54 protein-coding genes, 4 tRNA genes and 2 pseudogenes (1 of these 60 cut by a window edge) are annotated in these 55,270 nt (G+C 62.8%); 27 read left to right on the plus strand and 33 right to left on the minus strand.

All coding sequences use genetic code 11. The features are described 5' to 3' along the window. Window positions 1–297: 297 nt before the first annotated feature. Window positions 298–573 carry a pyocin activator PrtN family protein gene (locus tag DXK50_RS04975; RefSeq protein WP_074915953.1) on the plus strand — a complete coding sequence of 92 codons (276 nt, stop codon included), beginning with the start codon at window positions 298–300 and terminating at the stop codon, window positions 571–573. On the opposite strand, the gene DXK50_RS04980 is transcribed toward DXK50_RS04975, so the two are convergent. Then, on the minus strand, window positions 543–1,736 hold the full coding sequence (locus DXK50_RS04980) for a tyrosine-type recombinase/integrase (RefSeq protein ID WP_212629567.1): 1,194 nt from the start codon (window positions 1,734–1,736) through the stop codon (window positions 543–545). The genes DXK50_RS04975 and DXK50_RS04980 overlap by 31 nt on opposite strands. A 98-nt stretch (window positions 1,737–1,834) precedes the next feature. Between DXK50_RS04980 and dusA the strand changes: the two genes are divergently transcribed. Next, entirely contained in the window at window positions 1,835–2,845 is a 1,011-nt protein-coding gene (dusA, locus tag DXK50_RS04985; protein WP_212629568.1) for a tRNA dihydrouridine(20/20a) synthase DusA, read from the plus strand. 7 nt (window positions 2,846–2,852) lie between these two features. Here the strand turns inward: dusA and DXK50_RS04990 are convergent, their stop codons facing one another. After that, window positions 2,853–3,152 (minus strand): transcriptional repressor, encoded by a 300-nt coding sequence (locus DXK50_RS04990; RefSeq protein WP_212629569.1) that lies wholly within the window; start codon window positions 3,150–3,152, stop codon window positions 2,853–2,855. A 196-nt stretch (window positions 3,153–3,348) separates the two neighbouring features. Between DXK50_RS04990 and tal the strand changes: the two genes are divergently transcribed. After that, entirely contained in the window at window positions 3,349–4,275 is a 927-nt protein-coding gene (gene tal, locus DXK50_RS04995) for a transaldolase (protein ID WP_212629570.1), read from the plus strand. Between the two features lie 62 nt (window positions 4,276–4,337). Here the strand turns inward: tal and rssC are convergent, their stop codons facing one another. Both rssC and rssB read right to left on the minus strand, forming a co-directional pair. Beyond that, a complete protein-coding gene (gene rssC, locus DXK50_RS05000) occupies window positions 4,338–4,820 on the minus strand; it encodes an anti-sigma factor antagonist RssC (RefSeq protein WP_024308595.1) in 483 nt (160 codons plus the stop codon). Between the two features lie 8 nt (window positions 4,821–4,828). Then, on the minus strand, window positions 4,829–6,013 hold the full coding sequence (gene rssB / locus DXK50_RS05005; protein WP_161867797.1) for a two-component system response regulator RssB: 1,185 nt from the start codon (window positions 6,011–6,013) through the stop codon (window positions 4,829–4,831). Between the two features lie 212 nt (window positions 6,014–6,225). Here rssB and DXK50_RS05010 point away from each other — a divergent pair, with 212 nt between their 5' ends. Then, entirely contained in the window at window positions 6,226–6,525 is a 300-nt protein-coding gene (locus DXK50_RS05010; RefSeq protein ID WP_161867798.1) for a PilZ domain-containing protein, read from the plus strand. Window positions 6,526–6,615: 90 nt separating this feature from the next. Here DXK50_RS05010 and DXK50_RS05015 read toward each other — a convergent pair whose 3' ends face one another. After that, window positions 6,616–7,320, minus strand: coding sequence for an MlaA family lipoprotein (locus DXK50_RS05015; RefSeq protein WP_212629571.1), 705 nt, complete (start codon window positions 7,318–7,320; stop codon window positions 6,616–6,618). A gap of 104 nt (window positions 7,321–7,424) precedes the next feature. Here DXK50_RS05015 and DXK50_RS05020 point away from each other — a divergent pair, with 104 nt between their 5' ends. The 3 genes from DXK50_RS05020 to DXK50_RS05030 all read left to right on the plus strand — a co-directional run bounded on the left by DXK50_RS05020 (window position 7,425) and on the right by DXK50_RS05030 (window position 8,997). Beyond that, on the plus strand, window positions 7,425–7,835 hold the full coding sequence (locus tag DXK50_RS05020) for an acyl-CoA thioesterase (RefSeq protein ID WP_212629572.1): 411 nt from the start codon (window positions 7,425–7,427) through the stop codon (window positions 7,833–7,835). A 62-nt stretch (window positions 7,836–7,897) separates the two neighbouring features. Next, a complete protein-coding gene (locus DXK50_RS05025) occupies window positions 7,898–8,614 on the plus strand; it encodes an HAD family phosphatase (protein WP_212629573.1) in 717 nt (238 codons plus the stop codon). 116 nt (window positions 8,615–8,730) lie between these two features. Further along, window positions 8,731–8,997, plus strand: a complete 267-nt coding sequence (locus tag DXK50_RS05030; protein ID WP_161867802.1) for a DUF4404 family protein — start codon at window positions 8,731–8,733, stop codon at window positions 8,995–8,997. Between the two features lie 63 nt (window positions 8,998–9,060). On the opposite strand, the gene queF is transcribed toward DXK50_RS05030, so the two are convergent. The 6 genes from queF to DXK50_RS05060 all read right to left on the minus strand — a co-directional run bounded on the left by queF (window position 9,061) and on the right by DXK50_RS05060 (window position 17,098). Further along, on the minus strand, window positions 9,061–9,891 hold the full coding sequence (gene queF, locus DXK50_RS05035; RefSeq protein ID WP_212629574.1) for an NADPH-dependent 7-cyano-7-deazaguanine reductase QueF: 831 nt from the start codon (window positions 9,889–9,891) through the stop codon (window positions 9,061–9,063). Window positions 9,892–10,178: 287 nt separating this feature from the next. Further along, window positions 10,179–13,247 (minus strand): efflux RND transporter permease subunit, encoded by a 3,069-nt coding sequence (locus tag DXK50_RS05040; RefSeq protein ID WP_212629575.1) that lies wholly within the window; start codon window positions 13,245–13,247, stop codon window positions 10,179–10,181. Beyond that, window positions 13,244–14,266 (minus strand): efflux RND transporter periplasmic adaptor subunit, encoded by a 1,023-nt coding sequence (locus tag DXK50_RS05045; protein WP_212629576.1) that lies wholly within the window; start codon window positions 14,264–14,266, stop codon window positions 13,244–13,246. Before DXK50_RS05045 ends, DXK50_RS05040 begins: the two co-directional genes overlap by 4 nt. Window positions 14,267–14,557: 291 nt before the next feature. Then, window positions 14,558–15,352, minus strand: a complete 795-nt coding sequence (locus tag DXK50_RS05050; RefSeq protein WP_212629577.1) for an ABC transporter permease — start codon at window positions 15,350–15,352, stop codon at window positions 14,558–14,560. After that, window positions 15,349–16,281, minus strand: a complete 933-nt coding sequence (locus tag DXK50_RS05055; protein ID WP_161868030.1) for an ABC transporter ATP-binding protein — start codon at window positions 16,279–16,281, stop codon at window positions 15,349–15,351. Before DXK50_RS05055 ends, DXK50_RS05050 begins: the two co-directional genes overlap by 4 nt. Before the next feature lie 154 nt (window positions 16,282–16,435). Then, entirely contained in the window at window positions 16,436–17,098 is a 663-nt protein-coding gene (locus tag DXK50_RS05060) for a transglutaminase-like domain-containing protein (RefSeq protein ID WP_212629578.1), read from the minus strand. A gap of 138 nt (window positions 17,099–17,236) precedes the next feature. On the opposite strand from DXK50_RS05060, the gene DXK50_RS05065 reads away from it, so the two are divergent. Then, window positions 17,237–19,684 carry an acyl-CoA dehydrogenase gene (locus tag DXK50_RS05065; protein WP_212629579.1) on the plus strand — a complete coding sequence of 816 codons (2,448 nt, stop codon included), beginning with the start codon at window positions 17,237–17,239 and terminating at the stop codon, window positions 19,682–19,684. Between the two features lie 191 nt (window positions 19,685–19,875). Further along, window positions 19,876–20,284, plus strand: a pseudogene (locus tag DXK50_RS05070) (PA2817 family protein). 109 nt (window positions 20,285–20,393) lie between these two features. On the opposite strand, the gene DXK50_RS05075 reads toward DXK50_RS05070, so the two are convergent. The 4 genes from DXK50_RS05075 to DXK50_RS05090 form a co-directional block, all read right to left on the minus strand. Continuing rightward, a tRNA-Gly gene (locus DXK50_RS05075) sits at window positions 20,394–20,469 on the minus strand. A gap of 57 nt (window positions 20,470–20,526) precedes the next feature. Beyond that, window positions 20,527–20,602, minus strand: a tRNA-Glu gene (locus DXK50_RS05080). 45 nt (window positions 20,603–20,647) lie between these two features. Next, window positions 20,648–20,723, minus strand: a tRNA-Gly gene (locus tag DXK50_RS05085). A gap of 15 nt (window positions 20,724–20,738) precedes the next feature. After that, window positions 20,739–20,814, minus strand: a tRNA-Glu gene (locus tag DXK50_RS05090). 222 nt (window positions 20,815–21,036) lie between these two features. On the opposite strand from DXK50_RS05090, the gene DXK50_RS05095 reads away from it, so the two are divergent. Together DXK50_RS05095 and DXK50_RS05100 are read left to right on the plus strand one after the other, a co-directional pair. After that, window positions 21,037–21,804: a hypothetical protein gene (locus tag DXK50_RS05095; RefSeq protein ID WP_349292088.1), complete on the plus strand. Its 768-nt coding sequence runs from the start codon at window positions 21,037–21,039 to the stop codon at window positions 21,802–21,804. Between the two features lie 61 nt (window positions 21,805–21,865). Continuing rightward, window positions 21,866–22,528, plus strand: a complete 663-nt coding sequence (locus DXK50_RS05100; protein ID WP_212629580.1) for a glutathione S-transferase family protein — start codon at window positions 21,866–21,868, stop codon at window positions 22,526–22,528. A 61-nt stretch (window positions 22,529–22,589) separates the two neighbouring features. On the opposite strand, the gene DXK50_RS05105 is transcribed toward DXK50_RS05100, so the two are convergent. Next, entirely contained in the window at window positions 22,590–23,072 is a 483-nt protein-coding gene (locus DXK50_RS05105) for a GAF domain-containing protein (protein WP_212629581.1), read from the minus strand. Continuing rightward, the gene (locus DXK50_RS05110; protein WP_161865636.1) at window positions 23,069–23,959 is read right to left on the minus strand and encodes an ATP-binding protein; all 891 of its coding nucleotides are present in this window, start codon (window positions 23,957–23,959) and stop codon (window positions 23,069–23,071) included. Before DXK50_RS05110 ends, DXK50_RS05105 begins: the two co-directional genes overlap by 4 nt. A gap of 110 nt (window positions 23,960–24,069) precedes the next feature. Here DXK50_RS05110 and DXK50_RS05115 point away from each other — a divergent pair, with 110 nt between their 5' ends. Continuing rightward, a complete protein-coding gene (locus DXK50_RS05115; protein ID WP_212629582.1) occupies window positions 24,070–26,391 on the plus strand; it encodes a response regulator in 2,322 nt (773 codons plus the stop codon). Here DXK50_RS05115 and DXK50_RS05120 read toward each other — a convergent pair. The 3 genes from DXK50_RS05120 to pdxB all read right to left on the minus strand — a co-directional run bounded on the left by DXK50_RS05120 (window position 26,381) and on the right by pdxB (window position 28,714). Beyond that, on the minus strand, window positions 26,381–26,839 hold the full coding sequence (locus DXK50_RS05120; RefSeq protein WP_161865634.1) for a MarR family winged helix-turn-helix transcriptional regulator: 459 nt from the start codon (window positions 26,837–26,839) through the stop codon (window positions 26,381–26,383). The genes DXK50_RS05115 and DXK50_RS05120 overlap by 11 nt on opposite strands. After that, on the minus strand, window positions 26,836–27,321 hold the full coding sequence (locus tag DXK50_RS05125; protein WP_024307809.1) for a glutathione peroxidase: 486 nt from the start codon (window positions 27,319–27,321) through the stop codon (window positions 26,836–26,838). Before DXK50_RS05125 ends, DXK50_RS05120 begins: the two co-directional genes overlap by 4 nt. Before the next feature lie 262 nt (window positions 27,322–27,583). Next, window positions 27,584–28,714, minus strand: a complete 1,131-nt coding sequence (gene pdxB / locus DXK50_RS05130) for a 4-phosphoerythronate dehydrogenase PdxB (protein ID WP_212629583.1) — start codon at window positions 28,712–28,714, stop codon at window positions 27,584–27,586. 150 nt (window positions 28,715–28,864) lie between these two features. On the opposite strand from pdxB, the gene DXK50_RS05135 reads away from it, so the two are divergent. Beyond that, window positions 28,865–30,238: an MATE family efflux transporter gene (locus tag DXK50_RS05135; protein ID WP_212629584.1), complete on the plus strand. Its 1,374-nt coding sequence runs from the start codon at window positions 28,865–28,867 to the stop codon at window positions 30,236–30,238. A gap of 37 nt (window positions 30,239–30,275) precedes the next feature. After that, the gene (locus DXK50_RS05140) at window positions 30,276–31,334 is read left to right on the plus strand and encodes a DUF3080 domain-containing protein (protein ID WP_212629585.1); all 1,059 of its coding nucleotides are present in this window, start codon (window positions 30,276–30,278) and stop codon (window positions 31,332–31,334) included. 85 nt (window positions 31,335–31,419) lie between these two features. On the opposite strand, the gene tusA is transcribed toward DXK50_RS05140, so the two are convergent. Together tusA and rlmM are read right to left on the minus strand one after the other, a co-directional pair. After that, on the minus strand, window positions 31,420–31,671 hold the full coding sequence (tusA, locus tag DXK50_RS05145; RefSeq protein ID WP_003460892.1) for a sulfurtransferase TusA: 252 nt from the start codon (window positions 31,669–31,671) through the stop codon (window positions 31,420–31,422). Window positions 31,672–31,884: 213 nt separating this feature from the next. Beyond that, window positions 31,885–32,940, minus strand: a complete 1,056-nt coding sequence (gene rlmM / locus DXK50_RS05150; protein WP_161865630.1) for a 23S rRNA (cytidine(2498)-2'-O)-methyltransferase RlmM — start codon at window positions 32,938–32,940, stop codon at window positions 31,885–31,887. A gap of 255 nt (window positions 32,941–33,195) precedes the next feature. Here rlmM and acnA point away from each other — a divergent pair, with 255 nt between their 5' ends. The 8 genes and pseudogenes from acnA to DXK50_RS05190 all read left to right on the plus strand — a co-directional run bounded on the left by acnA (window position 33,196) and on the right by DXK50_RS05190 (window position 41,666). Continuing rightward, entirely contained in the window at window positions 33,196–35,937 is a 2,742-nt protein-coding gene (acnA, locus tag DXK50_RS05155; protein ID WP_212629586.1) for an aconitate hydratase AcnA, read from the plus strand. Between the two features lie 182 nt (window positions 35,938–36,119). Then, a complete protein-coding gene (locus DXK50_RS05160) occupies window positions 36,120–37,685 on the plus strand; it encodes a methyl-accepting chemotaxis protein (protein WP_212629587.1) in 1,566 nt (521 codons plus the stop codon). 295 nt (window positions 37,686–37,980) lie between these two features. Next, on the plus strand, window positions 37,981–38,412 hold the full coding sequence (locus DXK50_RS05165) for a hypothetical protein (protein WP_212629588.1): 432 nt from the start codon (window positions 37,981–37,983) through the stop codon (window positions 38,410–38,412). A 547-nt stretch (window positions 38,413–38,959) separates the two neighbouring features. Then, a pseudogene (locus tag DXK50_RS05170) lies at window positions 38,960–39,169 on the plus strand (helix-hairpin-helix domain-containing protein); the annotation flags it as partial. 31 nt (window positions 39,170–39,200) lie between these two features. Then, window positions 39,201–39,563, plus strand: coding sequence for a VOC family protein (locus DXK50_RS05175; RefSeq protein ID WP_212629589.1), 363 nt, complete (start codon window positions 39,201–39,203; stop codon window positions 39,561–39,563). A gap of 253 nt (window positions 39,564–39,816) precedes the next feature. Continuing rightward, on the plus strand, window positions 39,817–40,518 hold the full coding sequence (locus tag DXK50_RS05180; RefSeq protein WP_212629590.1) for an SDR family oxidoreductase: 702 nt from the start codon (window positions 39,817–39,819) through the stop codon (window positions 40,516–40,518). A gap of 25 nt (window positions 40,519–40,543) precedes the next feature. Then, window positions 40,544–41,104 (plus strand): GNAT family N-acetyltransferase, encoded by a 561-nt coding sequence (locus DXK50_RS05185; protein ID WP_212629591.1) that lies wholly within the window; start codon window positions 40,544–40,546, stop codon window positions 41,102–41,104. 25 nt (window positions 41,105–41,129) lie between these two features. Then, on the plus strand, window positions 41,130–41,666 hold the full coding sequence (locus DXK50_RS05190; RefSeq protein ID WP_212629592.1) for a DinB family protein: 537 nt from the start codon (window positions 41,130–41,132) through the stop codon (window positions 41,664–41,666). A gap of 41 nt (window positions 41,667–41,707) precedes the next feature. Here the strand turns inward: DXK50_RS05190 and DXK50_RS05195 are convergent, their stop codons facing one another. The 5 genes from DXK50_RS05195 to DXK50_RS05215 all read right to left on the minus strand — a co-directional run bounded on the left by DXK50_RS05195 (window position 41,708) and on the right by DXK50_RS05215 (window position 46,333). Continuing rightward, window positions 41,708–42,415 (minus strand): type 1 glutamine amidotransferase, encoded by a 708-nt coding sequence (locus DXK50_RS05195; protein WP_212629593.1) that lies wholly within the window; start codon window positions 42,413–42,415, stop codon window positions 41,708–41,710. Between the two features lie 122 nt (window positions 42,416–42,537). Next, entirely contained in the window at window positions 42,538–42,882 is a 345-nt protein-coding gene (locus DXK50_RS05200) for a ribonuclease E inhibitor RraB (RefSeq protein ID WP_024307795.1), read from the minus strand. A 304-nt stretch (window positions 42,883–43,186) separates the two neighbouring features. After that, window positions 43,187–43,945, minus strand: coding sequence for an SDR family oxidoreductase (locus DXK50_RS05205; RefSeq protein WP_212629594.1), 759 nt, complete (start codon window positions 43,943–43,945; stop codon window positions 43,187–43,189). Continuing rightward, on the minus strand, window positions 43,945–44,874 hold the full coding sequence (locus DXK50_RS05210; protein ID WP_212629595.1) for an alpha/beta hydrolase: 930 nt from the start codon (window positions 44,872–44,874) through the stop codon (window positions 43,945–43,947). The genes DXK50_RS05205 and DXK50_RS05210 overlap by 1 nt, the downstream gene beginning before the upstream one ends. Continuing rightward, entirely contained in the window at window positions 44,858–46,333 is a 1,476-nt protein-coding gene (locus tag DXK50_RS05215; protein ID WP_212629596.1) for a flavin-containing monooxygenase, read from the minus strand. Before DXK50_RS05215 ends, DXK50_RS05210 begins: the two co-directional genes overlap by 17 nt. Before the next feature lie 98 nt (window positions 46,334–46,431). On the opposite strand from DXK50_RS05215, the gene DXK50_RS05220 reads away from it, so the two are divergent. From DXK50_RS05220 to DXK50_RS05230, 3 genes are all read left to right on the plus strand, one after another. Next, a complete protein-coding gene (locus DXK50_RS05220) occupies window positions 46,432–47,457 on the plus strand; it encodes an AraC family transcriptional regulator (protein ID WP_249186698.1) in 1,026 nt (341 codons plus the stop codon). A gap of 66 nt (window positions 47,458–47,523) precedes the next feature. Continuing rightward, window positions 47,524–48,402, plus strand: a complete 879-nt coding sequence (locus tag DXK50_RS05225) for a DNA-3-methyladenine glycosylase family protein (RefSeq protein ID WP_212629598.1) — start codon at window positions 47,524–47,526, stop codon at window positions 48,400–48,402. A 2-nt stretch (window positions 48,403–48,404) separates the two neighbouring features. Continuing rightward, window positions 48,405–48,902 carry a methylated-DNA--[protein]-cysteine S-methyltransferase gene (locus DXK50_RS05230; RefSeq protein ID WP_212629599.1) on the plus strand — a complete coding sequence of 166 codons (498 nt, stop codon included), beginning with the start codon at window positions 48,405–48,407 and terminating at the stop codon, window positions 48,900–48,902. A 6-nt stretch (window positions 48,903–48,908) separates the two neighbouring features. Here the strand turns inward: DXK50_RS05230 and DXK50_RS05235 are convergent, their stop codons facing one another. From DXK50_RS05235 to aroC, 5 genes are all read right to left on the minus strand, one after another. Beyond that, window positions 48,909–49,466: a histidine phosphatase family protein gene (locus DXK50_RS05235; protein WP_349292089.1), complete on the minus strand. Its 558-nt coding sequence runs from the start codon at window positions 49,464–49,466 to the stop codon at window positions 48,909–48,911. Continuing rightward, window positions 49,463–49,654 (minus strand): PLD nuclease N-terminal domain-containing protein, encoded by a 192-nt coding sequence (locus tag DXK50_RS05240; protein WP_212629600.1) that lies wholly within the window; start codon window positions 49,652–49,654, stop codon window positions 49,463–49,465. The genes DXK50_RS05235 and DXK50_RS05240 overlap by 4 nt, the downstream gene beginning before the upstream one ends. A gap of 61 nt (window positions 49,655–49,715) precedes the next feature. Beyond that, window positions 49,716–50,255, minus strand: a complete 540-nt coding sequence (locus DXK50_RS05245) for an acireductone dioxygenase (RefSeq protein WP_212629601.1) — start codon at window positions 50,253–50,255, stop codon at window positions 49,716–49,718. 16 nt (window positions 50,256–50,271) lie between these two features. Continuing rightward, window positions 50,272–51,423 carry an MFS transporter gene (locus tag DXK50_RS05250; protein ID WP_212629602.1) on the minus strand — a complete coding sequence of 384 codons (1,152 nt, stop codon included), beginning with the start codon at window positions 51,421–51,423 and terminating at the stop codon, window positions 50,272–50,274. Window positions 51,424–51,436: 13 nt separating this feature from the next. After that, entirely contained in the window at window positions 51,437–52,528 is a 1,092-nt protein-coding gene (gene aroC / locus DXK50_RS05255; protein WP_212629603.1) for a chorismate synthase, read from the minus strand. 124 nt (window positions 52,529–52,652) lie between these two features. On the opposite strand from aroC, the gene DXK50_RS05260 reads away from it, so the two are divergent. Next, window positions 52,653–53,645 carry an alpha/beta hydrolase gene (locus DXK50_RS05260; RefSeq protein ID WP_212629604.1) on the plus strand — a complete coding sequence of 331 codons (993 nt, stop codon included), beginning with the start codon at window positions 52,653–52,655 and terminating at the stop codon, window positions 53,643–53,645. A gap of 36 nt (window positions 53,646–53,681) precedes the next feature. Further along, on the plus strand, window positions 53,682–54,482 hold the full coding sequence (locus DXK50_RS05265; protein ID WP_212629605.1) for a hypothetical protein: 801 nt from the start codon (window positions 53,682–53,684) through the stop codon (window positions 54,480–54,482). A gap of 145 nt (window positions 54,483–54,627) precedes the next feature. Here the strand turns inward: DXK50_RS05265 and prmB are convergent, their stop codons facing one another. Next, window positions 54,628–55,270 carry the 3' portion of a 50S ribosomal protein L3 N(5)-glutamine methyltransferase gene (gene prmB / locus DXK50_RS05270; protein ID WP_161865343.1) on the minus strand. The gene runs 278 nt beyond the window's last position, so the window shows 643 of its 921 coding nt (coding positions 279–921); its start codon lies off the right edge, out of view — the gene reads right to left on this strand; the stop codon is at window positions 54,628–54,630.

Here is a 55,270-nt window from a genome sequence, read left to right on the forward strand (position 1 = left end):
CGTCCGCATCGTGATTGCCGAAATGTGCAAACAGCTTTCCTGATATCCCGACGGCAACTGCCTAGTAGCATTTCCTCGCATAGTGATTGCAGCTATCTTCGACAATGCAACTTACCACTCAGACACCAGATCGCTGGCAAGCAAGGAGTTTAGCTGGTGCCGTTTCACCAACAGCGCCGCCCAACCCAGGGCACCACACGCCCCCCCCCCCGCGCCCATCTACGACTTAGCTTGTTTGCCATCAGACCTAGCACCAATAGGCTGGCTCCAATTGAAATAGCGCTATGGCATGGAGCAATGAAGACACTGTTTTTGCTGATGGCTCAGTACGACGGCCAAGCTGTAATACCTATCGAATGGGTGTGCCGAGATTTCCTCGGCCTTTCGGTGGACAAGTTCAAACGCAAGCGCCTGATGGGAGAAATCGACCTTCCGGTGATGCGACTGGGCGCTAACTCGCAGAAGGCCAACCTCGGCGTGCATTTGGAAGATCTCGCTGCCTACATAGATAGACAGCGCGAGGCCGCGATCAGAGAGCAGGATCAGTTGATGGATCGACGACGCCTGGCCTGAAGCACACCCCTTCTATCTTCTGCAGGCTCCGGCTCTACACGTGCTCCAAGCACCACAGAGGCCCCGATTATCCTCTCCAGCCAAGACCAGTCCTTATAGGGATCTCCTCGCCCATTCAGATGCGTATAACGGCGCATGGAGTTCCAATCGCGATGGCCCGATACACTGGCAACCCTCGGTATGTCCCACTCCATCTCGAATAGCCGGCTCACGCCGTCATGGCGCAGATCGTGGAAATGCAAATCCTTGATAGCCAAAAACTTGCAAGCACGAGTGAACGCCGCAGAAATTGAGTCCGAGTAGTATGGGAATATCTCTCGGCAAGACTTAGGCATGCTCTGAACAATCCGCCAGGCCTCATCTGGTAGATGGCACCAGACATCATTACCAATCTTCTGTCCGGGATTTTTCATATCTCGAACAAGTACCGCCTGCCGCCGATCATCCAGATCCTCCCAGCGAATCCGAGTGATCTCTTCCTGCCTGCGTGTAGAGAAAATCGCGAAAGCTATGACCTTAGGCATGTGTATAGCGCTTGGCCTACGCGCCTGGAGATCAAAAAAGTAGGTGAGCAATTTGTCCAACTCATCCTTGCTAGGTCGCCGATCACGCTCTCGACTTCGAGACACCATACCCAGTTTACGCAGGACCTTGCGCGCATCAGCCATGGCGCTCGCGTCGACCTCATATCCCCAGGCAGGCTTAGCGACTGACAGGACCGCGCCGAGATGTGCGAGATCGTTTCCAACCGTCTGCGCCTGAACACCACCCCCCTCCTGGCTCATCCGCCATTGCGCGTACTCGACCAATTTCTGGCTCGTCAGATCGACATCAGCAATTTCACCTAGCCAGGTTTCGCTGATCGCTTTCAAGGTAGCCCGCTTGGTTTTTCCGAGCGGACGTATCAGTTCGTATTCATCAAGATAGCGCTCAATGATTTTCTTGAGCGGCACATCCTCCCGCGAAGCCTTCTCAAGAGCACCGGGCAACGCCAGCTGAGCCTCCCTCCTCATCATCCAGGCGCGAGCAACCGGCTTACGGTCGAACGACTGGCTTTCTTGGTAGACTATGACCCCCTTACGGCGCAGCCGAATCTGAACCGTGTACTTGGTCTGCCCGCTTTTGTTCACGCGCCGAGTGATCGTTCCCACATCGCTCACCATCCAGTGCTAAAAATGCATTTACCAGTGCTAAATTTTAGCACCACATGCGCAAAAACGGGCAAAAACAAGCCTTTTTGGCCTCTAACCGACCTAAACAAATGCCTCAAGAATCAGCCTCAAACCCAGAAACCACGCGCCATCCCCTGTCCCGCCGTTTTTCCGTCGCCCCGATGATGGATTGGACTGACCGCCACTGCCGTTACTTTCTTCGCCAGCTGTCGAAGCACGCCTTGCTCTACACTGAGATGGTCACCACCGGTGCGCTGATTCACGGTGATCGCGAACGTTTCCTGCGTTACAGCGAATGCGAGCATCCCATCGCGCTACAGCTGGGCGGCAGCAACCCGCAGGATCTGGCCACCTGCGCGAAGATGGCCGAAACCCACGGCTATGACGAAGTGAACCTCAATGTTGGCTGCCCCAGCGACCGGGTGCAGAACAACATGATCGGCGCCTGCCTGATGGGCCATCCGGCGCTGGTGGCCGATTGTGTGAAAGCCATGCAGGACGCCGTAAGCATCCCGGTCACGGTCAAGCATCGTATCGGCATCAATGGCCGTGACAGCTATGCCGAGCTATGCGATTTCGTCGGCCAGGTGCGTGACGCCGGCTGCCGCAGCTTCACCGTACATGCCCGAATCGCCATCCTCGAAGGCCTATCGCCGAAGGAGAACCGCGAGATCCCCCCGCTGCGCTACGACGTCGCCGCCCAGCTCAAGCAGGATTTCCCGGACCTGGAAATCATCCTCAACGGCGGTATCAAGACTCTCGAGGAATGCGAGCAGCACCTGCAGACCTTCGATGGGGTGATGCTCGGCCGCGAGGCTTATCACAACCCCTATCTACTGGCGCAGGTGGACAGCCGTCTGTTTGGCGCCACAGACGCTGGCATCAGCCGTATGGATGCCCTGCTTGCACTGAAACCCTACGTTGAACGGCATCTGCAAGAGGGCGGCACCCTGCATCACGTCAGCCGCCACGTACTCGGCCTGGCTCAGGGCTTCCCAGGTGCGCGGCGCTTCCGCCAGCTGCTGTCGGTAGACATTCACAAGGTACAGGACCCGCTGGGCCTGCTCGACCAGGCAGCCGAACTGCTACGCGGGCATTAACAGGCCGCTAATCGGGTGTGCTCAGTCGATAGCGACTGCGCCCGGTGGTTTGCACCAGGCCGTTTTCCTCCATACGGCGCAGCACCTGGCGCACGCTGACCAGAGACAGCGGCTCGCCGGCCTCGCTCAGCTGTCGGTGCAACTCGCGCGCCGAAACGCCCTGCTCATCATTGGCGCTGCACAGCGCCTCCACCACCTTGAGCCGGGGCATGCTGAAGCGCAGCCCGACAGCCTGCAACCAGTCACGGCACTGGCGCGTATCCGGTCCCGCGGAAACTGAACGAGAAGGCAGGGTTCGGGTCGACATATTCGGGCTCCTTGGCGGCTCGTCTAAAGTCGGACTCCACCGACTGCAGTGCATTCTCACGCACTGTCATAGGTAATGACGAACGAGTCAGCGAAAACCACAGCCCTGAAAAGGTAAATTTTGTAAGTGACCCGACCGTTGAGCGCCTTCGGCACCTCGGGTAAGGTCATGCCATCTGCAACGACAAGGCCTCGTCATGACCTCCAAGCTGGAACAACTCAAGCAGTTCACCACCGTAGTCGCCGACACTGGTGACCTCGACGCCATCGCCCGCCTGCAACCGGTGGACGCTACTACCAACCCCTCGCTGCTGCTCAAGGCCGCTGCCCTGCCCCGCTACGCCGACCTGCTACGTCAGGCGATCGATGCCGGCAAGGGAGATCAGGGCCTGGCCTGCGACCATTTCGGGGTAGCCGTCGGCCAGGAGATTCTCAAGGTCATTCCGGGACGCATCTCAACCGAGGTCGATGCTCGCCTATCATTCGACACCGACGCCACGTTGCTCCGCGCCGAACGCCTGATCGGCCTTTATGAGCAAGCCGGCATCGGCCGCGACCGCGTACTGATCAAGATCGCTGCCACCTGGGAAGGCATCCGCGCCGCCGAACAACTGGAGAAAACCGGCGTGCAGACCAACCTCACCCTGCTGTTCGCCTTCGCCCAGGCGCAGGCCTGCGCCGATGCCGGCGTCTTCCTCATCTCCCCTTTCGTCGGTCGCATTTACGACTGGTACAAGAAAGCCGAGGGCCGCGACTTCGTGGGCAGCGAAGATCCGGGCGTGCAATCGGTGACGCGTATCTATGACTACTACAAGGCCAACGGCTACGACACCGTGGTGATGGGCGCGAGCTTCCGCAACCTCGGTCAGATCGAGGCGCTGGCCGGCTGCGACCGCCTGACCGTCAGCCCCGAGCTACTGCAGAAACTGGCCGAGGACGAAGGCCAGCTGACTCGGAAACTGCAGCCCGGTGCGACCGGCGAACCTCGCCAGAGCCTCAACGAAGGCGCCTTCCGCTGGGCCTTGAATGAGGACGCCATGGCCACCGAGAAACTGGCTGAGGGCATTCGCCTGTTCACCCGCGATCAGGAAAAGCTCGAAGCACTGCTGGCCGCCAAGGCCTGAAATGACGAAGGGGCGTCAGCCAAGCTGACGCCCCTTTCAATCTGAAAAGCCCAACCGAGAATTCAGTGCCGTTCCAGGGCGCTGACCAGGTCGTGGAACGCCTCGCGGTTGGAGTCGTTGAGCCCCATCAGGATGCGGTGCGCCTCCAATACCTTGGCCTTGACCACCTCTTCGGATTGATCCTGTGACGGAAGATCATCCAGGCATTCCGGGCACGGAATTGGCCGATCAACGATATTGAATACCTGATCGAAGCCCATGGATTCCAGAAGACGGGTAATGTCGTCGTGAGTGGTGACAACGGTCGGCAACAGACCAACTTTCTGCCGCGACAAAATGGACAATTTCGCCAGCAAGCCAAGAGTAGTACTGTCGATACTGCGAGTTTCGGTCAGGTCGATGACAATGGCCGAAAAATTCAACGCGGTAAAAATCTTTTCAATCGTGGCATCCAGTGCTGAACACAAGGTCAGACGGACTTCGCCGACGAACTTCAGGACGAATGTTCCGTCCTGCTCGGCAAATTGGATGCGACCGGGGCTTATCCCAGGGTTCATGCAAGGTTCCTGCTTAACACCAGCAAGGCGATATCATCCGGCATCTCGCCCAGATTGGCCAGACCGAGAACTTGACGCAAACCGCTTAGCGTACCGCCAGCCTGGCTAACCAGTTGTGGCAACGCCAGTTCCTTCTCTTTCAGCGTTTCGCCCGGCAACAGATCGAGAATGCCGTCCGACAGCAGGGTCAGGCTGAAAGACTCCGGCAACTCCATCACCAGATCACCGTATTCAGCCTCCTGAAACAGGCCGACCGGCAGGCCCCGGCCCTCCAGGTAACGCGCCTGGCCGTTCTCGAACAGCACCGGCAGGGGCAGATGCCCACCGACGCTGTAGGTAAGCATGCCGTTCTCCTCGTCGATCACCCCGCCAAGCATGGTTACATGTTTGCCCAGCTTGCAGTTGATCAGGCCACGATTGATGTGGCCGAGGACATCGGATGGTTTGAATTCAGGCAAGGTGCCGTTGCGCCGCCACTCGTAGAGCAGCCGGGTGGTCATGAACTTGAGCAGCACGGTGACGAATGCCGAGGATGCGCCATGCCCGGAAACGTCGGCCAGATAGAAGGCGATGCGCCGCTCGTCGATACGGAAGTAATCGACGAAGTCGCCGGACAGGTACAGCGAGGGAATAATCTGGTGCGCGAAGGTCAGTCCGTCAGTCTGCCAGGGCGTTCCCGGCAGCATGTTCATCTGCACCTGGCGGCCGGCATTCTGATCCTCCTGCAGCAGGTGCAGGCTGGCCTGCAGCTCGCGGTTGGTCGCCTCCAGCTTCTCGCGATAGCGCTGGTTCTCGACGCGCAGCCGCGAACGATCCAGCGCGCGGCGCACCGAGTGCTCCAGCACGGCGAGGTCTTCGAGGGGTTTGATCAGGTAGTCGGCAGCGCCAAGCCGCAGGGCTTCGACGGCATCGTTCATCACGCCTGCCCCCGAGACCACGATCACCGGGACCTCGACGCCGAGCGCATTGATACGTCGGATCAGTTCAAGACCGTCGACCTGCGGCATGCGCAGGTCACAGATCATCAGGTCGGGGCCTTCCTGCTGGAACACTTCCAGCCCCTGCAAACCGTTGTTGGCCTGCAACACCTTGAAGCCGCTGTCCTCGAGGTAGGCCGCGAGGCTTGCACGCACGACATCGTCGTCGTCGATGATCAGCAGAGTGGCACTGGTTTTGTGCATGGGGTATCCAGGCAAACTGCGCCAGGGCAATTTTGGTCACTGCCCGTGGCGCGGCGCCGCTCATTGGCGCCAGGGCGATTTCAAGGGGCAGACGGTACTCCCATCTGCCAGCCGATTCAAGCCGGGACCGGTCGTCGTTCGGCGGCTTTACAGGTCAAATCGACGAGAGTTATAAGAGCCGCGGAAGAGCTCATAAGAAGAGGACAGGGTCCATGAGTCAGAATGATCGAGCGTACAGCGAGAAACGCGACTACATCCGCATGCGACTGGAAGCAGCAGTCGTCCTCCATCACGCTGGCCGGGAAATCCCTGCCCTGTGCCTGGATCTCTCCAGCACTGGCATGCAAATCGAGGCGGAAGTCGCCTTGAGCATGGGTGACAAGGTCAAGGTTCACATCCCTTCCGAACACAGCGAGCTGGCGGGTCTGGATGCCCAGGCTGAGGTGGTTCGGGTAAACGATCTGGGCGATGGTCGACAGTCGCTGGGCCTGGCTATCATCTCCATGAGCTGAAATCTGCACTTACGAAAAAGGCGGCCTTGGGGCCGCCTTTTTTTTGTATCCACGGAGCGTTGCTTACGCAGCCGTGAGCTCATCGGATGCTCAGAAATCGTCTTCGACTTGTCCATCCTTGATCTTGTACTCACGGCTCTGCAGGTAGGCATTGCGGATGAAGATGTACTTGTCGCCGCTAATCAGGCGCTCGGCCTGCAGCAGATTGGCTCGAGTGTCGACTACCTGAACGCCCCGGGTAACGTTACGGGTCGGCACGTGATCCATGTACGGGTACGGCGTCAGCAAACTGTCCGGTACTCGCCCCGCGGCATCGCGCACCGTGCTTGGGCCGAGGAACGGGATGACCAGGTATGGGCCACTTTCCAGACCCCAGACGCCGAGAGTCTGACCGAAATCCTCGTTGTTCTTCTGCAGGCCCATGTGCTTGGCTACATCGAAAAAGCCAAGAATACCGAACGTGGTGTTGAAGATCAGGCGACCGGTATCGACACCGGCGTTATGCAGCTTGCCCTGCAGCAGGTTGTTGGCCAGGTTGCCGACGTCGCCGATATTGCCGAAGACATTATGCACGCCATCTTCGAGAAACTGCGGCGTAACCGCCCGGTAACCCTGCGCCACAGGTTTCAGCGCATAGGTATCGAGGGTATCGTTGAAACGAAAGATAGGGCGATTGAAACCTTCCCAGGGGTCTTCTTCCGAAGCAGCCTGGCCCATGGCAGGCAACAGGCTCAGGCTCACCAGGGCCATCAGGCCACCCAGGCGCGCGATCCAGCGAGCACCGATCACATGCATTGAAATCTCTCCTTGAGGGAAATAAGGTGGCCACCGCCAGCGGCCCGAAGGGCGCGTAGTATAAAGCCTGGAGCCCGCATTGGGCAGCATAGCGAAGAAAAGCGATGAGCGATAAAACCCTGCTGCACACCGCGCATATCCCCGTACGCTGGGGCGACATGGACAGCTATGGGCATGTCAATAACATCATCTACATGCAGTATCTGGAAGAAGCCCGCGTCGCCTGGTTCAAACTGGCCGGGGTAGCCATAAGCAACGTGCCGTTCGGCCCAGTGGTGCTGCAGACCCAGCACACCTATCTCAAACCCGTGGTGCATCCCGCCACCGTGGTGGTGGAACTTAAGCCCGGTGCGGTAGGCCGCAGCAGCCTGGTGATCGAGCATCGGCTGAGCACCCTCGAGGATCCGCTGACGGTCTATGGCGAGGGTTACTGCAAGCTGGTATGGGTCGATCACGCCAGTGGCAAGTCAGTGACTCTGCCCGAGCACGTGCGCGCCCTGTTCACCGTCACCTGACGGTCATATTCCGGTCATCCGATGTCGCTAGATTGGCCTGGGCCATTGCCACGGATGATCCCATGCCCTTCTCCTGCACTGCCCTGATCTTTCAACTGTCCGGCTGCCTGGTCGATTTCGGTGCCCGCACGCTGCCTGTCGCACTGCAACGCTTGCATCCCGAGCACACTGTCAGGCCTGTCGCTGGCACACCTCAGCAGGCACTGGAAGCCTGCCTGGGCAAACCGGCGACAGCAGCGCAACTGCAGGCACTGGAGCAGGTCCTTGGCGAAGTCGCAGGCGCGCATGCGGAGCTGACCCCTGGCGCTGCCGAGCTGCTGCAAATTCTGCATGACAACGGCACGCCCTGCGCCTGGCTGGACCACCTGCCAGCCGATGCCAGCTTGCGCCTGGCTCAGGCACTACCGGCGTCCATCGAGGCGGTGACCACCGCCCAGACCAGGCCATGGCCTGCGCCGGAAAGTTGCTGGCAGGCACTGACTCAATTGGGTGTCGAGCGCCTGGAAGGCTGCATCGTCGTCAGCGGCAATCCATCGTTGCTGCAGGCTGGGCTCAATGCCGGCTGCTGGACCATCGGCCTGGCCGCCTGTGGCCCGCTGTGTGGCCAGGCTCCAGCCGACTGGCAGGCACTCGAGGCAATCGAGCAGGAGCGCCTACGTGCCGAGGCCACGCTGCAGCTCTATCGCCTGGGCGCTCATTCAGTGGTCGACCATCTGGGCGAGATCAAGGCCAGCCTCGAAGATATCGGCATGCGCCGCAGCAAGGGCGAAAAGCCCTGAGCGCTTGATCGGGATCAGGCAAAGCCGGCCCGCTTGGATTAACCTTGAGGTACGGGCTGAAAACTTCCCGCAGCGCGGGGGGTCAATGTCTATGCCGATTCGACAAGGAGAACTCTATGCCAGCAAACGACCTGCAGCAGCAATTGGAAGCCCTCCAGCAGCACCTGGCTCAGGACACGCCTCTCAGTGAGGAAGAACGTGCATCGCTGTACCTGCTGACTCAGGAAATCGAAGTGCAACTGGCGCGTGAAGCCGCAGCGGCGCCCGACGCCACACTGGTAGACGGCGTCAATCTGGCGGTGGAGCGTTTCGAGGCCAGCCATCCCACCCTCGCCGGCACCCTGCGCAATATCATGCAGAGCCTCGCCAACATGGGCATCTGAACGCCCGCGGAAGCTGCCGAGAACTCAAACAAAATGCCGCCCAATGGCGGCATTTTTCATGGACTACTGACGCGCCAGGCGAGCATTGTCCGGGGTGATCGCTTCGCTGCTGCGGTACGGGTTGATATCCAGCCCGCCGCGGCGCACATAGCGCGCATAGACGCTGAGCGATTGCGGCTGCAGCAGGCGCTGCAGATCGAGGAAGATGCGCTCGACGCACTGCTCGTGAAAGTCGGCGTGCTGGCGGAAGCTCACCAGATAAGCCAGCAGGCTGGCGTGATCCAGCGCCGCGCCCCGGTACTGCACGACCAGGCTGCCCCAGTCCGGCTGGCCGGTGACCGGGCAGTTGGACTTGAGCAGATGGCTGTGCAGGCGCTCCTCCACCACGCGACTCGCATCGCAACGCAGCAGCTCAGGCTGCGGCTGGTCGTACTGGCTGACGCGGATGTCCAGCTCATCGATGCATTGGCCCGGCAGCGTCGCCACGCCCTCTGCCGACACCTCGCCCAGCGAGCGCAGGCGCACCGCCACCGGCTTGCCGGCTACCGCGGACAGGTCCCGAGCCAGGGTGGCCTGAACCTCGTCCCAACTGGCGAACGCGGTCTGGTTCAGCGAGTTGAGGTAGAGCTTGAAGGACTTCGACTCGATGATGTTCGGCGAATCGGCCGGAATGGCGAACTCGCCGATGGCCACCACCGGTTTGCCGGACGGCAGCAGCCAGGACAGCTCGTAGCAGTTCCAGTAGTCGACGCCCTGATAGGGCAAATTGGCGCCATCCAGGCCCAGCTCCGCCCACTTGGTGGTGCGTGAGATGGGGAACAGCAAATCGGGGCTGTAATCGGCGATGTACTGGCTGGACTTGCCCAGCGGGGAATATTCGGCGGGGTGCTGCATGGCGCGCAATCCGGGGTAGCGAAAAACCGCGCGAGTTTAACGGGTTGCGCGCCAGGCCGCACCCGCGAAGCACGACGCCGACCACCTGTAGGAGCGAGCTCTGCTCGCGCATTGCCTTACAGCCGGAAGCTTCGCGAGCAGAGCTCGCTCCTACAACAATGAGTTCCGCAGCGTCCTGTGGGAGAGGCTTTCGGCTCGGGCATCCTGCTTCGCTCTACCTCCTGCATCCCTGCAGTCGTAGCCGCGACAGCTGCAAAAGCTCGCCGCCAAAGCGCCTCCTACAAAATTCAGACTGCTGCCGGCTCCTGCTCGATCATCCGCAGTGGCGCCCAACGCCTCAGCAGCAGATACAGCGTGGGGATCACATAGAGGGTGAAGAAGGTGCCGACCAGCAGCCCGCCGACGATCACCAGGCCGATCTGCTGACGGCTTTCGGCGCCGGCGCCGCTGGCGATGGCCAAAGGCAGCGAGCCGAGTACCATGGCGCCGGTGGTCATCAGGATCGGCCGCAGGCGCTGTACCGAAGCCTCGATCACCGCGTCGCGCAGTGCCCTGCCCTCACGCAGCAGGTGGTTGGCGAACTCGACGATGAGGATGCCGTGCTTGGTGATCAGGCCGATCAGGGTCACCAAACCGATCTGCGAATAGATGTTCCAGGTGCCGCCGAACAGCTTCAGCGCCAGCAAGGCGCCGGCCATCGACAGCGGTACGCTGAACAGGATGATCAGCGGATCGCTGAAGCTTTCGAACTGCGCCGCCAACACCAAGAAGATGAAGGCCAGGGCCAGGGCGAAGATCAGCAGGATGCCCGAGCTGGATTCCTTGAAATCCCGCGAGGTGCCGGTGTAGTCGTACTGCGTCTCCGGCGGGAATACCTCGCGGGCGGCCGCCTCCAGATGATTGAGCGCCTCGCCCAACGTGTAGCCCGCCCCGACGTTGGCACTGATGGTCACCGCGCGCAGTTGGTTGAAGTGGTTGAGTTCGCGCGGCGCCACCGTCTCGCGCACTGCGATCAGGTTGGACAGCTGCACCATGCCGCCTTCGCGATCGCGCACGTAGACGCGATCCAGATCCTGCGGGTTGCTGCGGTCGATATCCTGCAACTGCACCAGCACGTCGTACTGCTCGCCGTTCTGCTTGAAGCGGGTCACCTGGCGACTACCGAACAGGCTCTCCAGACTGCGCCCGATCACCGACACGTCGGTGCCCACGGCCGCGGCCTGCTCGCGATTGACGGTGATCTTGAGCTGCGGCGAGTTGAGCTTGAGGTCGCTGTCCAAGCCCTCCAGGCCCGGATAATCACGCATGCGCTCCATCAGCTGGTCGACGTAGCCCTGCAGCTCGGCGTACTCCATGGACGAGCGGATAACGAAGTTGATCGGCTGGTTGCGCGCGCTCTGCCCCAACGGCGGGCGGTTGACCGGGGTGACACGCATGCCGGCAATGTCCTGCAACCTGGGCAGCAGCTCGTTACGGATCTCGAACTGGCTGCGCGCACGGTCGCCCCAGTCCTCCAGCTTCATGAAGGAAATGCCCTGGGCCACGGTCGGGAAACCGGCCACCACAAGATAACGATTGGTCTCGGGAATGCTGGCATAAGCGGCCTCGACCTCCCGGGCATAGCGGGCGGTGTAGTCGATGGTGGCGCCATCCGGGCCATTGAACACGCCAACGATGGTGCCGGTGTCCTCGGTTGGCGCCAGCTCCGAACGCAGGCCGCTGAACAGCCAGGCACACAGCACGAAGGCCGCCAGCAGCACGCCAAGCACCAGTGGCCAGGCGTGCAAAGCACGATCCAGGCTGTGCTTGTAGCTATAGGTCAGGCCATTGAGGAAACCTTCGATCAGGTTGTACACGCGACCGTGGCGCTGCTCGTGCTGGTGCGGTTTGAGCATGACTGCGCACATCATCGGTGTCAGCGTCAGGGCAACGAAACCTGACACCAGCACCGAGCCGGCCAGGGTCCAGGCGAACTCGGTGAACAGCTTGCCGGTGGTGCCCTGCATGAAGCCGATCGGGGCGAACACGGCGGCCAGGGTCAGGGTCATGGCGATCACCGCGAAGGCGATCTCGCGGCTGCCCTTGAAGGCGGCCTGCATGGGCTTCATCCCCGCCTCGATATGCCGATGGATGTTCTCCAGCATGACGATGGCATCGTCCACTACCAGGCCGATGGCCAGGACCATGGCCAGCAACGTCAGCGTGTTGATGGTGAAGCCCATCAGCGACATCAGGGCGAAGGCGCCGATCAATGATACTGGGATGGTCACCAGCGGGATCAGCGTGGCGCGCAGCGAGCGCAGGAAGATGAAGATGATCAGGATGACCAGCGCCACGGCTTCCCAGATGGTGGTGAAGACGTTGTCGATGGACTCGCGGATGAACTGCGAGTTGTCATTGGCCACCGTCATGTTCATGCCGTCGGGCAACAGCGCCTTGACCTCGTCCCAGGCCGCCGCGAGGCCATCGGATATATCCAGCGGGTTGGCCGTAGCCTGCTTGACCAGACCGAGGGTCACCGCCGGCAAACCGTTGAAGCGCACCACCGACCTCTCGTCGCGCGGCCCCACTTCGGCGCGACCGACGTCGGACAGGCGCAGCAGGTAGCCTTGCGAGTCATCGAGGATCAGCTCGTTGAACTGCTCCGGCGTGCGCAGATCGGTTTCCGACAGCACGCTGAACTCACGCTCGCGTGACTCGATACGGCCGGCCGGAATCTCCACGTTCTGCCGGCGCAGGGCGTCCTCGACGTCCTGCACGGTCAGGTTGTGCGCGGCGAGCTTCTCCGGGTCGAGCCAGATGCGCATGGAAAACGTCCGGGCGCCGCGCACCTGCACTTCGGACACGCCGGGAATGGTCTGCAGGCGATCCTTGATCACCCGCTCCAGCACGTCGGTGATCTCCATCGCACTGTGCTGCTGGCTGTGGAAGGCGATCCAGATCACCGGCTGGGCGTCGGCCTCGACCTTCTGCACGATGGGTTCGTCCACCTCGTCCGGCAGCAGGTTGCGCACCCGCCCCAGGCGATCGCGCACGTCGTTGGCCGCCTCGTCGGCGCTGCGGCCGAGACGGAACTGCGCGGTGATCTGGGTGTTTTCCGCACGGCTGATGGAGGTGACGAAGTCCAGCCCCTCGATACCCGAGAGCACATCCTCCACCGGCTGCGCCACCTGCGATTCCATGATTTCCGGGCTGGCGCCGGGATAGGTGACCTGCACGGTGACGATGGGCACGTCGATATTGGGGTATTCGCGCACGTTGAGACGGTCGTAGGCCATCAGACCCAGCAGCACCACGATCAGCGACAGGACGGTGGCGAAGACCGGCCTGCGAATGCAGACGTCGGAGAGCGTCACGGCTGGCGCTCCCCGCTCTTGCTGCGCACCGCCAGCCCTTCGCGTACCCGCTGCCAGCCGGCGCTGATCACCGTCTCGTCACCCTGCAAACCCTCGCGCACCTCTACCAGCCCATCGAAACGCTTGCCCAGGATCACCTCGCGGCGCTCGACCTTGCCGTCCACCAGCAGGTTGACCAGCAGCTTGTCGCCCTGCGGCATCACCGCCTCCTCGGGAATCACCAGCGCGTCGGGGCGCTCCTCGAGAATCACCGACACGCGGACGAACTGGCCTGGGCGCAGGCGGCGATCATCGTTGCCGATATGGGCGCGGATGGCCTGGCTGCGCCCGGCTTCGTCCAGACGCGGATTGATGGCGAAGATCTCGCCGCGAAAGCGCTCGCCAGGGTAGGTATCGAGGGTTATTTCCACGGTCTGGCCGAGGCGCACCTGAGCGACGGCCTTCTGCGGAATGCGGAAGTCGACCTTGAGCGGGTCGAGCACCTCCAGATTGACGATGTTCTGTCCGGCGCTGAGGTAGTCGCCGACACTGGCCTGGCGCAGGCCGAGCGTGCCGTCGTAGGGCGCCTTGATCTGCGTCTTGTCGAGCCGCGCCTGAGCCAGGGCCTGGCTGGCACGCGCGGCCTGCAACTGGCTCTGCGCCTCATCCAACGCCTGTGCGTTGCTGGCGCCACGCTGGAACAGCATCTGCGCGCGCTGATGGTTCTTTTCGGCGAGATCGAGATTGGCCCGGGCCTGGGCAAACTCGGCCCGGGTAATGGCATCGTCGAGGCTGACCAGCAGATCGCCGGCAGTCACCGCCTGCCCCTCGCGGAAATGCAGGGTGGCCAGACGCCCTTCCACTTCCGGACGAATCATCACTGACTCGTCGGAACGCAGCGAACCGAAGGTGATCAGCTCGTCGCGCACCTCCATCTGCCGCACCGGCACGACCTCGACCATCGGCCCTTCGGCGGCCATTGCAGGCAACGCGCAAAAGCCCAGCAACAGCCACGGAAGCGCACGCAACAGCCCGGTCATGATCTGCCCCTTCTTCTTGGTAGAGGCGGAGTCTAACCGGCTGCTGCGTCGGTGCCAGCCTTACAAGTTATTTCGCTATGTGTTGACGTGGACAGGAAGAGGATAGGCAGTTGCGAAGAGGGCTTATAGGTGTTCAGCGGTGTAGACGGTGTCCGGCAGAATCGCGGCTGAAGCCGCTCCCACGGAATCGTGAAACCTGTAGGAGCGGCTTCAGCCGCGATGCTGTCCAAGCGCCCCGGATTACATCCGGACTACGCGATCAGGCAAAGAAATCCGCCTGATCGCGGCTCATCACTGACGCATGCCGCGACCGCTGATCAGCAGACGAATGCACAGGGTATAGAGCACGGCAGTGGCCAGCAGCATGAAGCCGATGGCTACGCCGATGCGGATGTCGGACACGCCGAGAATGCCGTAGCGGAAGGCGTTGACCATATGCAGGATGGGGTTGCCCATCGACACAGCCTGCCAGAACGGCGGCAGCAGGGAGATGGAATAGAACACCCCGCCCAGGTAGGTCAGCGGCGTCAGTACGAAGGTGGGGACGATGGAGATGTCGTCGAAGTTGCGTGCAAACACCGCGTTGACGAAACCGCCAAGGGAGAAGATGGTGGCCGTCAGCAGCACCACCAGCACCGTCACGCCGAGATGATGCACCTGCAGATGGGTGAAGAACAGCGACAGGATGGTGACGATCACGCCCACTGCCAGCCCGCGCAGCACGCCGCCGATGACGAAGCCGATGAGGATGGTGTGCGGCGACACCGGCGAGACCAGCAGCTCCTCGACGTTGCGCTGGAACTTGCTGCCGAAGAAGCTCGACACCACGTTGCCGTAGCTGTTGGTGATCACCGACATCATGATCAGCCCCGGCACGATGTACTCCATGTAGGTGAAGCCGCCCATGTCGCCGATCTGCCGGCCAATCAGGTTACCGAAGATGACGAAGTACAGAACCATGGTGATCGCCGGCGGCAGCAGCGTCTGCGGCCAGATACGCACGAAACGGCGCACCTCGCGATGAACGATGGTACGCAGGGCCACCAGGTTGGCGGCAAACTCGCTGTTGAGGTACTGGGTATTCATTGCGCCACCTTGGCCAGGTTCTTTTCCACCAGGGAGACGAACAGCTCCTCCAGGCGATTGGTCTTGTTGCGCAGGCTCAGCACCTGCACCTGCTGCTGCGCCAGTTGCTGGAACAGCGCGTTGAGGCCCTGGCTCTTCTCCACCTGCACTTCCAGAGTGTGGTGGTCGAGCAGGCGCGCCGGATAGCCCGTCAGCATCGGCGCCTCGCTGTAGGAGTCCTTCAGATCGAGCAGGAAGGTCTCGACATGCAGCTTCTTGAGCAGGTCCTTCATGCTGCTCAGCTCGACGATGCGGCCGTGGTCGATGATGCCGATGTTGCGGCACAGCTGCTCGGCCTCTTCCAGGTAATGGGTGGTGAGGATGATGGTGATGCCCTGCTTGTTCAGCTCGGTGAGAAAGCTCCACATCGAGCGGCGCAGCTCGATGTCCACCCCGGCAGTGGGCTCGTCGAGAATCAGCAAGCGTGGCTGATGCACCAGGGCGCGGGCGATCATCAGGCGGCGTTTCATGCCGCCGGACAGTTCGCGCGAAGCGACGTCGCGCTTTTCCCACAGGCCGAGCTGGGTCAGGTACTGCTCGGCCCTCTCCTTGGCGATGGAACGCGGAATGCCGTAGTAACCGGCCTGGGTGACGACGATGTCGAACACCTTCTCGAACTGGTTGAAGTTGAACTCCTGCGGCACCACGCCCAGGCAGCGCTTGAGCGCATAGGGTTCGCGGTCAAGGTCGTGGCCGAATACGCTGACCGTGCCGCTGCTCTTGTTCACCAGCGTGGAAAGGATGCCGATAGTGGTGGATTTGCCGGCGCCATTGGGGCCGAGCAAGGCAAAGAAATCACCTTCGGCGACGTCCAGATCGATACCGTGCAGGGCCTGGAAGCCGTTTCCGTAGGTCTTGGTCAACTGGCGGATGGTCAGGGCGGAGCTCATGAAGATGGGGTTTCCCGCGCGAGAGTTAAGTCTTGGTAGATGTGGGCGAAGGCGCTCGATTGCAACCGCGTGTTTCGCCCACTCTGTGCTGGCATGCACCCTACCGACCCTGACGCGCGGAGAAAAGGCCGTCCCGGCGATCTTGATTATCGACTCAGTCGATAACACCGGCCTCGCGCTGCATGTCGCCGCTCACTTCCAAGCCCCCGGCCTCGAACAGATGCGGATAGCAATCACGCAGGTGCGCGAAAAACAGCTGCTCCGGCAGATCCTCGAACTGGCCGTGGTCCTGCAGGTACTCCATATAGCGCTCGCCCCGCGCGTTGTAGGGATGAAAGACGCTATCGTGCACGCCATCGAACTCCAGCGGCGCCACCTTGAATACGCGGCACAGCGCCTCGTTGAACGCTGGCGTGGCCTTGACCCAACGCCCGTCCAGATACAGCTCGGTGTAGCCGTGCATGGCGAACACCTCGCTGCGCAGCAGCTCCAGCAGGCGCGGCGTCGACAGGTGATTGCGCACATCGGCCAGGCCGATACGCGCAGGAATGCCGCAATGCCGTGCGCATGCGGCAAGCAGATTGGCTTTGGGCACGCAGTAGGACTCCCCGGCCGTCAGCGCGTGGCTGGCCTTCAGCGTCTGCGCATCGAGGCTGAAGGCATAGGGGTTGTAGCGAATCTCGTCGCGCACCGCGAGATAGAGCGCAATGGCCTGACTGATCGGTTCTCGTGAGGCGCCACGCCAACGTTCGGCGAACTCGATTACCAATGGATGGTCACTGTCAATGAAGCGGCCGGGGCGAAGATAGATCTGCATGACGGGGCTCCTGAAGTTCGCTTCAGTCTAATCCGCCAATTGCGCGATGCTTACGACGATCCGGCCAAGCTCACCGCCCCTCTCGCCATTTATGGCTATGCTCGGGGCGTTGCCCGCTCGAATCATGGAGGAATGCACATGCTCGTCATCTGGTTGCTGGTGCTGCTGCTCGGGGTCATCTACCTGGCCCATAGTCGTACCGCCGCCCGCCCCGCCCTCGGCATCACCGCGGCCTATCTGGTGGCCATGGCCCTGTTCAGCCCGGTACCCGGCTGGCTGCAACTGCTGCTGTGGATCATCACCGGCGCAGTCGCCGCCTTCATCCTGCTCGGCGATCTGCGCCGGCAGCTGTTCACCCGCCCGTTGTTCGCCTGGTTTCAGCGTGTGCTGCCGCCAATGTCGGCAACCGAGCGCGACGCCATCGAAGCCGGCACGGTGTGGTGGGACGGTGAGCTGTTCAGTGGCAAACCGGACTGGGACAAGCTACTGGCCTACCCCAAGGCCAGGCTGACCGAGGAAGAACAGGCCTTCATCGACGGCCCCACCGAAGAACTCTGCGCGATGATCAGCGACTGGCAGGTCGGGCAGGAAATGGACCTGCCGGAGAAAGCCTGGGAGCACATCAAGCAGCACGGTTTCTTCGCCCTGATCATTCCCAAGGAATATGGCGGCAAGGGCTTCTCCGCCTACGCCCACTCGCAGGTGGCGATGAAGCTGGCCACGCGCAGCGGCGACCTGGCTTCCACCGTGATGGTGCCCAATTCCCTCGGCCCGGCCGAGCTGCTGCTGCACTACGGCACCGAAGAACAGCGCAACCATTACCTGCCACGCCTGGCGCGAGGTGAGGACATCCCCTGCTTCGCCCTTACCGGCCCGCTGGCCGGCTCCGACGCCGGTGCCATGCCGGACACCGGTGTCATCTGCAAGGGCCAGTTCAACGGCGAGGAAGTGATCGGCCTGCGCCTGAACTGGGAGAAGCGCTACATCACCCTCGGCCCCGTGGCCACCCTGCTCGGCCTGGCCTTCAAGGCCTACGACCCGGACCACCTGCTGGGCGACAAGGAAGACCTCGGCATCAGCCTGGCGCTGATTCCCACCGATACCCCCGGCGTGGAAATCGGCCGCCGCCACCTGCCGCTGGGCGCAGCCTTCATGAACGGGCCGAATTCGGGCAAGGACGTGTTCATTCCGCTCGACTACCTGATCGGTGGCCAGGAGTACCTCGGCAAGGGCTGGATGATGCTGATGAACTGCCTGTCGGTGGGCCGCTCCATCTCGCTGCCGGCCGTCGGCACGGGCGCGGCCAAGTTCACCAGCCTCGCCACCGGCCAGTACGCCCAGCTGCGTGAGCAGTTCAACGTACCGCTGGCGGCCTTCGAAGGCATCCAGGAAGCCCTGGCGCGCATCGGCGGCAACGCCTGGCTGATGGACAGCGCACGCATACTCACCGCCAATGCCGTCGATCTGGGCGAGAAGCCCTCGGTGCTGTCAGCTGTGCTCAAGTACCACCTGACCGAGCGCGGCCGCGAGTGCATCAGCCATGCCATGGACGTGCACGGCGGCAAGGGCATCATCATGGGCCCGAACAACTACCTGGCCCGCTCCTGGCAGGGGGCGCCGATCTTCATCACCGTCGAGGGCGCCAACATCCTCTCGCGCAACCTGATGATCTTCGGCCAGGGCGCCATCCGCTGCCATCCCTACGTGCTCAAGGAAATGGCGCTGGCTGACCGTGAGGACAAGGACGAGGCACAGATCGAGTTCGATTCGCTGTTGATGAGCCATATCGGTTTTGCCGTGAGCAACGCGGCCAGCAGCTTCCTTCTCGGCCTGACCCTGAACCGCCTGGGCACGGTGCCGGGCGACGACCTCAGCCAGCCTTACTACCGCGCCCTCAACCGCCTGGCCGCGGCCTTCGCCCTGTGCGCCGACAGCAGCATGATGCTGCTGGGCGGTGACCTGAAGCGTCGCGAACGTCTGTCTGCGCGCCTGGGGGATGTGCTCAGCTACCTCTACCTGGGCTCGGCCGCACTCAAGCGCTACCACGATCTGGACTATCAGGAATCCGTCAGACCGCTGCTGCGCTGGGCCATGGAGGAAAACCTCTACCACGCCGAGCAGGCACTCGATGAGCTGCTGAGCAACTTCCCCAATCGCCTGTTCGGTTGCCTGTTGAAGGTGCTGGTGTTCCCGCTAGGTCGTCGTCATAACGGCCCAAGCGATGAGCTGGATGCCGAAGTGGCCGCAATCATCGGCCGCCAGGCTGGCGACCCGGCACTGGAATCGGTGCTGGAAGGCTGCTATCGCCCGCAGGCCGATCAGGACTCGGTCGGCGCCCTGCAGCATGCACTGAACCTGGTGCAGGCCAGCCACGACGCGCGCAAGCGTCTGCACCAGGCACTCAAGGACGGCAGCCTGCAACCGGCTCCGGGCCAGGACGCCATCGAAGCGGCGATCGCTGCCGGCATTCTCGATGGCGAGCAGGGTCAACGCCTGCAAGCGGCCGAGGCGGCGCGGCGGCGGGTGATCGATGTCGACGACTTCGCCAAGGAAGAGCTCGAACTGGGCATTGGCAAGGTGCGCTGACGCAAACGGCTAGCGGGAGGGGCTTTACCGCGACTCAAGAAGCTCGCGGCCACGACTGCAGGGATGCAGGAGGCAGAGCGAAGCAGGATGCCCGGGCCGAAAGCCCCTCCCACGAAGGCCTGCTATGCAGGACAGCGGGCGCCAGGAACTCTATACTCCTGCGCCCGTTTTACCTTTCAGGACACTGCAACATGACCAGCCATCTCGAACATCACCTCGCCCTGCTCAATCACCTGCGCGGTATCCTCGTTGCGCTGGGCGAAGCCGAACAGGTGCTCGACGACAGCCACGCCCTGTTCCTCGAGCGTTACGACGAACTGCTCGCCGAACTGCCGCGCGACCCGGTGTCCAGCCAATACCTGGGCCAGGACCTGATCAGCCAGGTATTCCACCGCTATCCGCAGATCGCCCATCTGGTACCGCGCGATCTGCTGTGGTTCTTCGGCGGCGACTGCCTGCACTTCATGCCGGACGAAGAGATCGCCCTGTACCAGGCCCTCGACGAGCGTCGCTTCGAGGCCGAAGAGAACGACGAACCCTTCGACTGGAATCAGGAAAAAACAGCTGTTGGCCCTGCCCACAGACGGCGCCAAGCACTGATCGAAGCAACGACAAAAGGCCCGCACGGCAAACCGGCGGGCCTTTAGATTTGTCTTTGTAGAGGACAGAAACGAAAACGCCGCTCGATTGAGCGGCGTTTTCGTTTATTTGGAGCGGGAAACGAGACTCGAACTCGCGACCCCGACCTTGGCAAGGTCGTGCTCTACCAACTGAGCTATTCCCGCANACCTTGGCAAGGTCGTGCTCTACCAACTGAGCTATTCCCGCAGTACAACTTGAAGTGGCGTCCCCTAGGGGACTCGAACCCCTGTTACCGCCGTGAAAGGGCGGTGTCCTAGGCCACTAGACGAAGGGGACCTGGAACTTCGTTTGAAACCCTGCCGAAGCAGCATTTCGAAATTTTGGAGCGGGAAACGAGACTCGAACTCGCGACCCCGACCTTGGCAAGGTCGTGCTCTACCAACTGAGCTATTCCCGCATTACAGCTTGAAAGTGGCGTCCCCTAGGGGACTCGAACCCCTGTTACCGCCGTGAAAGGGCGGTGTCCTAGGCCACTAGACGAAGGGGACACACCCCGGAACATCAAGCAACTTTCCGGCTTCCTTCGCTCTGCATCAGGCTTTGCGCTGGAAGTGGCGCGCATTCTATGGAGGCTTTTAAAGGTCGTCAACCACTCTCTAAAAAATTTTTAAAATCAAAGACTTCAGCCCATAAATTGACATGACACTAGGAGCGATGCGAGCAAGCCACTACACTCGGTCGAAAAGTTGATTCTCGAGAGGTCCCAAGCAGTGTCCGCACTCGTGATAACCCTGCTGATAGTCGGCGGCATCGCCCTGTTGATGGTGATTGCCTACATCAACCACGCCGTCGAGAACAGCAAGCTGGAGAAAGCCCGCCAGCGCGCCGACCTGCTCGACCGCATTCGCCGCTGCCAGGACATTTCCGAACGCATGCCCGGCCAGTTGATGACGCCGCAGTTGAAGCTGCTGCTGAGCCAGCTGCAGCTTCAGGTCAGCGAACGGCTGCTGCCGCTGGATAAGCAGAACGCCACGCTGCAGAACGATATCGCTACGCTGAAGAGCGAGATCGCCAAGGGTGAATCCATTGCGGTGCAGAACCCTCCACAGCCCATCGTCAACGAGGCCAAGGCCAAGGACGTACGCTTTCTCCTGGAAAACCTCCATGCATTGATCACCGGCTCGGTACAGGGCGGCCTGCTGCCCGCCAGTGAGGGCAAGCAGTGGCTCAAGCAAATCCGCCAGATGCTGGTGCTGGTGCATATCGAGTTCTTCAGCACCCTTGGCCAGACGGCAATGCAGCAGAACCAGCCTGGTCAGGCGCGTCTGGCCTTCGAGCGCGGCGTGCAGTACCTGCGCAAACAACCCGAACCTGCGCTCTACCAGGCGCAACTCAAACGCTTCGAGGAGCAATTGGCGCGCGCCAATGCCATGGTCCTCAACAACAATGTACCCGCAGCGGAAGAACCGAGCGAGTTGACCGAAGGTCTGAAAGACCTGGAAGACGACGGCTGGAAAAAGAAGAACATCTACGACTGAGCGGCCACATGGCAACCATGGCCTTCGCTCAGAACACGCTGACAGAGGATTAGGAGCTGCAATGAGCATGACCGTTTACGGGGCGCCACTCTCCCCGTTCGTCCGTAAAGTCTGTCTGTGCATGATCGAAAAGGGGCTGGATTACGAACTCGAAGTGGTCATGCCCTTCGGCCAGCCCGACTGGTACCGTGAGCTCAACCCACTGGGGCGGATTCCCGCCTTTCGTGACGGCGACCTCAAGCTGGCGGACTCCAGCGTGATCTGCCAGTACCTTGAAGAACAGCACCCCGAGCGCACGCCCCTCTACGGCGCAGATGCGCAGCAGCGGGCAAAGGTGCGCTGGCTGGAAAAGTATGCCGACTACGAGTTGGCGCCCCTTTGCACCTTTACCGTATTTCGCAACCGCGTGCTGAAAGCCACCATGGGCCAGCCGTGCGACGAGGAAAAGGTGCAGCAGGCGCTCAAGGACAAACTACCGAGTCACTTCGACTATCTTGAGGCCACGCTGGGTGATGCACCCTATTTCCTCGGTGAACAGCTATCGATGGCTGATCTGGCGCTCGCCTCCCAATTGATCAACATGGAGCACGGCGGCGAGGTACCGGACGCTACACGCTGGCCAAACCTGACCGCACACTTTCAGCGCATCAAGGCCGGCGCGTCCATGCAGCAACTCCTGCCACGCGAACTGCGCACTCTGGAGAAGATCGGCGCCAAGCGCTGAGCACGTCCTACCTGATCGAGTCCCGACCGACGAATCGCCACCGGCTGGGCCGCGCCAATACTCAGCAGTCGGTGGCGGCCAAAAAGATCTCCGCCAGTGCTTCGATGCCGGCCTGATCCGCCTCGGTAAAGCGCCCCACCGACGGGCTGTCCAGATCCAGCACGCCGATCAGGCGCCCGTCCTTCACCAGCGGGACCACCAGCTCGCTGTTCGACGCACTGTCGCAGGCAATGTGCCCGGCGAAGGCATGCACGTCTTCGACTCGCTGCGTCTGCAAAGTCGCCGCTGCAGCGCCGCAGACGCCACGACCGAAGGGAATGCGCACACAGGCCACCTTGCCCTGGAACGGACCGAGCACCAGTTCGCCATCCTTGACCAGATAGAAGCCAGCCCAGTTGAGGTCGGCCAGCTCATGAAACAGGAAGGCGGAGAACTGCGCGGCATTGGCGATGAAGTCGCGCTCACCGGACAGCAGCGCCTGCAGTTGCGCGCTCAGTAGCGGATAACCGTTGAGGTCAGCCCCAGCCTGGGAAAGATCGATCATGCCTGTTGCTCCAGCAGTTGCAGCCCGACCCAATGGCGGGCGAATTGATAGGCGCAGCGGCCATTGCGGTTGCCGCGGCCCAGCGCCCAGCGAATGGCGGCTTTCTCCAGCGCTTCGTCCCAGCTCCAGCTGAGCCCGACCTGGCGCGCCTGCACATCCACCCAGTGGCGCACGACGATCAGGAAGTGCTCCTGGCTGAAGGGATAGAACGACAACCACAGACCGAAGCGATCGGACAGCGCGATCTTGTCCTCCACCGCCTCGTTGGGATGCAGCTCGCCGTCGACCCTCTTCCAGTTCTCGTTATCGCTCTGATGCTCGGGCACCAGGTGCCGGCGGTTGGAGGTCGCATACAGCAGCACGTTATCCGGCGCCTGCTCCAATGAGCCGTCGAGCACGCTCTTGAGCACCCGGTAGTCGCCCTCACCGGCTTCGAATGACAGATCGTCACAGAACAGCACGAAGCGCTGCGGCAACCCGGCCAGCAGTTCCACCACGCGCGGCAGGTCGGCCAGGTGGTCGCGCTCGATCTCGATCAGGCGCAGGCCGGCCCTGGCGTGCTCGGCAAGCAGTGCGCGTACCAGCGAGGATTTACCCGTACCGCGGGCACCCCAGAGCAAGGCATGGTTGGCCGGCAGACCGGTGACGAACTGCCGCGTGTTGCGCGCCAGTTGCTCGCGCTGGGCGTCCACACCCAGCAGATCGCTCAATGACAGGTCGAGACTGACCTCCAGCGGCATCAGGTAGCCACTGCGGCCATCACGTACCCAACGTGCCGCCACGCACTTGTTCCAGTCTACCTGCGGGCGCAGCGCAGGCAGCAAAGGCTCGAGACGCTCCAGCACCTGCTCGGCGCGGGCGAGAAAGTCCAGCAATCGGGAATCCACGGTCTACTACTCCTTTTGCGCAGAGCCGCACGTTGCAGGCTCTGCCGGTACAGGGTCGCTATCAGCTATGCTTGGCAAGGCGCCAAGGATCAGAGACTACGCACGCATTTATGGATATTTCGCTCACCAATCGCCTGTCATTCAAACAGGCCGGCCTGACCGTGCTGGTGGCGTTTATCCTTGGCACGCTGCTGAGTGTCACCCAGGTGGCGATCGATTATGCCAGCGAAGAGGCCTCCATCAACCGCGAGATTCGAGCGCTGCTGGAAATCAGCCACAACCCCGCTGCCCGTATCGCCTACAACATCGACGCGGAGCTGGCCCAGGAACTGGTGCTCGGCCTGCTGCGCTCACCGGCGGTAACCCGCGCCGAGCTGATCGACAACAGCGGCCTGGTGCTGGCCAGCGTCAGTCGTCCGCGTAGCGAGAGCCGTTACCGTTTCATGAGCGACAGTCTGTTTGGCGCCGAGCGCGCCTTTCAGGACCCGCTGTTCGTCTCCCACGCGCCCCACGAGCCGCTGGGTTTCCTGCGCCTGGAGATCGATACCTACGCTTTCGGCAGCCACTTTCTGCGGCGCTCGCTGCTGACCCTGCTCACCGGCTTCGCACGCAGCCTGCTGCTGTCGCTGATCCTGCTGGTGCTGTTCTATTTCATGCTGACCAAGCCCCTGACAGGCGTGATTCGCGCACTCAGCCAACGCAACCCGCAGGATCCACAGCATCGCCCCGTACCTTGCCCCAAGGGCCATGAGCGCGACGAGATCGGCATACTGGTCGAAGTCACCAACCGCCAGCTATCGAGCATCGCCCAGGAGATCGAGCAGCGACGCAACGCCGAAGACCGGCTGACCCAATACCTCGGCGAGCTGGAAAACATCGTCTCGGCGCGCACCGCCGAGCTCAAGGCCACCAACACCCGCCTCAGCCAGTCCAACAGCGAACTGGAGGCCGCGCGTACCACCGCGCTGAACATGGCGCAGGCTCGCTCGGCCTTCCTGGCCAACATGAGCCACGAGATCCGCACCCCGCTCAATGGTCTGCTGGGCATGCTGGCATTGGCGCTGGACGGCCCGCTCAGCGCCGAACAACGCCAACAACTCGGCATCGCCCACGACTCCGGCAAGGTGCTGGTGGAACTGCTCAACGACATCCTCGATCTGTCGAAATTCGAAGCCGGCCAGCTGGAGCTGGAAGAAATCCCCTTCGACCTCGGCGCCCTGGCGGAGGAAACCGCCAGCCTGCTGTCGCAGAACGCCGCCAGCGCGGTGGAGCTGACCTGCCTGATCGACCCGGCACTGCCGGCGCAGGTGCTGGGCGATCCGACGCGGGTGCGCCAGATCGTCAGCAACCTGCTGTCCAATGCACTCAAGTTCACCCGTTTCGGCCGTGTCGACCTGATCGTCTCCCGCAGCGCGGACGGCATCAGCATTCGCGTGCGCGATACCGGCATCGGCATCGCCGAAGACGCCCAGGCGCGCATCTTCCAGCCCTTCGCCCAGGCCGAGGTGGGCATTACCCGCGAGTACGGCGGCACCGGGCTGGGCCTGGCGCTGACACGGCGTCTTTGCCAGGCGATGCACGGCAGGCTGACCCTGCAATCGAAGGAAGGCTTCGGCAGCGAGTTCTGCGCCGAGTTGCCGCTGCGCGCCCATGCGCAAGCCGCCATCCAGCCCTCCCTACAGGGCCGCATCGTCGCCATGACGCCGGCCAGTAGCGGGCTGCAACAAATGCTCAGCCAATGGCTGCCCTCCTGGGGCCTGAGCTATCAGCGTCTGGACACCGATGCCAGCCTGCTCGGCGTGGAGGCCGATCTGCTGATCAGCGACTGCCCGGAGTGCCTGCTCGGCATTCGCCCGGCGATCACCACACCGGTGCTGCTGGTCACGGCCTACGGCAATTTCCTGCCCCATGACCAGGCACAACGTCTCACGCCCCTGTTGCAGATCGCCCGCCCCCTGGCGCGCAACGGGCTGTTGCAGATGCTGCGGCACATTCTGCAGAGCGACGACACCGACCCGAGTAACAACGCCCAGGCGCAACCTCGTCGCGAAAGCTCGGCGCGCGTACTGTTGGTCGAGGACAACCCGGTGAACCAGATGGTCGCCAAGGGCATGCTGGCCAAGCTCGGCTACCAGGTACTGGTCGCCGGCCACGGCGGTGAAGCGCTGGAAATACTGGAGCAACAGCCCGTCGACCTGATTCTCATGGACTGCAACATGCCGGTGATGGATGGCTACGAGGCCAGCCGGCGCATCCGCAGCAACGGCCGCTGGCCGGAACTGCCCATCGTTGCCCTGACGGCCAATGCGCTGTCCGACGAGCGCGAACGCTGCCGCGCCGCCGGGATGAACGACTACCTGGCCAAACCCTTCCGTCGTGAAGAACTGGCAGCCATGCTCGACACCTGGCTGCCCAGCGAGGTCACCCGCTGAGCCGCGCCAGCAGGCGATCCAGGCTGCGACGCAGCCCTTCCATCTCCAGCAGGTCCTGATCACCGAACTGGCAGAGCAACTGCGCCTTGAGCGGCAGAACCTGCGCCTGCAGCGCCCTGCCGGTCTCGCTCAGCGCCAGATGCACCTCTCGCTCGTCCGCCTGGGCACGACGGCGCTGCACCAGGCCCATCTGCTCCAGACGCTTGAGCAGCGGCGTCAGGGTCCCGGAGTCCAACTGCAGGCGTTGTCCAAGCGCCTTGAGCGTCGGCTGCTCGGGCGCCCGCGCCTGCCACTCCCACAGCACCAGCATCGCGAGGTACTGCGGGTAGGTCAGGCCCAGGGCATCGAGCATCGGCTTGTAGGCACGGATCACGGCGCGCGAGGCGGCGTAGAGCTTGAAGCACAGCTGGTTGTCCAGCTGCAGGGTGGCGGTATCGAAAGCGGTCATTTCAGCAGCGCTTCGATCTCGCTGCTCAGTTCTTCCGGCTTGGTGGTCGGGGCGAAGCGCTTGACCACCTGGCCATCCTTGCCGATCAGGAACTTGGTGAAATTCCACTTGATGCCCTGACTACCCAGCAGGCCGGGCGCGCGCTTTTTCAGTTGCACGAACAGCGGGTGGGCGTCGGCGCCGTTGACGTCGACCTTCTTGAACAGCGGGAAACTGACGCCGAAGTTCAGCTCGCAGAATTCCGAGATGGCGCCCTCGTCACCCGGCTCCTGCTTGCCGAACTGGTTGCAGGGAAAACCCAGCACCACCAGGCCCTTGTCCTTGTATTGCTGCCAGACGCTTTCCAGACCCTTGTACTGCGGGGTGAAACCGCACTTGCTGGCTGTGTTGACCACCAGCACGGCCTTGCCGCCGAAGTCGGCCAGAGTCTTCTGCTCGCCCTTGATGGTCGTGACCGGAATATCGAAAAGTGCGTTGCTCATGGGGAATCGTCCTGATGGGCTGAAAGTGATGGACAAAATAGCGAGCAATTAAATTGCATGCAATTTAATTGATGCAAGATAAGGCATGCAGATATCGCGCTATCCGTAGGGGGCTAGCGGCGCCGACTGCCGGATTTCCAAAACGCAGATGAACTCAGCGCGCCTGACCCAGCAGGCGATCTATCGCGGCGCGCCGATGGTGGGTTACGCCGCACCGGACTGAGCAAACTGTTCGATAGACGTGACAGGCGGCTAACCCACCCTACGAAACGGTGGCGCCCAGAGCTCGCACCAATGCGGCCAGTGGTAACGAATCCCCCTGAATGCGCACGGTCAGCCCATCGATCTCGCGGCGCATCGGGTAGTGCTTGCGCAAGCGGTCGAACGCCGCGCGACGGGTATCGGCATCGCCCACCAGGCTACGGCGGAAATCCGCATCGTCGCGGCGCGGGTCGTATACCGCACGGCACAGGCTGGCCAGGGCCCAGGCCGGGTCGGCGTTGCCGTCGATGCTCAGCTCGCGGAGCCAGGGCGCTGGCAGCAGCTCGGCCAGGCTCACCTGCTCAGGTACGCCCAGCACGCGGCAGCAGGCCTGGTAGATCTGCGCGGTACCGCGCAGCTTGCCATCCAGGCTGTAACCGGCGATATGCGGCGTGGCCAGTTGGCACAGGGCGGCCAGCTCGACATCGACCTGCGGCTCGCCTTCCCAGACGTCCAGCACCACTTTCAGGTCGGGACGTTGCGGCAGTAACGTGCGCAGCGCGGCATTGTCCACCACCGCACCGCGGCTGGCATTGATCAGCCAGGTTCCCGGCTTCAGCGTCGCCAGGCGAGTCGCATCGAACAGATGGCGCGTCGAGGCGTCCAGCGGCGTGTGCAGGCTGATCACATCGCATTCGTCGATGATCTGCTCCAGGCTGACGAAGTCGCCGCCCTCGGTGGCCTGGCGCGGCGGATCACAGACGCGCACCTGCCAGCCGAGACCACGCAGCAGATCGACCAGACGCCCACCGACCTGCCCCGCCCCGACCACGCCATAGACGCGCGCAGCCGGGTCGACGCCCTCGCGCTCGGCCAGGGTCAGCACGCTGCCCAGCACGTAATCCACCACGCCGCGGGCGTTGCAGCCCGGCGCGCTGCTCCAGGCGATGCCCGTCTCGGCGAAGTAATCGAGATCCAGATGATCGGTGCCGATGGTGCAGGTACCGACGAAACGGACCCGGCTGCCTTCGAGCAGCGCACGATTCACGGGAGTGACCGAGCGCACCAGCAGCAGGTCGGCATCGCGCACATCGGCCGCCGTGATGCCGCGCCCAGGCAGGCGGTGGATGCTGCCGAACGCAGCGAAGAATTCATCGAGCAGGGGAATGTTTTCGTCGGCGACTATGTGCATGGCAGGCTCCATCGGGCAGGTCGCCATTCTATGCCAGCGTGATCACCAACGTCGCCCCGCAGAGCGCCGGACAGAGCCTCACGCCGCACTTTCCTGACCGCTGCGTCAAGGCGTAAACTACGCGGTTTCCTGTTATCCCGAAGAGTCGAAATGTCCACCGACACCCGCCTTGGCCGCGTGCGCACGGAACTGCGCAACCTGCTCATCCTGGCCACGCCCATCATCATCGCTCAGCTGGCGCACACCGCCATGGGCTTCGTCGATACCTTGATGGCCGGGCGCGTCAGTCCGCAGGACCTGGCTGCCGTGGCGCTGGGCAACTCGATCTGGGTGCCGGTGTTCCTGCTGATGACCGGCATCCTGCTGGCTACCACGCCCAAGGTGGCGCAGCGCTTCGGTGCCGGCGAGGAAGCAGAGATCGGCCCGCTGGTGCGTCAGGCCCTGTGGCTGGCACTGGCCGTAGGCGGCAGTGCCGCAACGCTGCTGTGGAACGCCGAGTTCATCCTGCGCATCATGAATGTCGACCCGGCGTTGATCGCTCCGGCCATGGGCTACCTGCGCGCGGTGGCCTGCGGCTTTCCAGCGGTAGCGCTGTATCACGTGCTGCGCTGCTTCAGCGATGGCCTGGGTCACACCCGCCCAAGCATGGTACTGGGCATTCTCGGCCTGCTGCTGAACATTCCGGCCAACTACATCTTCATCTACGGCAAGTTCGGCCTGCCGGCCATGGGCGGCGTCGGCTGCGGCTGGGCCACCGCACTGGTGATGGGCTTCATGCTGATCGGCATGCTGGTCTGGGTGAAGTGGGCGCCCTACTACCGCGCCAGCGCCCTGTTCACCCGTTTCGACTGGCCGCAGTGGCCGGTCATCAAGCGCCTGCTGAGCATCGGCGTGCCGATCGGCGTGGCGGTATTCGCCGAGTCGAGCATCTTCGCGGTGATCGCCCTGCTCATCGGCGGCCTCGGTGCTACCGTGGTCGCCGGGCACCAGATCGCCCTGAACTTCAGTTCCATGGTGTTCATGATCCCCTACTCGCTGGCCATGGCCGCGACGGTGCGCGTCGGCCAGGCACTGGGCCGCGGCCAGCCACGCGAAGCGCGCTTCGCCGCCGGGGTGAGCATGGGAGCGGCGCTGGGCTACGCCTGCGTATCGGCCAGCCTGATGTTCCTGCTGCGCGAACAGATCGCGCAGATCTATACCCCCGACAAGACGGTGATCGCCGTGGCGGCAACGCTGATCGTCTATGCAGCGCTGTTCCAGTTCTCCGATGCCATCCAGGTGACGGCAGCCGGCGCCCTGCGCGGCTATCAGGACACACGCATCACCATGCTGCTGACCCTGTTCGCCTACTGGGGCATCGGCTTGCCGGTGGGTTATGCGCTGGGGCTATCCGACCTGTTCGGCGAACCGAGCGGCCCCAGCGGCCTGTGGCAAGGTTTGGTGGTGGGCCTGACCTGCGCCGCAGCGATGCTCACCGTGCGCCTGGCACGCAGCGCGCGCAAGCGCATTCGCCGGGCCGGTTGAGATTGGATAGGTCGGGCATCCTCTCTAGACTGAGCAGATGATCCGACCTGCCCTGCTCCTCTGCTTCCTTCTGATCGCTGGCTGCGGCCCGGCCAACGACGGCCTGGCCCTGCAGAACGATTACCTCGCACGTCTGCAGCGCTCGCTCGATGCGGCCGACTTCCCCACTTTCGACAGCCGCAGCGCCAGCCAATATCGTTTACCGCCACGCCGCGAGCGCCTGCTGGAGTTGCCGGAACTGCGCATCGGCCTGCTCGATCTGGTCATCGATGCGCGGCGCTGTCCGCATCTGCAGCAGTTGATCAGCCAGCGCAACAGCAGCCTGGGCAAGCAGCTGATGCCCAGCCAGCGCCTGGGCTACGAAGGCGACCTGCTGCGCGCCATCGATGACTGCCTGCCACATCTGCAGGACGACTCCAGCCTCAAGGCCACTCTGCAGCGCCTGGCCAGCGACAAGCGCCAGCAACTGCCAGCGGTGTTCTGGAATGCCCTGAACGGCAGCCCGGAGTTCGAGAACTACCTGCGTTTTACCGACCAGGCCTTGCCGGTCGACAGTCAGGAAGACAGCGCGGCACTGGACGCATTGCAGCGGCTGGCCAGCATCGGCGCCGGTATACCGGCGCAGTTGCCACCGAGCGCCGGGGAGCTGGAACCACTGTTCTTCGCCCTCTATGCCAGCGAACAGGGCAGCCAGTTGATCACCAGCCTGGCCAGCCTGCGCCACACGCTCGACGCCGGCAGCGAAATGCTCGAGCAACGCCAACAAAATCGCCCGCTTTGCCCACTGGGCCAGGCGACCCCGCGCGGGCGCATCCTGCAGAACATCTTCATCAAGTTCTACGCCGGCGGCCTGCAGCCTTATCTGGCACAGGTCGACCAGCGCGGCCAGCAATGGCAGGCGGTGTTGCTGCAACTGCAGCGTATAGAGGGCATTCCGCCAGCTACCGGCGAACATCTGCAGCGGCTGGCTGGCGAGCAGGATTCGTTATGGCAGGATTTCCGCGCGGCCACGGCGCGCCATGTCAGGGCCTGGCAGAAGCTACTGAACAGTTGCGGTCTGGCGCCGGGACAGGCGGGATGGAATAGCGAAAGCTAGCAAACCGTAGGGCGGGTGTAACCCGCCATCGCGACCAACAACATCCGCTATTTGGCGGGTTGCACCCGCCCTACGAGATAACTGTCTAGTCGGCCTTCTTGCGAATCCAGTACAGGTAGGTGCCGTCTTCCTCGGCCTGACCGAGCAGTTCATGGCCAAGAAACACGCAGAACTTGGGGATGTCACGGCGGGTCGAGGGGTCGGTGGCGATCACCTTGAGCAGGCCGCCCGGCGACAGGTCGCGCACCTTGTTGTGCAGCATCATCACCGGCTCCGGACAATTCAGGCCGCTGGCGTCGAGCAGGTCATCGTGGTTGAGGGTCAGGGCTTCGGACATAGGGGGCTCCACAGGCAGGCGCGCATTGTCGCGCAAAGCTGACCTCCAGGTCACCCCGCGCGCACAACCTTGGATGGGCAGCGCATGCCTGCCAACTGCGGCAAAGTGCCTGCGCTCCGGCGAATCATGGAGGGTTCGCACGCCAGCTTCGGGTGGAGCCCGAAGCGACGCGGGAGTCCGGGCCGGACGAATGTCCGCGCCCGGTTCACTCCGTTATTTGCCGTGACGACGCAGATGACAGGTCACTTCCTCACGATCGTGATACAGCTGCTTGCAGCCGATGCCGACCTTCAGACCGCGCTCGGCCAGCCCCGACTCGATGCGATCGAGCAGGCGCCGCACTTCGGCGTAACGCTGCTTCATCGGCAGCTTGAGGTTGACCACCGCCTCGCGACAAAGCCCTTCGCCCAGCCAGGTCTCGATCATCGCCGCCGTACGCGCCGGCTTCTCGACGATGTCGCAGACCATCCAGTGCACCGGATGGCGCGGGCGGAAGGTAAAGCCATCGGCGCGCTGGTGCACGACGAAGCCGGAATACATCAGGCTTTCGGCCATCGGCCCGTTGTCCACGGCAGTCACGCGAATCTCCCGATTGACCAGCTGCCAGGTCCAGCCACCGGGGGCCGCGCCCAGGTCGACGGCGGTCATGCCCGGCGCCAGGCGCTGATCCCACTGTTCACGCGGGATGAAATGATGCCAGGCCTCCTCCAGCTTGAGCGTGGAACGGCTCGGCGCCTCGCGCGGGAACTTCAGACGCGGAATGCCCATGGGCCACATCGCCTGGTTGTCCGCCTCGGCGATACCGGCGAACACCTCGCGGCCGCTCTTGAAGGTCAGCAGCAGGCGCGGCTTTTTCGCGTCATCCACCAGCTTGCCGGCCTTGAGCAATGCCTTGCGCAGCGGCGCTTCGAACTTCTTGCAGAAGGTCGAGACTTCCTTGCCCTCGTTGGTATCGACCACTTCAAGCCACAGGCTGCCGCACACGGGATAGTCGGCCAGGGCGTCGAGCAACACGCTGATACGATCGCTTTCCGGCAGGCTGACGAACGCGCCGCGCGCCCACTGTCGGGGGAAAATCAGCTGATTGAAACGCACGCTGCGCATCAGCCGCTCGCTATCAGCCGCCTCGCTGCAGACGAACTCTGCGCAGGCGCTGCCGGGCTTGGCCCTGGAGTAGCCCGGCACATCCAGACGCGCCGCAAGGTCGGTGATCTCGGCGCAGACCTCCCCTTCGAAACCGGGGCGGCAATGCAGAAACAGGGTATTCATCAAAGGGTCTCCTCGAGGCGCGCATGATACCCGAGACCGGAACCCCGAGCCGCTAAACCTGTCCAGCTACATATGCGCTGCCAGCGGATACGGAACCGCCATCATCGCTTCTCGATGAATTCCGGCCATCCATTCCGCGCCGTGCATAGCAACCGATAAAGGATATGCGCTAGCCAGACCGCCCAAGCCGAACTAGCTTGAAGGTCTGCCGCCATCAGACACAGCCCGAACCGTGCGGGCCCAAGGAGATGTGCAATGCCCTCCCTCGATAGCCTGAACTGCCGCCGCGAACTGAAAATCGGCGACGCCACCTACCACTATTTCAGCCTGCCCGAAGCCACCCAGCGCCTCGGCAACATCGACCGCCTGCCCAAGTCGCTCAAGGTGCTGCTGGAAAACCTGCTGCGCAACGAAGACGGCAAGACCGTACAGCCGCAGGATCTGCAAGCCATGGTCGACTGGCTGGACAAGCGCGCCTCCGACCGCGAGATCCAGTACCGCCCGGCGCGCGTGCTGATGCAGGACTTCACCGGCGTGCCAGCGGTGGTCGACCTGGCCGCCATGCGCGACGCCATGGCCAAGGCCGGTGGCGATCCGCAGCGGATCAACCCGCTGTCGCCGGTGGACCTGGTCATCGACCACTCGGTGATGGTCGACCGCTACGCCTCCTCCAGCGCCTTCCACGACAACGTCGAGCTGGAAATGCAGCGCAACGGCGAGCGCTACGCCTTCCTGCGCTGGGGTCAGCACGCCTTTGACAACTTCAGCGTGGTGCCACCGGGCACCGGCATCTGCCACCAGGTCAATCTGGAATACCTGGCGCGCACCGTATGGACGAAGGAACAAGACGGCACCACCCTCGCCTTCCCCGACACCCTGGTCGGCACCGACTCGCACACCACCATGATCAACGGCCTCGGCGTGCTCGGCTGGGGCGTCGGCGGCATCGAGGCGGAAGCGGCCATGCTCGGCCAGCCGGTGTCGATGCTGATTCCCGAGGTGATCGGCTTCAAGCTCAGCGGCAAACTCAAGGAAGGCATCACCGCCACCGACCTGGTGCTCACCGTCACCCAGATGCTGCGCAAGAAGGGCGTGGTGGGTAAATTCGTCGAGTTCTACGGCGACGGCCTGGCCGACCTGCCGTTGGCCGACCGTGCCACCATCGCCAATATGGCCCCCGAGTACGGCGCCACCTGCGGCTTCTTCCCGGTCGATGAAATCACCCTTGGCTACCTGCGCCTGTCCGGCCGTCCGGATGCCACCGTGCAATTGGTCGAGGCCTACAGCAAGGCCCAGGGCCTGTGGCGCGAACCCGGCGACGAGCCGCTGTTCACCGACAGCCTGAGCCTGGACATGGGCAGCGTCGAAGCCAGCCTGGCCGGGCCCAAGCGCCCACAGGACCGCGTCTCGCTGGGCCAGGTCGGCCAGGCCTTCGACGACTTCGTCGGCCTGCAGCTCAAGCCGAGCGCCAAGGAAGAAGGCCGTATGCTCAGCGAAGGCGGCGGCGGTACCGCCGTGGGGGGCGACAAGCAGAGCGGTGAAATCGACTACGAGGACGAGGGGCATACCCATCGCCTGAAAGATGGCGCGGTGGTGATTGCAGCCATCACCTCCTGCACCAACACCTCCAACCCCAGCGTGATGATGGCCGCCGGCCTGCTGGCCAAGAAGGCGGTGGAAAAAGGTCTGCAGCGCCAACCCTGGGTGAAAAGCTCGCTGGCACCCGGGTCCAAGGTGGTCACCGAGTACTTCAATGCCGCCGGCCTGACGCCCTACCTGGAGAAACTCGGCTTCGACCTGGTGGGCTACGGCTGCACCACCTGCATCGGCAACTCCGGCCCGCTGCGCGAGCCCATCGAGAAAGCCATCGCCCAGGCCGACCTGACCGTCGCCTCGGTACTGTCCGGCAACCGCAACTTCGAGGGCCGCGTGCATCCGCTGGTGAAAACCAACTGGCTGGCCTCGCCGCCCCTGGTGGTGGCCTATGCCCTGGCCGGCAGCGTGCGCATTGACCTGACCCGCGACGCCCTCGGCACCGGCAAGGACGGCCAGCCGGTGTACCTCAAGGACATCTGGCCAAGCCAGAACGAGATTGCCCAGGCCATCGCCCAGGTCGACACCGCCATGTTCCGCAAGGAATACGCCGAGGTCTTCGCCGGCGACGAAAAGTGGCAGGCGATCGACGTGCCCAAGGCCGACACCTATGCCTGGCAGGGCGACTCCACCTATATCCAGCATCCGCCGTTCTTCGAGGACATCGCCGGCGACCCGCCACGCATCACCGATATCCGCCAGGCACGCATCCTCGCCCTGCTCGGCGACTCGGTGACCACCGACCACATCTCGCCGGCCGGCAACATCAAGGCCGACAGCCCGGCCGGGCGCTACCTGCGTGACCATGGCGTGGACAAGGCCGACTTCAACTCCTACGGCTCACGCCGCGGCAACCATGAAGTGATGATGCGCGGCACCTTCGCCAATATCCGCATCCGCAACGAAATGCTCGGCGGCGAAGAAGGCGGCAACACCCTGCATGTGCCCAGCGGCGAGAAACTGGCGATCTATGACGCTGCCATGCGCTACCAGGCCGAAGGCACGCCGCTGGTGATCATCGCCGGCAAGGAATACGGCACCGGCTCCAGTCGCGACTGGGCGGCCAAGGGCACCAACCTGCTGGGGGTCAAGGCTGTGATCGCCGAGAGCTTCGAGCGTATCCACCGCTCCAACCTGGTGGGCATGGGCGTGCTGCCGCTGCAGTTCAATCCCGGCACCGACCGCAACAGCCTGAAACTGACCGGCAAGGAAGTGCTGGCCATCGAAGGGCTGGAAGGCGTGGAGCTGCGCCCGCAGATGCCGCTGACGCTGATCATCACCCGTGAAGACGGCCAGCATGAGGAAGTCGAAGTGCTCTGCCGCATCGACACCCTCAACGAAGTCGAGTACTTCAAGGCAGGGGGCATCCTGCATTACGTGCTCCGTCAGATGATCGCCAACTGATACACCCGCCCTGCTATCGCGGTAGCAGGGCATGCCAGCCTCCGTCGGGCCATGGATGGCCGACGTCGCGACAAAAATGTGACGCCAGTCACAAAGCGATTACACTCGCGAAAACGGATTCAGCCCTCAACTTTGCCGCTCGGCGGCCGATGACAGGGGCATTACAACGACGGATACCTGCCATGCGTAACAACCAGCCGGTCACCCAGCGTGAGCGTACCTTTCCTGCACAACAACGTCTGATATCCACTACCGACCTCAAGGGCCAGATCACCTACTGCAACGACGCCTTCGTCGATATCAGTGGTTTCAGCCGCGAAGAGCTGATGCGCGCGCCGCACAACATCGTGCGTCACCCGGACGTGCCGTCCGCCGTGTTCGACCACATGTGGACGACCCTGAAAAGCGGTCGCCCGTGGATGGGTATCGTCAAGAACCGCAGCAAGAATGGCGACCACTACTGGGTCAACGCCTACGTCACCCCGATGACCGAGAACAATCAGGTCGTCGGTTACGAATCCGTCCGCGTCAAACCTACAGCCGAACAGGTGCGCCGCGCCGAAGCGCTGTATGCACGTGTCAATGCCGGCAAGTCGGCCGTTCCTGCCAGCAATCAGTGGCTGCCCGTCGTACAGGCGTGGATGCCCTTCATTCTGGTCAGCCAGATCGGCTTCATGATCGGTCACTGGATCGGCAGCAACTGGGGCTTCATCCTTGCTGCCATGCTCTCCGTCCCGCTGGGGCTGGCCGGCATAGCCTGGCAGACCCGCGGCATCAAGCGCCTGCTGAAACTGGCCGAGCAAACCACTTCCGATCCATTGATCGCGCAGATGTACACCGACAGCCGCGGCGCCGAAGCGCGCCTGGAAATGGCCATGCTCAGCCAGGAGGCGCGCCTGAAAACCTGTCTCACCCGCCTGCAGGACACTGCCGAGCAACTGACCCAGCAGGCGCGTGAAGCCGACCAGCTGGCGCACAACAGTTCCGATGGCCTCGAGCGCCAGCGCCAGGAGACCGAGCAGGTCGCCACGGCAGTCAACGAAATGGCTGCCACCACCCTGGAAGTGGCCAGCAACGTTGCCCGCACCGCCATCGCCACTCAGGAAGCCAACCGCCTGACCGGCGAAGGCCGCACCATCGCCGCGGAAACCCGCGAAGCCATCCAGCGCCTGTCGCAATCGGTGGGTGATACCGGGGAAACCGTCACCCGCCTCGCCCAGGACAGCAACGAGATCGGCGGTGTGGTCGACGTGATCAAGGGCATTGCCGATCAGACCAACCTGCTCGCTCTCAACGCCGCCATCGAAGCCGCACGTGCCGGCGAAATGGGCCGCGGCTTCGCCGTGGTGGCCGACGAAGTTCGTTCCCTCGCCCAGCGCACCGCCGAATCCACAGAACAGATTCACGGCCTGATCGCCAAACTGCAACGTACTGCCGAAGAGGCCGTACTGACCATGGAAATCGGCCGCAAACAGGCCGACGAAGGCGTCGAACGCGTCCTCAAAGCCGATCAGGCGCTGTCCGGCATCAGTGACTCGGTCGCCAACATCGCCGACATGGCCAACCAGATCGCTGCGGCGGCGGAAGAACAAAGCGCCGTGGCCGACGAGATCAACCAGAACATCACCACCATCGCCCAACTGGCCGACCAGACCGCAGGCGAAGCGCAAAGCACCGCCAAACTCAGCGAAGCCCTGACCAAAACCGCACAGGGCCAATACGCACTGGTCGAACGCTTCAACCGTTGAAACAAAAGGCGCAGCGGCTCACCGCTGCGCCTTCTCCTCCCCGCCCCGCTTATGTGGGAGCGAGCTTGCTTACGATCTTCCCTGCACCCTTTCCAACCGTCCCCGCTTTCGCGTAACTGCCACTTGCCAGCGGTTATCCGACATGGTGTATAACCTCCCAAACACCCATCGCCTCGCTACCTCCCGCGAGCTGGAGAAGGATCTTGAAAATGGCCAGGAAGGTTATCCACCAAAATCGCCCGCAGGTTATGCGCCATTTGGTGGCTATTTATAGTTATGCTTTAACACTGTGATCATGAGAATACTTTCGATCTTAATTTGGGCGTTTTTTATTTCAGATGCGCTATCACAAGGCTTGAGTGTGCCCTACTCTACCTTCGGCCAAGATATACCTATAAAATTCGCTCCAATTATCATTTTGTTCCCATTCCTGTTTTTCTCACTTACACCTTTCTTGCAAAGAAAAAACACCGAAGAAAACTTATTCACCAAGACAGTCAAGAAAATATTTGGCACAGAAGCAACAAACAGATTCATTAAAGAACTTAGGTTTTATTGGCTGCTCACGGCGTTTTGCTTAACTCTCGGTATAAGTGGCGCTGCATCAACCTATCTGTCAACCCAATCACTTTCAGGATATTTAATTAGCGGATATTTTATTAGCGGCGGATTTGGCTTGATTGTTTCGTACCTGCTAAGCGTTAAGTCCCCACCAAAAGTGGCATAGCATAACAACTGGTTCAAACCGTTCGCTTCGCTCACTGGGACCAGCTAAAGCCCACCTCTTAACCAAACACCAGGCAAGCCCATGATTTCAACAGCTATAAAAATTATATTTAAAATCTCAGACATTCTAAGCTGGATTGCCTGCCTGTTTTTTGGGGCGCTTGCACTAAGCTACCCATTTATCAGTTTCAAATTAGCGGCAAGAGACCCAAGTTACGGATCAGCCAGCTTCATAATCACAGTTGTCGCAATATCAACTGCAATGACCGCACTATTCTATCTAAACACAAGAAGGAAATTTTTTGCGGCACCTATCATTTCGACATACTTCTTATGCCTTGCAATTTACAAATCAACCGCAATGCACTACACGGTTTCGGCGGTAATAATTTTTATTATTACAGCCCCGCTATTGCTTTCATATGTAGAAATGAAACTATTCAAAAAAGCGTAGCAAGTGGTTCAAACCGTTCGCTCCACTAACTGAGATGGGCTAAAACCCGCTACTTAGCTTAACGGCTAGTAACAATCCCAATGCCCTTCCCAACGCCCTTCTAAACGTTAAAGGCGTAGGCCCGACCGTCGTGCAGCGACTCGAATAGATCGGCATAAACTCCTTGCAGGAACTGGCCGAAGCCAGTGTCAGCGATATCGTCACCGCAGTAGCCGGTCAGTTGGGCTCCACCTGCTGGAAAAACAGCCCGCAAGCACGTGCGGCTATCCAGGCCGCCATCGATCTGGCCAAATCACGTAAGTAACTCCCTCTCTTTCACTGTGAAGGAACCCGGCATGCCAGCCCACGAGAAGATCAATTACGTCGAATATCCCAGCCGCGATCTGCCGGCCACCAAGGCCTTCTTCCAGGCCGTTTTCGGCTGGCGATTCACGGACTACGGTCCCGATTACGCCGCCTTCGCCGACGAAGGCCTGGATGGCGGTTTCTTCAGCGCCGAGATGTCCGCACGCAGCGATAACGGCAGCGCGCTGATCGTGTTCTACAGCGCACAGCTGGAAGACACTCTGGCCAAGGTCGAAGCTGCCGGTGGGGCAATCGTCAAACCGATCTTTTCCTTCCCCGGCGGCAGGCGCTTTCACTTCGTCGAACCGGGTGGCAACGAGTTTGCCGTATGGTCGGAGCCGGACGGTCAATAGTCGGCCCTCGGAACCCGCAGCCCCTGTTGCAACCGTCGTTCCCGCACAGGCGGGAACCCAGAACGGCTCTCCGGGCTCCCGCCCAAGCCGGAGTGACGCTGAGGACAACCCCTCACACAATGAGTGCTGGCGTGGCATATCCGTTTGACCCGCCGCCAACTCCGCCATTAACGTCCCAGTTTTTCCTCTCTCGGGCGAACATCGCCCTCGCCGGAGCTATGGAAGATCCCTGCATGAGTCAAGGAGGTACAAGATGCGCATCATGGTGATCGGTGCGAGCCGAGGTCTCGGCCGTGCATTGGTAGAAGATTTGTCGGAGGGCCACGAGTTGATCGGGATTTCACGCAGCCGCCCGGCCGATCTGGCCACCGATATCCAGTGGATCGAAGCGGATATGAGCGATCCGCTGCGGGCAGTAGAAGCCATCGAAGCACAGTCTCCGCAGCGCCTGGACGCGATCATCTACAACCTGGGGATCTGGGAAACTCGCGCGTTCGAGGATGACTACAGCTTTCTGCAGGACGATGACGCGCAGATTCTCGAGATGGTCAGCGTCAATATCGGCGCGACCTTGCTGCTGCTCAAACGCCTGCTACCGCGCCTGCTCGGCGGCGCCAAACCGCAATTGATCCTCACCGGCTCCACCTCGGCCCTGCCACAGAGCGGCCGCCCGGAAGTCACCTTCGGCGCCAGCAAGTTCGCCCTCAAAGGCATCGCCGAGACCCTGCGCGAAGGTTTTCGCGATCAGCGTCTGGCCGTTACCTGCCTGCAACTGGGCTATCTCAATACCCAGGATGGCTTGCAAACACCGGTTGAGCAGGCGGCGCGAAATGGCGAAGGTCAGCTAATTCCGCTGCACGATGTCGTCGCTCTGGTTCGAATGCTGCTAAGCCTGTCCGATGCCAGTTACGTGCGTGAGCTGGTGCTACCGGCCATTGCCGACGAGCGCTTTTGAACACCTGAGCACGCGAGGAAATCCGATGCCCGATCTTTCCGTCACTCTGACGACGCCACGTCTTGTCCTGCGCCCTCTGCAAGCAGCGGATGCTGCGGCGCTGTTCGCGATCTTTTCCGATCCGCAGGTCATGCAGTACTGGAACACGCCACCTTGGAACTCCAAAGTCGTGGCGCAGGACTTCATCCGCGCCGAGCAACAGGCCATGCGAGATGGCCAACGCCTGACCCTGGCTATCGTCGACAGGGAAAGCGCCGAGCTGATCGGCAAATGCCTGCTGTTCAACTATGAGCCGGAGTCGCGTCGTGCGGAGATCGGTTTTGGCATTGCCTCTTGCGCCTGGGGCAAGGGTTACGTTCAGGAAGCGGCCAGCGAGTTACTGCGCCATGGTTTCGAAGCTCTGGAGCTGAATCGTGTCGAGGCTGAAATCGACCCAACCAATACAGCCTCCGGACGCGCTCTTGAACGTTTGGGGTTCAGCCAGGAAGGCTTGCTGCGCCAACGCTGGATCATCGATGGACAGGTGTCGGACTCGGCACTCTACGGGCTGCTGAGCGAAGATTGGCGCAGCAGACATGATCACTGATGAGTCGTGAGCGAAAGGTATAACCATGCAGAGAATCGACCATATCCGCCTGATGGCGCGCTACAACAGCTGGATGAATGAACGGCTCTACACGGCGGCGTCCACCCTGCCCGACGAAGCGCTGATTGCCGAGCGTGGTGCGTTCTTTGGCTCGATACTCGGCACACTCAATCATCTGGTGGTGGCTGACCGTATATGGCTGGAGCGCTACACCGAACACCCGGCGAACTTCCAGGCATTGCAGGTACTTGCAGGGCTGGAAAAGCCTACGCGGCTGGATCAGCCGATGGCAGCGGATATACGCGCGCTCACCCTATTGCGCAGGCGCCTGGACGACTGCCTCGAAGCCCTGGCCACCGAGATGAGCGAAAATCAGCTGGATGAGCCACTGAACTACCGCAACATGAAGGGTGTGCCAGCACAGAAGCACTTCTTCGCCCTGCTGATGCACCTGTTCAACCACCAGACACATCACAGAGGCCAGGCGACGACACTGTTGAGCCAGGCCGGTGTGGATGTTGGGGTAACCGACCTGCTGGCGTTGATCCCTGACGAGCTTTGAGCGCTGGCCAAGCGCCTATCGCGCCTTGGCCTTCTCCAGCCTCAAAGCCCCGCCAGCTCCAGCCAGTGCACGTAGAAACCTTCAGCGACGCGATTCAGCGCGCTGACCTTCTCGTCCAGGCCTTCGCGCATCTCGGCGACGCTCTGCTGGCTGGGCTGGCTGGCATCGAGCAGGTGCGCCCAGTCGTCGAGCCACAGTTCAACCAACTCTTCGGTCATTTCCGGATGCCCTTGCAGGGCCAGTATCTTCTCGCCCCAGGCGAACCCCTGGTTGTCACACCAGCGGCTGCTCAGCAGGGGCTGGGCGCCGTCTGGCAGGGCGAAGGTGTCGCCATGCCACTGGAAGATACTGAACGACTCTGGCAAATACGCCAGCCAGGGGCTGCCAGCGGCTTGCGCACGACGTTCGATGATCTGCCAGCCGGCTTCGGTATAGGGCATACGGTGCACGCCGGCACCTAGTGCCTTGGCCAGCAGTTGGCCGCCCAAGCAGTGCCCGATGATGGGAATGTCACGCGCGATGAAACGCTGCAGCGCAGCCACTTCGTCGGCTATCCAGGGCAGCGGGTCGTTGACGCTCATCGGCCCGCCCATCACGGCAACCGCCTTGGGCCGCTCCAGGTCGTAACCGTGCAGTTCACCCAGGTCGACGCGCAGCACGTCGAAGCTACAAGCACGGGCCTGTAGCACCTGCGCCAGATGGGCTGGCGGGCAATAATCGATATGAGTCAGGATCAGAACATCGGCCATGAGCACCTCCGCCGCGCAGTCTGCGCGAGAAGGATTGGCAAGTCGAGGTGGGCTGAGAGTTGAAGCCACCGGCCGGACAGCCGGCCGATGGTCTTTACTGGCGAGTGCCGCTGCATTCGCCTCTAACGCATGGCTGACGCTTTCACCTCCTGCGTAACGCCCCAGCCATCCATCTTGCCGCCCAGCGGGACGACGATGGATTCCAGGTCATGTTCGAACTCGCCGATACCGGCATGGGTGGCGTACATCACTTTGCTGATCTGCAGGTGCCAGACGCCGTCCTCGCGGGCGGATATCTGGGCGTTGAGCGACTCGCCGCGAAAGTTCCTGGCCGCCATTCTGGCCCGTTCTTCGTCGGGAAAAATGGCGTAGAACTCGATCGGGTGAAACTGGGCGAAATCGAATCCCCCTTCTTTCATCCGACGCAGCACAGAAGTGCTGGAGTCTTCGTGGAAGGCTGTGCTCATAAACGACCCCCTCTCAGGCTATGGATGGATTAACCGCTTTCCCAATGCAACCGTCCCAAGGACGGTGTCGCGGCCCTGCCGAACGTCTCTAACAATGGATCTTAGAAACACCCGGACGGCGCCGCCCCGAGAATCGAGCAGGTGCTCGATGTGTCTACTGCAAGCGTATCGACGACTGCCCGGCAGAACGCCAGGCTGAAACCGTCTACACAAGAGTAGTCGCTGAATGAGGGGTTCGCGTCATGCAGAAAGCCTTTGTGACAAAGCCGGCGACCAGCGGCAACTGGCCAGCTCAGGCCAACGGCTAACGACTGAGCCAGGCCATCAACAGCCTGTTGATCCAGCCGGGTGTGATCTGCCCAAGATTGAAGAGCACACCGAACTGCAGCCCCACCGGGCGATGCACGGCGCTAGCGTGAGCCTGCTTCCAGGCCGCTTCGGCGATCTGCTCGGCCTCCAGGCGTACGCCCAGACGCTGCATCACCGCGGGACGCTGCGCCTGGCTGCGCACCATTGGCGTATCGACGAACGGCGGCATCAGGTCGCCGACGCGAATGCCATGCTCGCGCCACTCCAGCTCCAGCGCCTCGGTCAGCCCGCGTACGGCGAACTTGCTGGCCGAGTAGCTGGCCAGCTGCGGTACGCCGTAGAGTGCAGAGGCCGAGCCCATGTTGATCACCTGCGCCCCCGGCGTAGCCTTGAGGTAGGCAAAGGCCGCATGGCAGAGGTTGAGCACGCCGAGCACATTGATCTGTACCAGGCGCGTGTGCTGCTCCAGTTCGATGTCGACGAAGGCGCCGGTACGCAGGATGCCGGCACCATTGAACAGCAGGCGCAACTGGCCGCCACCTTGCGTGCAGAATTCGGCCACAGCTGCCTGTACTGCTGCGGCATCGACCACATCCAGCGGGGCGTGCCACGCGCCACCCAGCTCAGCGGCCAATGCGGCCAGCGCCACTTCATCGACATCGAGCAAGCCGACGCGCCAGCCCCGTGCGTGAAACAACCGCGCTGTGGCTGCGCCAATCCCTGATGCAGCGCCGCTGATAAGCATGTTGTTCATCACACACCCCGCTCACGAAGAAAGGCCACCACGCGTGCGATGGCGTAGTCCGCAGCGCGCAACATGCCGACATGCGCCTGAAAGACGTGCCACAGCCCCGGATAGCGCTCCAGACGCACATCCACTCCGGCCGCCTCGGCGCACTTTGCCAGGCGCAGGCTATCGTTCAGCAGCAACTCGTCTTCGCCTACCTGGATCAACGTCGGCGGTAGAAGGCTGAGGTCGGCGAACAGCGGCGACACACCCGGATCGTTGCGCGGCAGGTCGGCGGGGCAATACAGCTGCGCAGCCTGTTCGATCCAGCGTGGGTGGAGCAGCGGATCGCCGGTCGGCGGCTGGTGCATCTGCTCGCCGGTGAAGTCGGTGACCGGCGAGAAGCACACCAGTGCGGCAGGCGCCGGCAGGCCGAGCTCGATGATGCGCAGGCAACCGACCAGGCTCAGGTTGCCGCCCGCCGAGTCGCCGCCAATGGCGATCTGTTCGGGCCTATAGCCGGACTGCAGCAACGCCTGGTAAGCCGCCACCACGTCATCGCGCGCCGCCGGATAGGGATGCTCCGGGGCCAGGCGGTAATCCAGCGCGCAGACGTCCAGGGCGCCGCGCTTGGCCAGGCTGGCACAAATGCCCCGGTGCGTATCCGGCCCACCGATCATGAAAGCGCCGCCGTGCAGGTAGAGCAGCACGCTGCCGCTGCTGCCAGGTGGCCGATGCCACTCGCAAGGGCGCCCGGCCAGAGTCGCGGTGCTGCGGCTGACGCCGCGCGGCGTCAGGGTGATGGCGGTGAGCATACGCAGTACACGGCGCTGCCCCGACACAGGCATCGGCGGCCGCACCAGGCCGCGGAAAAACAGGCGCAGAAAGCCGCGCAACAGGCGGCGCAGCAGCATCTGCTCGGCGGCTGGGGCTCTGAAATCAGCGGACGCAGTCATAGTCGGCAAGCTCCGGAGTGCGGGTCATGAGGCGATAGGTGAAGGTGAAACCCGGCCAGTTGTTGGTGTGCTTGCCGGTGGCGGTCTGGTACCAGCTGTCGCAACCCTGTGCCCATATCGTTCGACGAGTCGCCTGCTGTAGCGCGGCGTTGTAACTGCGCTGCACCCTCGGGCGCAGGTCGAGATAGCGCAGCCGCTGCTCGCGCAATGCGCGCAGGCAGCCCAGCACGTAGGCGTACTGGCTCTCCAGCATGTAGAGAATGGAGTTGTGACCGAGGTTGGTGTTCGGCCCATAGAGCAGGAACAGATTGGGAAAGCCGCTGACGCTGATGCCCTTGTAAGCCTCGGCACCGTCCTTCCAGGCCTGGTTCAGGTCCACACCATCGAGGCCGCGAATACGCATCGGCGCGAGGAAATCGGTGGCGGTGAAGCCTGTGCCGTAGATCAGCACATCGCAGGGATGCTCACGACCATCGGCCGTCACCAGCGAATGCTCGCGCACCTCGCGAATCGCCGAGTCGACGATCTCGACATTGGCCTGTGCCAGCGCCGGAAAGTAGTCGTTGCTGATCAGGATGCGCTTGCAGCCCATGGGATAGTCCGGCTGCAACTGGGCACGCTTGCCGGCGTCAGGCATCTGTCGCCGCAGATGGCGGGTGAAGCTGTGGCGGAACAGGCGCATCAGCCAGGGAAAGCGGATGAAAGCGACCGCCCGCCCCTCGTGATGCAGGTACTGCAGCAGGCGGTCGACGCGCTGCCACAGGGGCCAACGCTGTTTCAGGGCGATTTCCCAGGGGCGATAACGGCGATCCGGCTTGGCCAGCACATAAGCGGCCGAGCGCTGGAACAGGCTCAGGCTGGCGACCTTCGGCTGGATCTGCGGCACGAACTGGATCGCCGACGCGCCAGTGCCGATCACCGCCACGCGTTTGCCGCTCAGGTCGAGATCATGTCGCCAGCGCGCCGAATGAAAGGCCTCTCCCCGGAAGCGCTCCAGGCCGGGCAGTTTCGGGTAGGCCGGCCGATTGAGCTGGCCGCAGGCACTGACCAGCGCCTGCGCTTCGATCACCTCACCTCCCGCCACTTCGACCCGCCAGACGCCGCGCGCGGCATCGAACTCGGCGCCCAGCACTTCGCTGTTCAGGCGGATATGCGGGCGCAGCCGGTGATTCTCCACGCACTGCAGGATGTAGGCATGGATTTCCGCCTGCGGCGCGAACTTGCGCGACCAGTCGTGCTTGGGTTCGAAGGAAAAGGAATACAGGTGCGAAGGTACGTCGCAGGCGGCGCCCGGGTAACTGTTGTCGCGCCAGGTACCGCCGACCTCACCGGCCTTCTCCAGTAACAGGAAGTCGTCCTCACCGGCCTTGCGCAACTGCATGGCAAGACCGACACCGGCAAAGCCGCTGCCGATGATCAGCACGCGCCAGGGCGCGTTCGTACGGGGGTTGTTGTGCATTGTAGTGACCCGTGCATGGCGATGAGCTGATGCTACTTGCCCCGCCCTGCCCGGGTTATGGCATAGTCGGTCAGAATATTGTGATTTCCGGACAACCTATGTCAGCGCCCTGGCCCGCACGACGCAGCATCATCAGCATCCAGCTGCTCACCCAACTGGGGCTCGACCTTGGCCTGAGCCTGGACAGGTGCCTGCATGAAACCGGGCTCAGCCCGATGCAACTGACCAGCCTGAGCGGGGAAATCGAAGCGCAGCGCGAACTGCAGTTGATCGCCAACCTGATCGAGGCGCTCCCCGCAGTCGAAGACCTAGGCCTGCAGGCCGGCCGCCGCTACCACGTGACCAGCTACGGTGCCTGGGGTTATGCGATTCTCAGCAGTGCCACGGCACGTCAGGCGGCCGAGCTGGGCCTGCGTTATCACGGCCTGACCTACGCCTTCACCCACATCAGCCTGAGCGTGGATGAAGCCGTCGCCAGCCTGAACTTCGACGACAACGCCCTGCCCCCAGGGCTGCATGATTTCATCGTGCAACGCGACATGCTCGGCGCTCTGGTGGTCGTGCGCGAACTCCTCGGCAGCACACTGCGGCTGCTGGACGTGGAATTGAGCCAGGCACCCCCTGCCGACGTTTCGCCCTTCATCGCCGCCTTCGGCCAGGCACCGCGTTTCGGCGCTCCGTGCAATCGAATGGGCTTTGCCGCCGACCTGCTGGACCACCCGCTGCCGCGGGCCAACCCACAACTGGTTAGCGCTTGCGAGCAACAATGCCAGGCAGTGCTGGCACGCCACCAATGGCACCAGGGCCTGGCCGGACGCGTACGCCAGTTGTTGCTGCAATCGCCAGCACAGATCGCCGACATGGAACAGGTCGCAGGCCGCCTGCACCTGAGCAGTCGTACCCTGCGTCGCCGCCTGATAGCAGAAGGCACCAGCTTCCGCGCCCTGCAGGACGAAGTGCGCCAAGCCCTGGCCGAGGACCTGCTCGCTGCAGGCGCCCTGAGCCTGGAGGAAATTGCCGAACGCCTGGGTTATGGCGAGCTGTCCAATTTCATCCATGCCTTCAAACGCTGGAAAGGCACCACGCCCGGGCGCTATCAGCGTGAAGCGGGGCTGCTGGCATAACTTTTTGCCAGTTTGAAAGTCATCTTCACGCTGACAAGCCGCCAACGCCGAGCTAGGGTGCCAGCCATGAACATCATCACGCTGCTCCTGCCCTATCAACCGCCGTGGAACTGGCAACAGTTCCACGCACACTTCGCACTGCGCGCGATTCCCGGCCTGGAATCTCTGAGCGCGGATAGCTATAGCCGCGGCTTCAGCATCGACGGTGTGCCCGGCTGGCTGCGGGTGACGCCGCTGCCTGGGCAGAATGCACTGGAACTGCGCTGCCGTATCGCATCCCCCGCTCACCTCGATCAACTGGAACAGCGCGTACGACGCATGTTCGATCTCGACAGCGAGCCCGAAACCATCGCCCGCCACCTGAGCACCGATGAACTGCTGGCACCGCTGCTGCTGCGCAACCCCGGCCTGCGCCTGCCGGTGGCCTTCGATCCGTTCGAGCAGGCAGTACGCGCCATCGTCGGCCAGCAGGTCACGGTCAAGGCGGCAGTCACCATAGTCGGGCGCCTGGTGCAGCGTGTCGGCACGCCGATCGAGACACCGCAAGCGCTGGGCATCAGCCGTCTGTTCCCCTCGCCGCAGGCGCTTGCCGAGGCCGATCTGGCCGGCATCGGCATGCCCGGCAAGCGTGTGCAGTGCCTGCAGCATTTCGCTATGCGCATTGCCGATGGCAGCCTCAAGCTCGACCTTCTAGACGGCAGCGCGGCGCTGATCGAGCGATTGTGCACCCTGCCCGGCATCGGCCCTTGGACGGCGGAGTACATCGCCCTGCGCGCCTTCGGTGAGGCCGATGCCTTTCCGGCCAGCGATCTGGGCCTGCTCAAGGCGCCGGTCTGGGGAATCGGCGGCATCGATCCGCGGCGCCTGAAAGCCCGCGCGGAAGCCTGGCGACCATGGCGGGCCTACGCTGCTGCGCATCTCTGGCATTGCTACTCGGGAGGCTGACCATGCATTACCGCCACCACGACAGCCCCATCGGGCCACTGTTCATCGCAGGCGACGAAAGCGGCCTGCAACTGCTGCTGATGGAGCTGGACAGCCGCCCCTGGCGCATCGAGGCAAGCTGGCGGCCCGCCGGCCGTGAGCTGGATGCCGTGTGCCGCCAGCTCGATGAATACTTCGCCGGCAAGCGCCGCCAGTTCGACCTGCGTCTGGCCCCCAAGGGCACGACCTTTCAACAGGCGGTGTGGCAGGCACTGCAAGCGATTCCCTACGGTCGCACCTGCAGCTATTCGGAGCTGGCGCACGTCATCGGCAAGCCGCAGGCCGTAAGAGCGGTGGGAGCGGCCAACGGTGCCAACCCGATCTCCATCATCGTGCCCTGTCATCGGGTGATCGGCCGCAATGGCAGCCTCACCGGTTATGCCGGCGGCTTGCCGCGCAAGCAGCAGTTGCTGGAGCTGGAGGGCGTGTGGCAGCCCGTGCAGGCGCAACTGGCTTGGTAGCCGCTTCTAAGGTGCAGGGATACGAGCGAGAGGTTCGGCGCGCGAGCGCAGTGGCAAAGAGAGGATCAGCCCCTCACCCGAAGCTGGGAAGATGCCGGTCAGGGCGGTGATGTTGACCTGATGTGAAACCAGCACCAGGGGCGCGCCACCGGGTAATTCGTTGATCAGGCGAATCAGCTCGGCGGTCTGCTCGGCACCATCCTCGGGCTGCCCGAAGAAGGAATCCAGTGCAGCGAAGGGGTGCACCGGGCCGCGCTGCATGCCGCTGGCGGTATCCAGCGCACGGCACCAGCGGCTGCTGAGCAAACGTGGTCGCTCGATGCCCTGACGCGCGAGCAGCTCGCCCCAGCGCCGGGCCTCGGTGCGTCCTTGCGCATTGAGGTTGCGCTGGGTTTCGCATTGCCCGAGACGAAAACTGGCCGGATCGCCGGTACCCGGCGCAGTGGCATGGCGCATGAGCAACACCGCGCGCCCTTCACGCAAGGCCTGCCAGGCATCGGCACTCTCTGCTGCTGTACCCCAGAGCGGCAGTAGCACCAGAGCGAACAGCCACAGGCGGCTCACAATCGGACGTTACCGCGCGGCCCCATCAGCGCCCAGAAGATCAGACCGAGCACGGGCAGCAGCGCGATCAGCAGAATCCATAGGACCTTGATCCCGGTCTCGGCGTTGCTCTTGATCACGTTGATGATGGCCCAGATATCCAGGGCCATGATGACCAGGCCGATCAGCCCGTTGAAGGTAGACCCCATGACGACACTCCCGTCTGAAAGGTTGCCTTCATAGGATAGTCGGCGGCGTGCGCCGGTTCCCTCACGCCTCCAGCCGAGGGAATCGGCTGGCGATATCGTCACCGGTGCGCTCCGGCGTCTCGTCACGCTCACTCAGGCGCAACACCAGCACATGCGGCTCCTCGCCCAGATCGAACCAGTGGCGGGTAGCGGCCGGCAAGGTCAGCAGATCGCCACGCTCGCCTTGCAGCAGGTAGACGTAGCCATCGAGATGCACGGCAAGTTGAGCGAAACCGCCGATGAACAACCAGGCGCTGGCCGAGGCCTGTACCTGCTCATCCAGGTAGCGAGCACGCAGCTCCAGCTTGTGCGGATGATTGCGCTGCAGGTTGAACACTTCCTGCTGCACATGCCCCTCCTTGCCCATGAACGCCTGCAGCCAGAGACCGTAAGCCGCATCGAACTCCGCCTGCTCGCAGCCGGGGCGTAATGCAGCCGGCAGTTCTACCCGGCGGTAGTCGATGCCCACCGCCGCCAGGGTACTGGCGATGTCATCGGCGTGGTTCAGTACCTTGTTCGGCAGTTCCGGTGAGGTGTGCAGATGGACGGCGAGGCTGCTCATGAAGGATTCACTCGATTCAGGGCCGCTCGGGCGGCAGACGGGTGGCAATGACGTAGGCTGCGAGCAAGGCTACCAGACTGGCGATGGCGAAGGTCCAGGCCGGGCCCAGGCTCTTCCAGCTGTAACCGGCATACAGCGCGCCAAGCGCACCGCCGATGCCGGCCAGGCTGACGTAGAGCGCCTGGGCCTGCCCCTGCTGGCGGTCGGCGAAACTGCGTTGCACGAAGTGGATGCACCCGGCATGGAAGGCGCCGAAGGTAGCGGCGTGCATGCACTGAGCCAGCAGCAACACCGGCAGGTACTGGGGCAGACTGCCCAGAAGCAGCCAGCGTACGGCGGTGATCAGGAAGCTGGCCAGCAACACCGCGCGCAGCGAGTAACGCTGCAGCAGCCGGGCCATGACCAGAAACAGGAGTATCTCCGCTACCACCCCCAGCGCCCAGAACAGACCGATGGCGCCGCGGCTGTAGCCAACGCCCTCCAGATGCAGGGTGAGGAAGGTGTAGTACGGACCATTGCTCAACTGCATCAGCCCAACGCAGATATAGAACGCGAGGATGCCGGGGCGCCGCAACTGGCGCACAAACCCCTCAGGCTCCAGCGTGCTCGGGCGCAGCACAGGCTCGGCATTGGGCACCCAGAAACTGCTGATGAGGATACCTGCCATGATCATCAGCAACGCGGCCGGGTACGCATCCAGGCTCAGCCACTCGAACAGCAGGCCAAGACCGACCACGGCGACGATGAAACCAATGCTTCCCCACAGGCGAATCTGGCTGTAACGCGCCGCCTGCTCACGCAGATGCGCCAGGGTGATGACTTCGAACTGCGGCAGCACGGCATGCCAGAAGAAGGCATGGCTGGCCATGATCAGCGCCAGCCAGGCATAGCTCTGATCGAGGAAGATGCCGGCGAAGCAAAGCAGCGTACAGAGCGCGCCGAGGCGCACGATGAGCAGGCGCTGGCCGGTGTGGTCACCCAGCCAACCCCACAAGTTCGGCGCCAGGCAGCGCATCAGCATGGGAATGGCGATCAGCTCGCCGATGCGCGCCGGGGAAAAGCCCAGGTGGTCGAAGTACAACGCCAGGAACGGCGCCGTGCCCCCGAGCAGGGCGAAGTAGCAGAAGTAGAAACCGGACAGCCGCCAGTACGGCAGGGCCGCGCTCATGCCGCCGCCCGGATCACAGCTGCGGCAGCACCGGCGTGGTGACGCGCACGTCGGCGTTCTGCGCGCGGTGACGCAGCAGGTGATCCATCAGCACGATGGCCATCATTGCCTCGGCGATCGGCGTGGCGCGGATACCCACGCAAGGGTCGTGACGGCCCTTGGTGATGACGTCCACCGGGTTGCCGTCGATGTCGATGGAACGCCCCGGCGTGGTGATGCTGGAGGTCGGCTTGAGCGCCAGGTGGGCGACGATCGGCTGGCCGCTGGAGATGCCGCCAAGAATGCCGCCGGCGTTGTTGGAGAGGAAACCTTCCGGGGTCAGCTCGTCGCGATGCTCGGTGCCGCGCTGGGCAACGCAGGCAAAGCCGGCACCGATCTCCACGCCCTTGACCGCGTTGATACTCATCAGCGCGTGGGCCAGCTCGGCGTCGAGGCGGTCGAAAATCGGCTCGCCGAGCCCCGGCATCACCCCTTCGGCAACCACGGTGATCTTCGCGCCGACCGAATCCTGGTCACGGCGCAGCTGATCCATGTAGGCCTCCAGCTCCGGCACCTTGTCCGGGTCGGGGCTGAAGAAGGCGTTCTCCTCCACCGAATCCCAGGTCTTGAAAGGGATTTCGATGGGGCCGAGCTGGCTCATGTAGCCACGGATGACGATGCCCTGGCTGGCCAGAAACTTCTTGGCGATGGCACCGGCCGCCACACGCATGGCGGTCTCGCGCGCCGAGCTGCGGCCGCCGCCACGGTAGTCGCGGATGCCGTATTTGTGATGGTAGGTGTAGTCGGCGTGCGCCGGGCGGAACAGATCCTTGATCGCCGAATAGTCCTTGGACTTCTGGTCGGTATTGCGGATCAGCAGGCCGATGGAGCAACCGGTGGTCTTGCCTTCGAACACGCCGGAGAGGATTTCCACCTCGTCGGCTTCCTGGCGCTGCGTCGTGTGGCGGCTGGTGCCCGGCTTGCGGCGGTCGAGGTCGCGCTGCAGGTCTTCCAGGGAAATCTCGACACCGGGCGGGCAACCGTCGACGATGGCGACCAGCGCCGGGCCATGGCTTTCGCCAGCGGTGGTGACGGTGAACAGCTTGCCGTAGGTATTGCCGGACATGGGAAGACGCTCCGCGAGATTCAGCATCGGCCTGCCACTGCGCAGGCCCGATTCACAAGGTGGGCGAGTATACCTGCCACCTACTTGCAGTTCACCCCGAACCTTGCTCGTTCGGATGCGTCCAATGCCAGTCTGCCACTACCCTACCCTCATCATGCTGCGAGCCCTGCTCTTGTCCCTCACCCTGATCACCACCCTGGCCCAGGCCAACACCACCCGCCAACAGCCCATCAGCCTCGACACCGACCAGGGCACTCTGTACGGCAGCCTGCTCGTGCCGCAAAGCGACAAGCCGCTGCCAGTGGCGCTGCTGATCGCCGGCTCCGGCCCCACGGACCGCGACGGCAACAATCCCGAGGGTGGTCATAACGATGCGCTGAAAAAGCTGGCTCAGGTCCTGGCGCGCAATGGCGTCGCCAGCCTGCGCTACGACAAGCGCGGCGTGGCCGCCAGCCGTGCCGCGACGCCGGATGAAAAGGACCTCAGCGTCGAGCGCTACGTGGCCGACGCTGAAGGTTGGGCCAGGCTGCTCCGGGACGATCCACGCTTCGACCGGCTGATTCTCATCGGCCACAGCGAGGGCGCGCTGATCGCCAGTCTGGCCGCGCCTGCCAGCCAGGCCGACGCGCTGGTGTCGATCGCCGGTCCCGCCTACCCCATCGGCCAGGTGCTGGACATGCAACTGGCCATGCGTCTGCCATCGCCGTTGCTGGACGAAAGCCGGCACATCCTCGCCAATCTGATTCGCGGCAAGCTGCAGCCGAAAGTGCCCAAGGAGTTGCAGGTGGTGTATCGGCCGAGCGTGCAGCCCTACCTGATCAGCCTGCTGCGCCAGGACCCGGCGGAGAACTTCGCCGCGCTGCAAATGCCCGCCCTGATCGTGCAGGGCACCCACGACGCACAGGTCAGCCCGGATAACGCCGAGGCGCTCAAGCAGGCCAAACCCGATGCCGAACTGGCATTGATTCCCGGCATGAACCACGTCATGCGTATCACACCGGCGGCCTGGAACGAACAGGTAGCGTCCTATGACGATCCGCAGCTACCCTTGGCACGTGCGCTGGGCGAGCGGATCGTCGCCTTTATTCGCTCCAGTGCTGAGGAAAATGGCCGATAACGCAGCGAAGGCCACCGAACAGTACACAGGACGCCCATGAGCGAAAACCCAGCCCCGCAGGCACAAGCCGCCGAAGCCGAAGCAGCTGCAGGCGAAACGCCCGCTGCAGCGCACCCCTGGTCTGACCTGCCAGCCGAGCAGTTCAGCCTGCTGCGTCTGGCGCCGCTGCCCGTCGACCGTGAAACCGGGCCGCGGCCGCTGCGCTTCGTCCAGCTCGGCCGGGTAGAACGGCATGCCAAGGACATCAGCCTGTTGCGTCTGACCATCCAGATCCCCGGCCAGCGCCTGCATCGTCAGACCAACCTGCTGGAAGTCTGGGCCGATCATCAGAACAAGGAGGTTCGCTTCGGTCCGGACAAGGGCTTGAGCGTGGAGCCGGCCAACCGAGGCCTGGGGCGTTTTCTCATGGCTCAGGGCATCGCCTGGGCACGCAAGCATTACGCACACTATCAGGTAGAAGGCGGCGCCCTGCCGACCAAGGACAACTTCAACGAGGCCGCTCGCGCCCGCCGTGATCACGCGCTGAAGGCGCAGGGCTTCACCATCGAGTACAGCGACCCGCTGCAGCTCAAGCCGTTCTACAGCGCGCCGCGAGTCAGCTCGCTGCACGGCGACTGGCATGCCGAAAAGGTGCAGATCGTCGAGTTGCTCGACGCCGCCGCAATGCTCCAGCAGGCCGACCAGACGCTGCAGGAGCAGGACGTCAAGCTGCGCAAACTGGAAGATCGGGTCGATCGCCTCAAGCGCGAAGACAGCGGCCTGCGCTTCACCATCACCTGCCTGGTGGCGTTCAGCCTTTTTCAGGCCGGCCTGCTGATCTGGATCGCCACACGCTGATTCATCGCGGCTGAAGCCGCTCCTACAGCCCGTAGGGCGGATCGCGCTCTATCGATCCACCGTTGTGGTGGATATAAAAAGCGACATCCACCCTACGCAGCTAAGCGCCCCCTGTAGGAGCGGCTTCAGCCGCGAAAAATATCGATCAGCCCTTGACTCGCGAACGAAACAGCGCCTGATGCTCACGGCACTGCTTGGCCGCCAGCAGGAACACGCCATGCCCGCCGCGCTGGAAGTCCAGCCAGGTGAAGTCCACCTCCGGATACAGCGCCTCGACGTGCACCTGGCTGTTGCCCACTTCGACGATCAGAACGCCACGCTCGGTCAGGTGATCGGCCGCTTCGGCCAGCATGCGGCGCACCAGATCCAGCCCATCATCGCCACAGGCCAGGCCCATCTCAGGCTCGTGCTGGTATTCGGCCGGCATGTCGGCGAAATCCTCGGCATCGACATAGGGCGGATTGGAGACGATCAGGTCGAAACGCTGCCCCGGCAGCTCGGCGAAGCCATCGCCCTGCACGCAGTAGACCCGCTCCTCCAGCCCATGGCGCTCGATATTGAGGTTGGCCACCTCCAGCGCATCGAACGACAGGTCGCCCAGCACCACTTCTGCCTCGGGGAATTCGTAGGCGCAGGCGATGCCGATGCAGCCGGAGCCAGTGCACAGGTCGAGGATGCGCGCAGGCTCGGCAGGCAGCCACGGAGAGAAGTGGCAATCGATCAACTCGGCGATCGGCGAGCGCGGCACCAGCACGCGCTCATCGACCACGAAAGGCAGGCCGCAGAAC

Origin of the sequence: Pseudomonas sp. KB-10, from assembly GCF_018221585.1 — a bacterium.
GTDB lineage: Bacteria > Pseudomonadota > Gammaproteobacteria > Pseudomonadales > Pseudomonadaceae > Aquipseudomonas > Aquipseudomonas yangonensis.

Bases quoted from the DNA above. Each gene is read 5' to 3' on its own strand.
- DXK50_RS05240 (WP_212629600.1), bottom strand. From the start codon at position 49,654: ATGGGGTCTACCTTCAACGGGCTGATCGGCCTGGTCATCATGGCCCTG.
- DXK50_RS05225 (WP_212629598.1), top strand. From the start codon at position 47,524: ATGAACATCATCACGCTGCTCCTGCCCTATCAACCGCCGTGGAACTGG.
- DXK50_RS05030 (WP_161867802.1), top strand. From the start codon at position 8,731: ATGCCAGCAAACGACCTGCAGCAGCAATTGGAAGCCCTCCAGCAGCAC.
- DXK50_RS05140 (WP_212629585.1), top strand. From the start codon at position 30,276: ATGATCCGACCTGCCCTGCTCCTCTGCTTCCTTCTGATCGCTGGCTGC.
- DXK50_RS05200 (WP_024307795.1), bottom strand. From the start codon at position 42,882: ATGAGCACAGCCTTCCACGAAGACTCCAGCACTTCTGTGCTGCGTCGG.
- queF (WP_212629574.1), bottom strand. From the start codon at position 9,891: ATGCAGCACCCCGCCGAATATTCCCCGCTGGGCAAGTCCAGCCAGTAC.
- DXK50_RS05120 (WP_161865634.1), bottom strand. From the start codon at position 26,839: ATGACCGCTTTCGATACCGCCACCCTGCAGCTGGACAACCAGCTGTGC.
- DXK50_RS05175 (WP_212629589.1), top strand. From the start codon at position 39,201: ATGCCAGCCCACGAGAAGATCAATTACGTCGAATATCCCAGCCGCGAT.
- DXK50_RS05180 (WP_212629590.1), top strand. From the start codon at position 39,817: ATGCGCATCATGGTGATCGGTGCGAGCCGAGGTCTCGGCCGTGCATTG.
- DXK50_RS05230 (WP_212629599.1), top strand. From the start codon at position 48,405: ATGCATTACCGCCACCACGACAGCCCCATCGGGCCACTGTTCATCGCA.
- DXK50_RS05115 (WP_212629582.1), top strand. From the start codon at position 24,070: ATGGATATTTCGCTCACCAATCGCCTGTCATTCAAACAGGCCGGCCTG.
- pdxB (WP_212629583.1), bottom strand. From the start codon at position 28,714: ATGCACATAGTCGCCGACGAAAACATTCCCCTGCTCGATGAATTCTTC.
- DXK50_RS05205 (WP_212629594.1), bottom strand. From the start codon at position 43,945: ATGAACAACATGCTTATCAGCGGCGCTGCATCAGGGATTGGCGCAGCC.
- DXK50_RS05185 (WP_212629591.1), top strand. From the start codon at position 40,544: ATGCCCGATCTTTCCGTCACTCTGACGACGCCACGTCTTGTCCTGCGC.
- DXK50_RS05190 (WP_212629592.1), top strand. From the start codon at position 41,130: ATGCAGAGAATCGACCATATCCGCCTGATGGCGCGCTACAACAGCTGG.
- DXK50_RS05195 (WP_212629593.1), bottom strand. From the start codon at position 42,415: ATGGCCGATGTTCTGATCCTGACTCATATCGATTATTGCCCGCCAGCC.
- aroC (WP_212629603.1), bottom strand. From the start codon at position 52,528: ATGTCCGGCAATACCTACGGCAAGCTGTTCACCGTCACCACCGCTGGC.
- DXK50_RS05220 (WP_249186698.1), top strand. From the start codon at position 46,432: ATGTCAGCGCCCTGGCCCGCACGACGCAGCATCATCAGCATCCAGCTG.
- DXK50_RS05025 (WP_212629573.1), top strand. From the start codon at position 7,898: ATGCCCTTCTCCTGCACTGCCCTGATCTTTCAACTGTCCGGCTGCCTG.
- DXK50_RS04990 (WP_212629569.1), bottom strand. From the start codon at position 3,152: ATGTCGACCCGAACCCTGCCTTCTCGTTCAGTTTCCGCGGGACCGGAT.
- DXK50_RS05020 (WP_212629572.1), top strand. From the start codon at position 7,425: ATGAGCGATAAAACCCTGCTGCACACCGCGCATATCCCCGTACGCTGG.
- DXK50_RS05165 (WP_212629588.1), top strand. From the start codon at position 37,981: ATGAGAATACTTTCGATCTTAATTTGGGCGTTTTTTATTTCAGATGCG.
- rssB (WP_161867797.1), bottom strand. From the start codon at position 6,013: ATGCACAAAACCAGTGCCACTCTGCTGATCATCGACGACGACGATGTC.
- DXK50_RS05250 (WP_212629602.1), bottom strand. From the start codon at position 51,423: ATGAGCGCGGCCCTGCCGTACTGGCGGCTGTCCGGTTTCTACTTCTGC.
- acnA (WP_212629586.1), top strand. From the start codon at position 33,196: ATGCCCTCCCTCGATAGCCTGAACTGCCGCCGCGAACTGAAAATCGGC.
- tusA (WP_003460892.1), bottom strand. From the start codon at position 31,671: ATGTCCGAAGCCCTGACCCTCAACCACGATGACCTGCTCGACGCCAGC.
- DXK50_RS05125 (WP_024307809.1), bottom strand. From the start codon at position 27,321: ATGAGCAACGCACTTTTCGATATTCCGGTCACGACCATCAAGGGCGAG.
- DXK50_RS05010 (WP_161867798.1), top strand. From the start codon at position 6,226: ATGAGTCAGAATGATCGAGCGTACAGCGAGAAACGCGACTACATCCGC.
- dusA (WP_212629568.1), top strand. From the start codon at position 1,835: ATGCCTCAAGAATCAGCCTCAAACCCAGAAACCACGCGCCATCCCCTG.
- DXK50_RS05160 (WP_212629587.1), top strand. From the start codon at position 36,120: ATGCGTAACAACCAGCCGGTCACCCAGCGTGAGCGTACCTTTCCTGCA.
- tal (WP_212629570.1), top strand. From the start codon at position 3,349: ATGACCTCCAAGCTGGAACAACTCAAGCAGTTCACCACCGTAGTCGCC.
- DXK50_RS05045 (WP_212629576.1), bottom strand. From the start codon at position 14,266: ATGACCGGGCTGTTGCGTGCGCTTCCGTGGCTGTTGCTGGGCTTTTGC.
- DXK50_RS05105 (WP_212629581.1), bottom strand. From the start codon at position 23,072: ATGATCGATCTTTCCCAGGCTGGGGCTGACCTCAACGGTTATCCGCTA.
- DXK50_RS05265 (WP_212629605.1), top strand. From the start codon at position 53,682: ATGAGCGAAAACCCAGCCCCGCAGGCACAAGCCGCCGAAGCCGAAGCA.
- DXK50_RS05060 (WP_212629578.1), bottom strand. From the start codon at position 17,098: ATGCAGATCTATCTTCGCCCCGGCCGCTTCATTGACAGTGACCATCCA.
- DXK50_RS04980 (WP_212629567.1), bottom strand. From the start codon at position 1,736: ATGGTGAGCGATGTGGGAACGATCACTCGGCGCGTGAACAAAAGCGGG.
- DXK50_RS05100 (WP_212629580.1), top strand. From the start codon at position 21,866: ATGAGCATGACCGTTTACGGGGCGCCACTCTCCCCGTTCGTCCGTAAA.
- DXK50_RS05065 (WP_212629579.1), top strand. From the start codon at position 17,237: ATGCTCGTCATCTGGTTGCTGGTGCTGCTGCTCGGGGTCATCTACCTG.
- DXK50_RS05260 (WP_212629604.1), top strand. From the start codon at position 52,653: ATGCCAGTCTGCCACTACCCTACCCTCATCATGCTGCGAGCCCTGCTC.
- DXK50_RS05135 (WP_212629584.1), top strand. From the start codon at position 28,865: ATGTCCACCGACACCCGCCTTGGCCGCGTGCGCACGGAACTGCGCAAC.
- DXK50_RS05210 (WP_212629595.1), bottom strand. From the start codon at position 44,874: ATGACTGCGTCCGCTGATTTCAGAGCCCCAGCCGCCGAGCAGATGCTG.
- rlmM (WP_161865630.1), bottom strand. From the start codon at position 32,940: ATGAATACCCTGTTTCTGCATTGCCGCCCCGGTTTCGAAGGGGAGGTC.
- DXK50_RS05245 (WP_212629601.1), bottom strand. From the start codon at position 50,255: ATGAGCAGCCTCGCCGTCCATCTGCACACCTCACCGGAACTGCCGAAC.
- DXK50_RS05215 (WP_212629596.1), bottom strand. From the start codon at position 46,333: ATGCACAACAACCCCCGTACGAACGCGCCCTGGCGCGTGCTGATCATC.
- DXK50_RS05055 (WP_161868030.1), bottom strand. From the start codon at position 16,281: ATGAGCTCCGCCCTGACCATCCGCCAGTTGACCAAGACCTACGGAAAC.
- DXK50_RS05015 (WP_212629571.1), bottom strand. From the start codon at position 7,320: ATGCATGTGATCGGTGCTCGCTGGATCGCGCGCCTGGGTGGCCTGATG.
- DXK50_RS05050 (WP_212629577.1), bottom strand. From the start codon at position 15,352: ATGAATACCCAGTACCTCAACAGCGAGTTTGCCGCCAACCTGGTGGCC.
- DXK50_RS04975 (WP_074915953.1), top strand. From the start codon at position 298: ATGAAGACACTGTTTTTGCTGATGGCTCAGTACGACGGCCAAGCTGTA.